We start from the raw sequence: 54,889 nt of genomic DNA on the forward strand, positions 1-54,889 counted from the left end.
CTTCGCCGGTGTGTGGTGGCCCAGCCTGGTGCCGGGTCTGTTCATCATCGTGCCGACCCTGGCCATCGCCGTACTCTCCGGCTGGTGGCGGGACCGGCTCAACCCCCGCCGTCGTACGGAGTTGCAACTGTGAGCACCGCCGCCGAGAAACGCACCCGTGCGCCGCAACCGGACGACCGGACCGGCCACCCCGGTCACGCCGGTCACAGCCTGGGTGTCGACCGCCTGTCGGTACGGTTCCGGCTGCCCGACGCCACCGTCACGGCGGTCACCGACGCCACCTTCACCCTGTCGGCCGGCGAGTGCCTGGCGCTGGTCGGCGAGAGCGGCTGCGGCAAGTCCGTACTCGCCTCCGCGCTGCTCGGCCTGCTGCCCGGCAACGCGGAGATCCGGGGTCGGGCGCTGCTCGACAACGACCTCGACCTGCTCAGCTGCGGTGAACGGGTGCTGGCCAACCGGATCCGGGGACGCCAGATCGGCCTGGTGCCGCAGAGCCCGGCGGCGCACCTCACTCCGGTGCGTACCGTCGGGGCACAGCTGCGGGAGACGACGTCGGTGCTGGGCACCGCCGGGGGAGACGCCCGGGCCGCCGCCCGCCGGTACGCCGGACGGGCCCGGCTCGGGGAACAGCACCTCGACCGCTATCCGCACCAGCTCTCCGGCGGGCTGGCCCAGCGGGCGGCCACCGCGTTGGCGCTGGCCGGAGATCCGTGGCTGCTGCTGGCCGACGAGCCGACCACCGGCCTGGACCGGCCGCTGGTCGACGCGACCATGGACGAGTTGGCCCGGCTGCGCGACGCCGGCCACGCCATCCTGTTGATCACCCATGACCTGGCCGCGGCCCGCCGGGTCGCCGACCGGGTCGCCGTCATGTACGCCAGCCGGATCGTGGAGATCGCACCCACGGCGGAACTGTTCGACCGGCCCCGGCACCCGTACACCGCCGCCCTGCTGGACGCCCTGCCCGAGCGGGCATTCCGGCCGCTGCCCGGGTTTCCGCCGGAGCTGACCCGGTTGCCCGACGGCTGCGCCTTCGCGGCCCGGTGCCCCCGGGTCGACCGGCGCTGCGACACACTGCCACCGTCGACGCCGACCCCGGACGGTGAGGTCGCCTGCCACCACCCGCAAGGAGGCTGAGATGACCGCATCCGCACCCGTGTCCGGTAGCCGGGCGTTGACCGCGCGCCAGGTCACCGTCCGGTACGGCCGGCACACCGTCCTCGACGGTGTCGACTTCACCCTGCCGGAGAGGACCACCATCGGGCTGGCCGGGCCGAGCGGCTGCGGAAAGTCCACGCTCGGGCTCGTCCTGGCGATGCTGCGCCGTCCGGCCGGTGGCACCGTCACCATCGACGGTGACCCCGTACCCGGTTGGCGGCACGGCGCACCCCGGGCGATGCGTACCCGGGTCGCCATCGTCTTCCAGCAGCCCCGGCTGGCCGTCGACCCCCGGCTCCGGCTGCGGGACATCATCCTCGAACCGCTGCGGGCCACCGGCCGGGGGCGGGAGACGGCAGACCTGCTGCCCGCGTTGGCCGACCCGGTCGGCCTCACCCCGGAACTGCTCGACCGCCGGCCGCACGAGGTCTCCGACGGGCAGCTCCAGCGGGCCTGCCTGGCCCGGGCGCTGGCCCTGCGCCCGCGCTACCTGATCTGCGACGAGATGACCACCATGCTCGACGCCAGCACCCAGGCGCATCTCGTACGCGCCGTCGAGGAATATCGGCGGGAGAGCGGTGCCGGTGTGCTGGCGATCAGCCACGATCAGGTGCTGCTCGACCGGTGGGCCGACCATACGGTCACCTGGGACGCTGTCGTCGTAGCGTGACAGGCACCTGCCCGGCGGCCGACAGCAGTCTCTCCGCCAGCTCCCGGCAGCGCCTCCCGAGCTCCGGCGGGTCGAGGACCTCGAAGTCGTGCCCCAGCAGGAGTACGTGCATGAGCACGAAGTCGAGGCTGCGCCCACCGCTGTGCACCTCGCAGAGCCTGCTTCCTCGCGGGGTCACGACGGCCGCCGACGGCGGAACCTGCGCGCGTACGGTCTCGGCCGACGCGTGCACGAGGAAACGCGCCTGGTGCGGGTAGACCCGACTCGCCACTCCCTCCTGCACGTACGTCGCCGCGTCGGGCACCGGCCGTGGACGGAAGCGCCAGGTCCGTGCGGACACGTCGGTCATCCGGTCGACGCGGAAGGTGCGCCAGTCGTCGCGATCGAGGTCGTAGGCGAGGAGATACCAGCGCCGGTCGGAGGCGACCAGGCGGTAGGGCTCGACCCGCCGCCGTCGTACCTCGCTCCCGGACGGGTAGTCGAACCCGGCCTCGACCTCGTCGCGGCAGGCCCTGGCCAGGGTCATGAGCACCTCGGGCGGGACCGGTGTACGGCCCCCGCCGAAGGACTCCACCGAGCCGGAGAGCGCCCGCACCTCGTGCCGTAGTCGGGTGGGGAGCACCCGGTCGAGCTTGGTCAGCGCCCGGAGTGCGGCGTCACCGGTGCTGGCGACCCCGCCGCCCGCGCCGGCCAGCAGCGAGACCGCGGTGGCGATCGCCTCCTCGTCGTCGAGGAGCAGTGGTGGCAGGTTCTGCCCCTGGCCGAGCTGGTAGCCGCCGCCGACACCCTGGCTGGCGTACACCGGATAGCCGAGCGTGCGTAGCCGCCCGACGTCCCGCCGTACCGTGCGCGGTGTGACCCCGAGCCGGTCGGCGAGTTCGGGGCCGGTCCAGACCCGGCGCTGCTGGAGCAGCCCGAGCAGGGTGAGGACCCGTTCCGTCGTACCGCGTTCGTCACCGCTCGCCACGTCCATGTCGTCCACCCTTTCAGAGATAGCGGACCGATCCTGTCCGCTAGGGGTGTCAGGGTGGCTGCATGGACGCGGATGAACCTGACTGGAACCGGACGCTGCGCTCGACCAGATGGAGGGCCAGCTCGGCATCTGGCTGACCGGGGTACGCAGCCTCGGCGAGGCTGGGCTCCGGGTCCCGATCGGCGCGAAGGAACCCTTTCCCGAGCTACCGATGGCCGATCTGGTGCTGAACGTCGACCGCGAGCTGATCCACCACCTGTCCGAGGTCTGCCTGCTACGCGACCTCTACCAGCACACGAAACCCGACACGAACGGAGCAACCCGATGAGCCGCCACTTCCAGGTCACCTTCGACGCCCACGACCCGAAGGCGCTGTCCTCCTTCTGGGCCGAGGTGCTGGGCTACGTCCACCCCGGGCCGCCCGGAGTCGACCTGCCCGAGGGGGCCGACCCACTGGCCGCCTGGGACGACTTCCTTGAGCGGATCGGCGTACCGGAGGAGCAGCGCAACACGAGGTCGGCCATCGAGGACCCGGACGGGCAGGGCTCACGGCTGTTCTTCCAGCAGGTGCCGGAGGACAAGGTCGCCAAGAACCGCGTCCACCTCGACGTCCGCGTGGCTCCCGGACTACAGGGGGAGGAGCGGATGGCGGTGCTGGAGGTCGAGTGCGACCGGCTCGTCGCGCTGGGAGCGACCCGGGTACGTCGCCACGAACCCGAGCCCCCGATGGGCGCCGGCTGGATCGTGATGGCCGACCCCGAGGGCAACGAGTTCTGCCTGGACTGACCTGTCCTGAGGCTTCTGGAAGCCACAGCTGAAGGCGCCGCAGCGACTGTGCTCGATTTGATCGCGGATCGCCATTGACGCATTGCTCTTGATCCCCTAGCGTCGGATCACCGGTTTTCAACGAAGGGAGATCGTTATGCGCTGCCTCGAACCACCGATCGAGTCCTAATCGGATTACCGTGATCGCGCCGGGCGCCATTGATGGTCGCCCGGCGTATTCGCGGGCGGCCATGGTGTCCTTTCCCCCGGTTGTCGTCGACCTGCTGCGGATCGACGCGAACATCCAACGGTTCCATCGAGCCACGGCGGCTGCGGGTTGCCAGGTTCGTGCCCATGTCAAGGCGCACCGCACGGCAGAGTTGGCGCAGCGGCAAGTCGCCGCTGGCGCGGTCGGCGTCGCGGTGCACACCGCCAGCGCTGCCGTACGGCTCGCCGAGGCCGGCGTTCAGGACATCGTGCTGGCCTGGCCGTGGCCGGATGCGTGGCGGTTCCCGTTGTTCGCCGATGCCGCCGCGACCATTCCACGCTTTGCGATCCACGTCGACCGGCCCGAGTCGATCACCGGTATCGGTGCGGCGGCGACCGAGCGTGACACCGAGGTCGGGGTCCGCATCGATCTGCGGCATACGCCGGCAGAGTCTGCCCTTGCGCTCGCGAGACTTGCCGTGGACACGACCGGCGTACGGTTCGACGGGCTCTCCGGTTACTGTCCAACCGCGACCGCCGACGAGATTCGGGACCGGTACGAGGTTGGACGGCGGTACGCACAGAGCGTGGTCGCGGTGGCCGAAGCGCTCCGCGACGCCGGCATCGACTGTCCAGTCGTGAGCGTCGGCGGAACCCCGACCGCGCCGGGTGCCTGCGGTGTCGACGGCGTGACCGAGATCTGCGCCGGGGTTTACGCCAGTTTCGACGGCGGGCTGGCGGCCGCTGGCGTCTGCGCGCCGACCGACGTGGCGCTCAGCGTCGCCGCCGACGCGACCGAACTGCTCGACGGATGCGCACAGCACTGGGACGCGGGAGTGGCCTGGATGCCGGCAGCGTCGCCCTATTCGGACCGGCTCGTCCCGGCCCACGTCTGTCCGCTCGCCGCCAACCTTCTCAAGTACGGCGTCGAAATCACTGTGGTTGCAGATGGCGAGCAGGTGGCGACCTGGCGACCGTTCGCAGCGCCGGACCGCGTGTGACTACAACGTCGCGTCCAGCGGGTTCGCTGGTCGCCGATCTGAGCCTGTTGCGACAGCGCCGGTTCGCGTTGCTCCTCGCCGGCCGAACCATATCCATGTTCGGCAATTCGTTCGGCCCGATCGCGATTACGTTTGGTGTTCTCGCGCTGCCCGGCGCAACCCCGGTGACGCTGTCTGTCGTGCTGGCCGGGCACGCGGCGGCACAACTTGGGCTGATGCTGCTTGGTGGGGTGATCGGCGACCGGTTCCCGCGCCACTGGGTGCTGGTAGCAGCCGAGACGATCTCCGGTTGCGCATTCGCCGCCCTCGCCGCGATGCTGCTGACGGGCTGGGCACCACTGCCGCTTCTGGTCGGGGCCGCGTCCGTGGCTGGCGGCGCCTCAGCACTGCTGCTTCCGACACTGACCGGCGTGATACCCGACGTGGTCGACCGGCGCCACCTGCGGCCGGCGAACGGGCTGTTGCGCCTGGGCGGCAACGCCGCGACCATCGGTGGCATTGCGGTAGCCGGCGCGGCGGTCGCGCTGCTCGGCCCAGGTGTAGCGGCCGCAGTTGACGCCGCCACCTACTTTGTCGCCGCCGCGCTGCTCGCCACGCTACGCGCCAGCACCCCCGCCGCCCCTCGCACCCGTCGCCATGTCTGGGTCGACCTGCGCGAGGGGTTCCGCGAGTTCGTCGGCCGACAGTGGCTGTGGGTGGTGGTCGGATCGGCCGCGTTCCTCAACGCCGGTACAGCGGCGACGTTCACGGTGCTTGGGCCGGTGCTCGCCGCCCAACGGCTCGGCGGCGCGATCGGCTGGTCAGTCATCCTCGCGGGCTACATCGCCGGGATGCTGTTGTCGGTGCTCGCCACCCTACGGATTCGGCCCGTGCGGCCGCTGCGTACCGCAGCCCTGGTTACGCCGCTGCTCGCGGCACCGCTGGCCGCCATGGGGACTGGCGCGCCGGTGGCCGTGGCGAGCGCCGCCGCCTTCTGCGCCGGAGCGGCGTTCAACGTCTTCAGCGTCCTGTGGGAGACCACCCTGCAGCAGAGAGTGCCGGCGGCCGTGCTGGCGCGGGTGACCTCCTGTAACTATTTGGTCGCGCTGTCGTTCAAGCCGGTCGGCATCTACCTCGCCGGGCGCGCCGTTACCGGCATGGGCGCCGACTTGGCCACCCTCACCGCCGGCGCCGTGGTGCTGGCCGCCGGACTCGCCCCGCTGGCCTCGCCGCAAGTGCGCCAGCTAACCGACCATAGTGGAGCAAGTTGATGGAACAGTACGCCGAAGGCTTCGCCCAGGCCTATGACGAGCACTGGAGCCCGTACCCGACCCGGGCCGCCGAGCAGTTGCTGCGGCTGCACCAGGCTCTCGATCCGAATGCCGAGCGGCGGCTGCTCGACATCGGTTGCGGCACCGGCATAGTGGCGGCCCAGTTCCAGCAGGCGGGGTACGAGGTGACCGGGCTGGACGTTTCGGAGGCAATGCTGCGGCGTGCCCGTGTCCGGCTCGGTGACAGCGCCGTGCTCGTTCACGGCGACGCCACGGACTTTGCCGTTGCTGAGCCGTTCCCGCTGGCGGTTTCGACGTACGACATCCCGAACCATCTTGGCAGCATGGAACGGATCGGCCTCTATCTGGAGTGCGCTTTCCGGGCGGTACGGCCGGGCGGTGTGTTCGCCTTCGACGTGGCGACCCGCAAAGCCCTGCTCGGTATCAACGCGATCCAGGTGCGAGAGACCGAGGAGTCGATCCTGCTGTACCGAGGCGCCCTGAACGAGGAAGCTGGATACGGCTTCTACCGGATCTCCGGGGCGGTACGGGCGTCGGACGGCCGGTACGACCGCTTCGCGACCACAATCACGAACTCGGTCGTGCCGCTCGGCCAAGTCGCCGACGCGCTCATGCAGGTCGGCTGGCGCGATACGTACCTCGCCGCGCCAGCCGACCTGCTCACACCGCTCGCCGGCGACCAGATTGCAGCCGCGGAGCAGCTTCATCGGGTCTACTTCGTCGCACGCCGCTGATGGGAGACCCGAGCCGGCCCGTTGGCAACCTGTTCCGCGTGGACCGAGGCACACCGAGCACCACACCTGCACGATCCTGCGGCGAGATGTGACCGGGCACTCCCTGGAAAACTAGCTCGATACACGGGTGTACTGAGTACGCTGGCGTATCGTGAGTCGAGAACTGGCATCCGTGGACGGCCCCGAGCCGTACAAGCGTCGCCGCGAGGTGACGGTCGAACGCCTGCTGGACGCCGCCCTGAGCACCTTCGCCGACCTGGGCTTCCAGGCGGCCCGGGTGGAGGACATCTGTAGCCGGGGCGGCTTCACCCGGGGGGCGTTCTACTCCAGCTTCCGTACCAAGGACGAACTCTTCGCGGCGCTGTTCGAGCGGGAGATGACCGCTCGGATGGCACTGCTGGAGGAACAGCTCACCGGGGTGGAGGAGGAGGACGACCCGGTCGCGGCGGCCGTCGAACGCGGGCTGGCGACCTACCGGCAGGACCGGGCCTGGGCCGTCGTCTACATGGAGTACGCCCTGCACGCGAGCCGGCATCCGGAAGCTGTCGCCGCGTTACGCAGACACATGAGCCGGGTAATCGACCGCCTCACCAGCCTGATCGAGAACGCCGTCCAACGGGCCGGGGTCAACCTGACCATTCCTGCTTCCCAACTCGCCCGAATCGTGATCGGGATGATGGACGGCCTCGCGTTGCAGGAGATCTCCACCGAAGGCAACGGCGAGGTCAGCGGGCTGCACCGTCCGGCCCTACTGCTCATGCTCCGGGCCGTCACGTCGGCACCGCCAGCACCACCCGTACCACCGCACAACGCCGAAGGGCTTTCTTGATGGCTTCGCTGCTCTACCGACTCGGCCGCGCCTGCTTCCGCCGACGTGGCGTCGTGATCGGCGCCTGGACGTTGATCCTGGCCGCCGTGATCGGACTCTTCGCCACGCTCGGCGGGGAGTTCGACGACCAGTTCACCATCCCGGGCTCCCAGTCCCAGCAGGCGCTCGACGAACTGCGTGAACTCTCCCCGGCCTCGGCGGGAGCCAGCGCGCAGATCGTCTTCGTCGCCCCGGACGGGACCACCGTCACCGACCCCCGCTACGTCGGCGCGATCGCCCAGACGGTTGCCGCCGCCCAGCAGGCACCGCAGGTCGCCGTGGTGGTGGATCCGTTCCAGGCGAAGGTGGTCAGCCCGGACGGGCGGGCCGCCATGGCGGTCGTGCAGTACGGCGTACCCACCCAGGAACTCGCCGACGGAACCCTCGACGCTCTCGAGGAGAAGGTCGCCCCGGCCCGGGCCGTCGGTCTGGACGTGGCGGTCGGCGGCAACGCCTACACCACGACCGGCGTGCAGATCGGCCCCACCGAGTTCATCGGTGTCGCCGTGGCGGTGGTCGTACTCGTCGTCACCTTCGGTTCGCTGGTGGCCGCCGGGATGAACCTGCTGACCGCGCTCGTCGGCATCGGCGTCGGCCTCGGCGGGCTGCTCACCCTCTCCGGCACCATCACCCTCTCCTCCACCGCGCCCACCCTCGCATTGATGATCGGCCTGGCCGTCGGTATCGACTACGCGTTGTTCATCCTGTCCCGGTACCGGTCCCTGCTGGCCGCCGGCACCGATCCGCAGGAGGCCGCCGGGCGGGCCACCGGCACCGCCGGCTCCGCCGTCGTCTTCGCCGGCCTGACCGTGATCATCGCCCTGGTCGGCCTGTCGGTGGTGCGTATCCCGTTCCTGACCGTCATGGGTCTGGGCGCCGCCGGCACGGTGCTGGTCGCCGTACTGGTCGCGTTGACGCTGCTGCCGGCCCTGTTGGGCTTCGCCGGTGCCCGGCTGGCCCCCAGGCCCGGTTCCCGGGCGTTGCGGCGGGAGCAGGAGTTGGCCGAGCACGCCGACACCCCCGCCCGTACCGGTGGGGCCAGGTGGGCGCAGTTCGTCACCCGCCGCCCGCTGGTGACCATCGTGGTGACGGTGCTGGCGCTGCTGACCATGGCCATCCCGGCGCTGCAACTGCGCCTGGCCCTGCCGGACAACGGCACCGCCGCCCCGGAGACCACCCAACGCCAGGCGTACGACCTGATCAGCGATCACTTCGGGCCGGGCCTGAACGGGCCGCTGCTGGTCCTGGCCACCGGGCTGGAGCCGGCCACCGCCGAGCAGACCGCCGGACAACTCGCCGCCATCATCGGCGGCACCCCGACCGGTACGCCCGGACAGTTCACCGGCGGACTCGACAACGTCGTCTACGCCGTACCGCAGCCGTTGCCCGGTGGAACCGCCGCGATCGTCCAGGTCGTTCCGGGCACCGGCCCCGAGGACGAGGCGACCAGCAGCCTCGTCACCGAGATCCGTGACCGGATCTCCGACCTGGAACGGCAGACCGGGGCCGAACTGGCCGTCACCGGTCAGACCGCCGTCGCCATCGACGTCTCCGACCGGTTGGCCGGTGCCCTGCTGCCGTTCGCGCTGATCGTCGTCGGTCTCGCGTTGCTGCTGCTCCTGCTGGTCTTCCGGTCGATCCTGGTGCCGGTCAAGGCAGCCATCGGGTTCCTGCTGTCGGTGGCCGCCTCGTTCGGGGCCGTCGTCGCGGTCTTCCAGTGGGGCTGGCTCAAGGACCTGTTCGGGGTGTCGACGACCGGCCCGGTGGTCAGCTTCATGCCGATCATCCTGATGGCGGTGCTGTTCGGGTTGGCCATGGACTACGAGGTCTTCCTGGTCTCCCGGATGCGGGAGGAGTACGTCCACACCGGCGATCCCGAGGAGGCGGTCGTCGTCGGGGCGCAGCAGGCCTCCCGGGTGGTCGTCGCCGCCGCGCTCATCATGTTCTCCGTCTTCGCCAGCTTCGTCACGGTCGAGGACGTCATCGTCAAGGCGATGGCCTTCGGCCTGGCGGTCGGGGTGCTGGTCGACGCGTTCGTCGTACGGATGACCCTGGTTCCGGCCGTACTCGCCCTGCTGGGCAGGGCGTCCTGGTGGTTGCCCCGCTGGCTGGACCGGCTCCTGCCCGACCTGGACGTCGAGGGCGCCAAGCTCCGGTGAAAGGAAGGGCCCTTTCTATCGTTTTCTGCCTTGAAAGGGGCCCTTCCTAACACCCCAGCGCGCGGGAGTTGGACCGTCGTCGCGCTGCGCCGGGGTGAGCAGGCCGAGGTGCAGCGCGCGGAGTACGGCGCGGGTCCGGTCCCGTACCCCGAGTTTCATCAGCAGGTTGGAGACGTGGTTCTTCACGGTCCCCTCCGCCAGGTGCAGCGCGGCGGCGATCTCCCGGTTGGAGTAGCCGCCCGCCAGCAGCCGCAGGATCTCCCGCTCCCGCGCGGTGATCGACTGCGGGGGCGGCAGGTCGTCGATGGTGTTCTGCTCGGGTAGCTCCGGCACGGCCCGGAGCAGTCGATCGGTCAGGGCCGGCTGCACCAGGCTGCCCCCGGCGGCCAGCGTCCGGACCGCCCCGAGGAGTTGTTCGAGGGTGACGTCCTTCAACAGGTAGCCGCAGGCGCCCGCCCGCAGCGCCCGCAACACCAGTTCGTCGTCGTCGAAGGTGGTCAACACCAGGGTCGGGACCTCGATGCGTCGCTCGCGTAGGGCGATCAGCGTGGCGATGCCGTCACGCCTGGGCATCCGCAGGTCGAGCAGGACGACGTCCGGCTCGACCCGGATGATCACCTCAAGGGCCTGGTCGCCGTCGGCCGCCTCGCCGACCACCACCACGTCCGCGGACAACTCCAGCAGGTGCCGGATGCCCTGCCGGACCAGGGTCTGGTCGTCGACGATGCAGACCCGGATCGCCCCGTCGACAGCGTCCCCGGGCAGGTGACCGTCGGGTATGTCGGCGTTCATGTGGCCGGCATCTCGGCGACGGCCCGGAAGCCGCGCTGCGAGGCGAAGGAGACCGAGCCGCCGAGCTGCTGGACCCGCTCGCGTAGGCCGGTCAGCCCGTGCCCGAGCCGCAGCACCGGTGCACCCCGCCCGTCGTCCCGCGTACGTAGCACGACCTGCCCCTCGTCGGTACGGACGATGTCGATCCAGAGGTTGTCCGCCCCGGCATGCCGGATGGTGTTCGTGACGATCTCCTGCACGCAGCGGATCAGCGTACGGGTGCGTTCCTCGTCCACCTCGACCGTCTCGTCGACCTGAAGGTGCACCCTGGGGCGGGGCAGGTCGGCGACGATCGAGTCGATGGCGGCCCGTAACTGCGGCGATCGGGTACGCAGCTCGCCGACCGCGATCCGGACGTCGGACAGCAGGTCCTTGGCCAACCCCCGGGACCGCGTCACGTGCTCACGGGCCTGCGGACCGTCCCGATGGATGGCGACCTCCAACTCGAGCACCAGTGCGGTGAGTTGATGGCCGACCAGGTCGTGCAGCTCCCGGGCGATCCGTAGCCGCTCCTCGGCCCGACTCGACTCGGCCAGCAGTGCGGTCGCCGTACGGAGTTGGACGTTGGTTGCCGCCAGTTCGGTGCGGGCGGCCGTCTCCCGTATCTGACTGCTGACCGACAACACGGAGCAGACCTGCAACATCGCGTAGATGAGGGCGGCCAGGGCGATTCCGGTGAGCGTGCTGCCGTTGATCCAGGCGGCCAATGCGACCACGCCGCTGTGCGCTGCGATGAGCAGTCCCAGGGTTCTGGCCGAGATGAAGTAGGCAGCTGAGGCGGCGGTGAAGACCAGCAGGATGGCGGTCCAACCGGCGGAACTGGACAGCAGTACGGCGGCGCTGGCCAGGAGGCTTTGCGCAGCCAGGATCCGGTGACTGGTCAGCCAACGTACCTGCTCGGGGACGAACCAGATGCTGACGTACGCGGTGATGAAGCCGAAGTAGCAGATCCACCAGATCCACCACGGGCCGGTCACCACGCCACCGTCGTCGAAGACCTGGTCGATCAGGACGGGCAGCCCGATCAGCAGGCACACCGCGATGCCGACGGCACCTGCCCACTGTTCCAGGTTCCTATCGCTCATCAGATCACCCTCGGTAACCATACGTCGGGCAGGGGCTGTTCGACCGTGCCAGAAGTCATGGTCGACAACGATGACCGATGGCACACGACCATCCCTTCGCGACTACGTAACGTCCGCTGCACCAGTGCAGACCTGTCAACTCAATCGGGAGCCGGGGGTGGAATCGTGGCCGTCATCGAGGTCGAGGGGCTGCGTAAGCGGTACGGAACGACAGTCGCCGTCGACGATGTCAGCTTCACCGTCGAGAAGGGAGAGATCTTCGGCATCCTCGGCCCGAACGGGGCTGGTAAGACCACCACGGTCGAGTGCCTGGTCGGGCTGCGGAACTCGGATGCCGGGCGGATCAGCGTGCTCGGTCTCGACCCACGTCGGGACCGCAACCGCCTGCGGCAACTTGTCGGGGTGCAGTTGCAGCAGGGGATACTTCCGGAGAAGCTCCGGGTCGGGGAGGCGGTGAGGCTCTACCGCTCGTTCTACAGCGAGGGTGCCGACCCGGACCGGCTCCTGGCCGATCTGGGACTCGACGGCAAACGCCGTACCGCGTTCGGTGACCTTTCCGGTGGCCAGCAGCAGCGGTTGGCCATCGCCCTGGCCCTCGTCGGCAACCCGGTCGTCGCCGTACTGGACGAACTCACCACCGGCCTGGACCCCCAGGCGCGCCGCAACACCTGGCAGCTCATCGACGAGATCCGCGAGTCCGGTGTCACCGTACTGCTGGTCACGCACCTGATGGAGGAGGCGGAACGGCTCTGCGACCGGATCGCGGTCATCGACCGTGGTCGGCTGGTCGCCCTGGACACGCCGCTCGGTCTGATCAGGCAGGCGGCTCTCGATCAGGAGCTCACGTTCCGGGTGACCGAGCCGTTCGACCATGCCGTACTCGCCGCGTTGCCCGAGGTGAGCGGGGTGGTCGCCGACGGTGACGAGGTCAGGGTGTCCGGTTCCGGCAATCTGCTGTACGCGGTCAGTTCCGCGCTGATCGGTCTCGGCGTGGTCGCCACCGAGACGCGCCTGCGACAGGCACAACTGGATGACGCCTTCCTTGCCCTGACCGGCCGGGAACTGCGCCCGAACGACAGTTCCACGCCGGAGGAGGACCGATGAGCGGAATCCACGACGTGGTCATGGCCCGGCCTGTCCCGCGTCGGCTCGGGCGGCAGGCCTGGGCACAGATGGTCCTGACCGAAGCCAGGCTCACCTGGCGCGACACGGCCGGACTGGTCGTACCGTTCGGGCTGCCCGTCCTGATCATGGTGATGAACGGGATCGGCTCGGACCGTCGCGGGATGCCGGAGTTCGGTGGGCTGTCGGCGCTGGACGCCTACGTCGTACCGCTGGTCCTGGTGCTGGTCGTGGCGATGCTGGGCATGGTCAACATGCCTTCGTTCCTGGCGGCGTACCGGACCTACGGGGTGCTGCGGCGGCTGGCGGTCACTCCGGCCCGGCCGTGGATGGTCCTCGCCGCCCAGGTGGTGGTCAGCCTCGTGCAGGCCGTGGTGGGCATCGCCATCTCGCTGGTGGTGGCGAAACTCGTCTTCGACGTCGCGCCGCCCCGCAACCTGGCCGGTGCCCTCGCCGCGCTGGCCCTCACCGCTGCCACGATGTACGCGATCGGCATGCTGATCGCGGCGGTCGCACCGAGCCCCAACTCGGCGGTTGCCATCGGCCTTACCGCGTTCTTCGCCACCATGGCCCTCGGTGGTGGGTTCGGCCCCCGGCAGAACCTGCCCGACTGGCTCTCCACCATCGGAGGCCACCTGCCCTTCGGCGCTGCGTTGGACATCCTCAGCGCCTGCTGGGCCGGTCTCGGGGTGGAGGGCACCCAGCTTGCCGCCCTGATCGGAACCGTGCTGCTGGCGAATGTCGCAGCCGCCAGGTTCTTCCGCTGGCAGTAGCGTCCTTCGCTGGCACCAACGCGGGGAACCCACGGTGCTCCGGCGCTAGCCGTCCCCGACGCCTGACTGGGTGCGCCCGGTCAGGCGTTCGTGGCGCTGTCGGGCTGCCTGCGCGGTTCCGAGGCCGAGTCCGAACGCGATCGCCTGCCAGGTGAGTCCGCGACTGCGGGCCAGGTTGAGCAGCCCGGCCTCCAGTGCGTCGAGTTCGGCCCGTACGTGGGGGATCAGGGTCAGTGCGGCGGTCAGGTCCGCCTCGTCCAGCGGGGCCTCGTCGGGCTCGGGCAGGGCCGACCCGGCCGCCAGCGAAGTGACCAGGCTGACCGCCTCGTACGGGTCGAGGACGGTCGCGTGGCTCCAGCGTCGGCGCTGGCTCTCGGTCGTGCCGTGCCGTTCGGTGATGCGGTGGAGTGCGGCGTAGGTGCGGTGGGCCCGGGCGCGGCTGGCATCCGGTGGAGTGAAGGCGTCGTCCATCTGCTGAGCGTCGGTCATGACGCCAGCGAACCACGTCAAACGATCCGTTGTCAACTAACCGTTGCAAACAGATCGTTTAAAAATGCTGTGAAGATCGTTGATCTACCAGCTGCTCACCGGTCAGCCGTGTCGGGCGAACGCCTCGGCTACCGTGTCCCGCCCGGCACCGGTCGCGATCAGCAGGCGAAGCAGGACCCGTGCCTTGTACGGATCGAGCAGCCCGCCGTCGACCAGCCCACGCCGCAGCAGGTCGGTCTCGGAACCGATCGCGCCGTAGGTGTGCCGTAGCACCGAGCCGCTGCCGGTGCGGGAGGTCAACACCACCGGAATGCGTTCGGCGAGCGTACCGAGCACCGGGGCGAGTGCGGACGGCACATGTCCGACCCCGTAGCCGGCGACGACGAGGCCGTGATGTGTCTCCGTGAGCCCGTCGAGCAGTAGGCCGTCGTCGTCGAGCGTCAAGGGGTAGAGCGCCACCCGGGTGGCGTCGAGTGATGCCGTTTCCGCTGGCAGCGGCAGCGGTTCCCGGCGGGCCGGCCGGGTCAGCACGCGTACCCGCTCCTCGATGACATGACCGATCGGGCCGACGTTCGGTGACGCGAAGGTCGCCGTACTCGTGCTGTGGGTCTTGCGTACCCAACGGGCGGCGTGGACCTCGTCGTTGAAGACGACCAGTGTCCCGAGGTCCCGGGCCGCCGACGACGCGGCGACGCGTACCGCTGCCAGCAGGTTCGCCGGACCGTCCGCACCGGCCAGCGTCGGATTGCGCATCGCCCCGGTGAAGACCAGTGGTTCCGCGTGCGGCCACACCAGGTCGGCGAGGAACGCGGTCTCCTCCAGCGTGTCGGTGCCCTGGGTGACGACGACGCCGGCAGCACCGTCGGTCACCGCCGTCGAGGCGGCGACGACCACGTCGAGCACCTGCCGGAAGGTCAGGTTCGCACTGGGTACGGCATGCGCGTCCCGTACGTCGAGTGGCACACCGAGGTCGGCGAGCCCGGGTACGGCGGTGGTGAGTTCGGCACCGGTCAACCGGCTGACCACGCCACCACTGCTGCCGGTCATCGCGATCGTGCCGCCGAGGGTGAACAGCGCGACGCCCACTCGTTGAGCCCTTCGCTAGGGCGGCCATCGTCGATCGACCGCCGGACGCCGTCACCGTACGGCAAGCGGTGCTCCGGCCCGCAGCCACGTCGGCTCGGCCCATGTCCACGTCGGCTCGGCCCATGTCCGCGTCGGCCCGGTCAGGTGCGGCGGCCACCCCGGTGGGCGGGGCCGGGCAGGATCCCTCGACCGGCCAGCACCTCGAACACGAGATGGGTCTCGGCCTGACGTACGGCAGGGTGCACGGTGATGTGTTCCAGGACGAGGTCGCGTAGTGCCTCGGGCGACTCGACGGCGACGTGCACCAGATAGTCGTCCGCCCCGGCGACGTGGAACGCGGTGAGGACCCCGGGAATGTCGGTGAGCGTGGCGTGGAAGCTGCGTACGTGGTCACGGTTGTGACTGCCGAGCCTGACCTTGATCACCGCTTGCAGCGGATAGCCGAGGGCGGTCAGGTTGAGCTGTGCGTGGAAGCCGGAGATGACGTTGCTGTCGCGCAGTGCCCGTACCCGGTGGATGCAGGTCGACTCGGCCACTCCCACCCGGGCGGCCAGCGCGGCGTTGGTGAGCCGGCCGTCGGCGGCCAGTTCGGTGAGGATGGACAGGTCGGTGCCGTCCAGGGCAGTCGTACGGCCCGGTTGTGGATTCCTCGGTCCGGCCGCTCGTGCCATCGGTCCCGCCTCCATGATCTTTCCCGGTCTGTCGTCTGGGCCGAGGATTCCTCGCCGGTCATTGCCTGCGATTGTGGTCCCTTGCACCATCATCGCGTGGGTAGTGAAAATCTCTCATTCGACTCGCTGGCCGTGCATGCCGGCCGGGCAGACCTGTCCGAGCTGGGCGTCCACGCCCCGCCGCTGGACCTTTCCTCGACCAGCCCACTGCCCGACATCGAACTGGGCGGCGACTCCTACGAGGCGATGGCCTGCGGTGGCCACCCGGTCGACGGGGGAGGATTCGTCTACGCCCGCCTCTGGAACCCGACCGTCGCCCGGTTCGAGTCGGCCCTGGCCCAGCTCGAGGGCACCGAGGAGGCGGTGGCCTTCTCCTCCGGTATGGCGGCGATGACCGCCACCGTACTGGCGGCCAGGGCGGAGACCGGTGGGAACCACATCGTCGCGGTCCGCCCGCTCTACGGCGGAACCGACCATCTGCTGGCCTCCGGACTGCTCGGTGCCGAGGTCACCTTCTGTCCGGCCGGGGAGATCGCGACGGCCGTACGCCCCGACACCTGCCTGGTGATCCTGGAGACCCCGGCGAACCCCACCCTCGACCTGGTCGACATCGGTGCGGTCGTCGAGGCTGCGGCCGGTCGACCGGTCCTGGTGGACAACACGTTCGCCACCCCGGTGCTACAGAACCCGGCAGCGCACGGGGCCAGCCTGGTGCTGCACAGCGCGACCAAGTACCTCGGCGGGCACGGCGACGTGGTCGGTGGAGTCGTGGCCGGCAACGCGACCTGGGCGGCGGCGCTGCGTCGGGTCCGGTCCGTGACCGGGGCACTCATGCACCCGTTGGCCGGCTACCTGCTGCACCGGGGCCTGACCACGCTGCCCGTCCGGGTACGGGCACAGCAGGCCACCGCCCAGCAGCTCGCGGCGTGGCTGGGTACGCATCCCGCCGTACGCCGGGTCTTCTATCCGGGTGCGCCCGACGGCGACCCGGCCGGCCTGGTCGGCCGGCAGTTGCGCGGCTGCGGCGCGATGCTGGCCATCCAGCTTGCCGGCGGTTACCAGCAGGCCGTACGGGTCACCAACGGCGTCCGCCTGTTCACCCATGCGGTGTCCCTGGGCGGGGTCGACTCACTGATCCAGCACCCGGCGGCGCTGACCCATCGTCCGGTCGCCGAATCGGCTCGGCCGGGTGCCGACATCGTCCGGCTCTCCATCGGCCTGGAGGACGTCAACGACCTCCGATCCGACCTCGCCCAGGCCCTCGCCTGACCGACCCCCACCCCTTTTCGGGTTGATCATGAAGTTGTTGTCTCCTACACGGCGTGTCGCGGACAACAACTTCATGATCAACGGGGGAGAAGAGGGCGGGGGAGAAGAGGGCGGGGGAGAGAGAAGGGGGTGGAGGGGGTCAGTGGGGGGTGTCCTCGCGCTGGGCTGCTGCGTCGCGTTGGGCCAGCCGGGCCAGCATGGCGTTGTACGCGGCCAGCGCATCGTCCTCCCGCCCCTCGGCGGCGGCCCGGTCGGCGGCCCGGTCTAGGCGGCGCTGCTCGCGTTGGTCCGCGCGGAACCACTGGATGAACAGCGCACCGACCACGAACAGGGTGGGAATCTCGCCGAAGGACCAGGCGATACCGCCAGCGGTGTGCTGGTCGTCCAGCGGGCTGCTGCCCCAGGTACGAGGAAGCGCGTTGAACCATTCGGCGGCCATCAGCGAACTGGCCTGCATGATGGCGACGCCGAGGAAGGCGTGCAGGACCATGGACACCAGCACCAGGATCATGCGTAGCGGTGCCGCCGGACGCTGCCGGGGGGACGGGTCGACCCCGATGACGACCCAGAAGAACAGGTAACCGGCCCCGAGGAAGTGCAGCATCATCGCCAGGTGGGCCGCGTGCGAGCGTAGCGCGAACTCGTACAGGCCGGTGAAGTACATCATGTACATGCTGGTGACGTAGAAGACCAGCGCGACGACGGGGTGCGACACGAACGCGGAGATCCGCAGCCCCAGCGCTCCCTGCAACCATTCGCGGGGGCCGGGCCAGGCCGGGTCCTTGGCCTTGGGCAGCGCCCGCAGGGCCAGCGTGATCGGGCCGGCGAGGGCCAGCAGGATGGGCGCCAGCATGGCCAGCAGGAGGTGCTGCACCATGTGCACCGAGAACAGCACCGGTCCGTAGCGGGCCAACCCGCTGGAGGTCGCCGCGACGACGATCGCGCAGCCGCCGAGGAAGGCGAAGGTACGGGCCGCCGGCCAACGGTCCCCGCGCCGGTGCAGCCGCCACACCCCGGCGAGGTAGAGGCCGGCGGCGACCAGCGCACCGGTCAGGAACAGCGGCTCGGGCAGCCAGTTGGTCAGCAGTCCGCCGACGGTCATCGGTGGCGGCATCGGGAACCCGAGCAACGCCGTGGCGACGTCCTCCTCCAGGAGTTCACCGGTCGGCGTGGGCGTACGGGCCAGCGCGACCGCCGAGCCGATGGCGAGGCCGAACAGCGTGATCTCCACGGCGGTGACCCGGGCGAAGGTGCGCCGCTCGCCGCGCCGCAACGCGGGTAGCGCGCTGCGCCGCTGCCACCAGCCGACGCCGGCCAGTGCGACCAGCAGACCCGTCTTGACCAGGACGAGCTGCCCGTACCGGCTGCTGAACAGGTCGGCGGGGGTGGACAGCCGGGAGAAGGCCGACAGCACGCCGGATCCGGCGACCGCCACCAGGCAGGCGGTGGCCAGCAGCGAGAAGCGGCGTACGGCGGTGGCCAGGTGCGGGCTGCCGGCGCGGCCGGCCAACGCCAGGGCCAGCAGCCCACCGGCCCACAGGGTCACCGGTACGACGTGCAGCAGCAGCCCGGAGACGGCCAGTTGGTGGTTGCCGGACCCGGCGGCGTGACCGGTGAAGATCGGCGGTACGACGGCGAACAGCGCCAGACCCAGCGCGATGGTGGCCCCGAGTGGTCGCAGACTGATCCGGCAGGTCACGAAGACGGCTGCGGCGGCCAGGGCGGACAGCGACAGGGCCTGACCGAGGTTGACCGAGGTCGCGAAGTTGAACAGCGTCTTTGCGGTGACCACCTCTCCGGCCGGTTGTCCGAGCAGGTCGGAGAGGGTGTAACCGAGCGCGAGGACGGCGCACAGGCACCAGGCGAGCGCGGTCCAACCGGCGGTCCGCAGCCGTCGGTAACCGATCGCCGACAGCCCGGCCCCGTCCCTGGGGGAGAGCAGGATCGTCGCCAGCAGCAGGCCGATGGTGGCCACGGCGAAGACCTGGGTGCCCAGTCGGGCCGCCGGCAACGCCCAGGCGGTCACCACACCCGGGTCGGGCAGGCCGGGTATGGCCTCCCGACGGACACCGCCGCCGTACCAGAGCAGCGCCGTCGCGGCGACGGCTGCGGCGGCCAGGCCGCCGATCGCGTACGGCCATGGCCGGTCGAGCCCGGTCGTCCGGGCGGTCGGTCGGGTCATCGGCGTACGGCGCGTCGACGCCACACCAGGTAGCCGGCACCGGCCAGCACGATCAGGGACAGCGTGACCGTGGCGATGACCCAGCCGGCGGCTCCACTGTCGGGGTCGGCGGTGGCGGAGTCGGCGTCGACCGCCGCGTTCACGCTCGGTGCCGCCCCGCTCGGCGCGTTCGACGCGCCGGGCGGTGTCGCATCGGCCGACGGTGTTGCGGGAGCCGAGGGCGTGCCGGCCGCCGTCGCTGCCGAGACGGTGAACGGGTACGAGCCCTGCACCGGGTGACCGTCGGCGGAGACCACCCGGTAGGCGACGGTGTAGGTGCCGTTGGCCAGCGGTTGGGTGAAGGTCACGGTGCCCCGGGTGCCGGAGACCACCGGTTCACCGGTGGGTACGGGTTGCCGGGCCGCGTCCGTGATCACGATCTTGGTGTAGGTGGGGTTCAACGGCTCCACGAAGTCGAGCATCACCTGGGTCGGCGGTGCGGTGAGCGTGGCGTCCCGTTCGGGGTTCGCGGCGCGGAGCTGGTTGTGCGCGAAGGCCGGGCGGGCGGGGATCAGCGCGACGAGGACGGCGACGAGTACGGCACCGGCCGCTCGGAAGATCCGCACAGCGGGTGACAGCGGTACGGCGTGCATTCGGACATGGCTCCGTAATCGGTTACTGGCTTGGTTGGGTAGTCGCTGTTCGGGGCGGTCGGGTTCCCGCCGGGCAGAGAGTGGTTCGGCTGGTCGGGACCACTTCATTCCAGCAGTTGTTGTCCGACCCATCCGCCGGGGGCACATCCGGGTGGGATGGCGAACACTGCCGACCCGATCGGGGTGGTCCACTCGTTGAGCAGGTCCCGTTCAGCCAACCGGCGCTGGACCGGTAGGAACTGACGGTCGATGTCGGCCTGGTACGACGCGAAGATCAGTCCGCTGTCCGGGTGCCCGTCGGCGTTCGGCACCCCGTCGTAGTTGTACGGCCGACGCATGATCATCAGCCGTTCGTCGGCGACGTGGGCGCGGGCGACGTGGGAGAACTCGGGGATGACGGTGAAGCCGAGTTCGTCGGTCGCGGTGAAGTCCGGCGGGTCGTGCTCGGCCTGACCGGTGAGCGGTGCACCCGTGTCGAGCCGCCGACCGAGGGCCATTTCCTTGTCGGTACGGCCGAGCAGGTCCCAGGTCTCCAGCTCGGTACGGATCCGGCGGATCACCAGGGTGGTGCCGTCCCGCTGCCAGGCGGGTCCGTCGGACACCCAGACCGCCTGCTCGAAAGCGGCGGTGCCGGGCTGCGGGTTGGTGGTGCCGTCCAACTGGCCGAGAAGGTTGTGCTGGGTGTGCGCCTCGTCCTGTACGCCCCGGCTGCGCCGGAAGCCGAGTTGCGTCCAGCGGACGGCACCGAACGGGCGGGCATCCTTGATCAGCATCCGCTGCGCGTGTGCCACCGTGACCGGATCGTCCGCGCAGATCTGGATCAGCAGGTCGCCGCCGGACCAGCGCGGCTCCAACCGGTCGATGGCGAACGGTGGCAGGTCGGCCACCGAGGGCGGTCGGCGGTCGTCGAGCCCGGCTGCCCGGTAGAAACCGGGCCCGAAGCCGAAGGTGACGGTGAGCCGGGCGGGCAGCAATGCCAGTTCGCGTTCGGTGTCGGCCAGCGCCGGCTGCCCCTGGGTCAGCCGGGCAGCGTCGTCGGTGAGTAGCCGCATCAGCCGGCCCAACGCCGCCCGGTCCACCCCCCGGTGCAGGGTGAACGCGACGAAGGAGGCGTGCGCCTGCGGATAGGTGGCGACACCGGCCTGCCGGGGGCCGTGGAACGGCTCGGTTCCCGTACCGATGGAGAGGTCAGCGACCGGCGTCGGAGCCGCCGCCGGCCGGTCCCGGTCGGTGACGGCGGCGACCGCGCCGCCGCCGAGGAGGGCACCTCCGGCGACGGCTCCGCTGGTGAGCAGGTGACGTCGGCTCAGCCGCCGCCGGTTCGCGGGCTGCTCGGTCATGCTGGGTTGCTCGGTCATGCTGGGTTGCTCAGTCATGCTGGGTTGCTCGGTCATGCTGGCTGTTCCGTTATGCCGGGTGGCTGGCGTGCGTGCCGGGGGCGTAGCTCTCCTCGGCCCCGGCGAACGGCTTGGCGACGGCGGTGAACTGGATGGTGCCGCCGTCGGCCAGGGTCAGCGTCACACTCACCTCGTCACCGGCCTTGACCGGCTTGGCCAGCTTCATCAGCATCAGGTGGTCACCGCCGGGCTCCAGGGCGTGGCTGCCCCCGGCCTTGATGGTGAGGCCGTTGGCCTTCTGCTGCATGACCATCTTGCCGTCCTTCATGGCCATCTCGTGCAGTTCGACCGGCGACAGCGGGGATGTCGCCCCGGTGATCGTGATGTCGGAGGTACCGCCGTTGACCAGCATGCCGAACACCGCGGTCATCCCGGTGTCGGAGGCCTTGGCCCAGGCGTCCCGTACGGTGACACCGCCGGCCGGGGTGGTCGTCGAGGGGGTCACGTTCGGTCGGTCGTTCAACGGCGGATCCGCCGCACCGCATCCGGCGAGGCCGCCGAGCGCCAGGGCGGCGACCACCGCCAGGGACGCTCGTACGACGGCTGTCCGGCCGGTGACCAGGTGCGACACGGTGCTCTCCGTTCCCTCGGGTGACGTGCTGCCTGTTGGTCGGCCCGAGCGGCGGGGAAGTTCCCGACAGGCTCGCCCGATCTGGTCAGAAGGGTGTGCTTTCCGACACCTTCCCGACGGGCTATGGTCAGCCGGGTGCCCTGCTGTCGATGGATGGTGGCGGAGTTTCGCCGAAATGTGACGCCTGCGGGCTGATCGAGGGCCGGTGTCCCAGGTCAGGTGCCGACAGTTTCGCGCAAGACGAGCACTGACGATTGAGGCGGAAAACCCGCATCGGTGGCCGACTATGTTATTGGCGGGTGCGCGTGGCAACCGGCACCTGAGGGCCGTTTCGTGCCGCCCTGTGGGGGCGGCAGCGACCGACGTGTGGCACAGTGCCCGGTCGGGGTTTGCGCGGCTGCTGGGGCGTGGCGACTCCGATCGTGAAGCGGTTGCGGTTCGGCGGCTGGATGCGTTGGCCGCGGAGGTGGCACAGGCGTCGCCGGCCGAGCATGAGGCGGTACGACAGCGCCTGCTGTCGATCTGGCAGACCCGTCTGATCGACCTGGTCGAGGAGGACCCGACCGCGGCCGAGACGTTGCGCAGTTTGCGTGACGAGTTGCGATCGCGGCTGCCCGTGGCCCAACAGCAGTGGGTGCAGACCATCACCTCGTCGGCGTCCGGAGCCACCGCCCAAGGGGTGATGTTCGGCAACATCATCAATCACCCTGATCGCAACGCTGACCAGCCGACGGGTGAGGCGCGGCCGTAGTGAGCGAGCTGCCCGAGGCAGTGATGCGGCAGGTCACCGCCGTGTCCGGGTTCGCCTGTCGACATCTCCGTACCTGAGGCCGTCGAAGCGATCTTGCCCGTCGGTCCATACGTCGCCCTCGACATCGGAGCCGCCGCCATCGGCCTCGACCGCCGGACTGAGGCCATCAGTGGACGCCACAATCATCCGCATGACCGAACCCGACTACCTGACCACCACCCGTACGGCCTACGACACGGTGGCCGTCGACTACGCCCGACTTGCTGCCGCTGAACTCGACATGCGCCCGCTGGAGCGCGGGATGCTGGCTGCCTTCGCCGAGATCGTGCGGGCCGCCGGGAACGGGCCGGTCGCTGACATCGGCTGCGGTCCCGGACGGTTGACGGTGTACCTGGACCGGCTGGGGCTGTCCACGTTCGGCATCGACCTGTCCTCGAAGATGATCGAGGTGGCCCGGCAGACGTACCCGAACCTGCGGTTCAGCGAGGGGTCGATGACCGAGATGGACCTCGAGGACGGTGAACTCGGTGGCATCGTCGCCTGGTACTCGATCATCCACACGCCGCCGGAGTTGTTGCCGGTGGTGTTCGCCGAGTTCCATCGCACCCTGGCACCGGGCGGCCACCTGCTGATGGCCTTCCAGGTAGGCAACGAGCGTCTGCGTGTGGAGCAGGCGTACGGCCATGAGGTGTCCTGCGACGCCTACCGGTTGCCGCCCGACCTGATCGCCGAACTGCTCAACCAGGCCGGGTTCGTGGTGAGCGCCCGGCTGGAGCGGGAGGCGGGTGAGCGGGAGCGGACTCCGCAGGCATGTCTCCTGGCCCGCAAGCCCGAACGCTGAATTTCTTTCGTCTCCATTGCCGGTAGGGGTGGTCCTTCGTCAGGCTGTCGAGCTGGGTGCGTAAACGGGGCAATCACCATGGCATTTGTTGGAGCCAGTGGAAGTCCGTTGGAGTCAGCGGAAGTCCGTTGGAGTCAGTGGAAGTCCGTTGGAGTCAGTGGAAGTCCGTTGGAGTCAGTGGAAGTCCGTTGGAGTCAGCGGAAGTCCGTTGGAGTCAGCGGAAGTCGGATGAAGCCGGCGGAAGTCGGATGAAGCCGGCGGGAGCGCAGGCGGGGCAGCTCGACAGCCTCCGCAACAGGAATCCCTGACCGCCGGGAAGCCTCCTGGGTGCGGTCTGGCGTCAACAACGGTTCACAAACCGGTGGTGGTGTGCCGGTGGTGGCGGGGTATCCAGCCGAGGAAGCGTTGGTGGAGGGCACCGAGGTGGGGGAGGGTGAGGCGGGCTGGTCCGCAGGGCCAGGGGTGGGCGCAGGTGCGGCAGAGCCAGAGGGGTGGGATGGGTTGGTGTCGGGGTTGGTGGGTCATGTGGGTTTGAGTGGTCGGGTTACTGCGCCGGGGAGGGTGAGGGGCGGAGTGAGCCGGTGCCGGCGGTGTAGTGGGTTTCGGGGATGGTGATGGTGTCGCCGGGTTGGACGAGGGCGCGGACCCGGGCGGTGAGTTCGCTGGCGGTTTGGTGGCACTGGGTTGCTGTTGGCTGGTGTGGTCATGGGATCGCCCGCCGGTTGGACGGACGCCGGTGGGGTGTCGGCTTGTCGGGGGTGGGGGTGCTGTCTCCGGCCGGTGTGGTGTCGGGGTCGTCGGCCGGTAGCGTCTTCGGTTCGACGGCGTCGCCCGGTTCCGGCTCGGTGGCCGGGTCCGGCTCGGGACGGCGTACGGGATAGGGAATCTGCTCGAAGTCGCCACTGAACATCTGACCTGCTCCTTCGGTTTGTCGGGCGGCTGGTACCGGCCCCCTGTCGCCACTCTGGACGACAGCGCCCCGACAGGGGAGGATGCGAGGGCTCGCTACCAAACGTGTTTGCGTACTTACAGGCAAGGTAAGTGGATGAACTTCGACATGTGGATTCGAGCCCTGAAGGCCGCCCGGGCCAGCGCGGGGGTGTCCCAGGAGGCGCTGGCCGGTCTGATCAAGTGGAGCCCGTCCACCATCACTGCGATCGAGATCGGCCGGCGTCGGCAGACCATGGACTTCGCGGGGGCGGCGGATCGGGCGCTGGACACCGGTGGCCTGCTGGTCGAGCTGTTGATAATGGCCGACCAGCAGCACTCGCCGGCCTGGTTCGCGCCGTGGCGGACCGTCGAGACGACCGCGACCCGGCTGCGGACCTTTGAGCCGCTGCTGGTACCGGGGCTGCTCCAGACCGAGGACTACGCCCGCGTACGGGACACCAAGGATCGGGATGGCGGCACGCTGGCGTTCGCCCCGGCGGCGTGGCGGGCGTGCATCGGCCAGCTTCGACCCTGACCGGTTTCTGACCCTTTCCTGACAGACGCTCGCCGACTCGTATTCTTGTCGACGGTATGTCTGTCTCAGAGGGAGTCGGAGTGAGCAATCGGGTAGAAACGCTGGAGTTCCAGGCTGAAACGCGCCAACTGTTGCAGTTGATGGTGCATTCGATCTACTCCAACAAAGACATCTTCCTGCGGGAACTCATTTCCAACGCCTCGGATGCCCTGGACAAGCTGCGTCTTGAGTCGCTCATCGACAAGGACCTCCAGGTCGACACCTCCGACCTGCACATCGCCATCGAGGTCGACAAGGAGGAGCGGACGCTCACCGTACGCGACAACGGCATCGGCATGTCCCGTGACGACGTCGTCCGCCTGATCGGCACGATCGCCAAGTCGGGTACGGCCGAACTGCTCCAGAAGATGAAGGAGTCCAAGGACGCGGCGGCGTCCCAGGAGCTCATCGGGCAGTTCGGGGTGGGCTTCTACTCGACGTTCATGGTGGCGGACCGGGTCATCCTGCGGACCCGGCGGGCCGGCGAGGAGGGGGGCACCCGCTGGGAGTCCACCGGTGAGGGCACCTACGTCGTCGAGGACGTCGAGGACCTTCCGCAGGGCACCTCGGTCACCCTGTACCTGAAGCCGGAGGACGCCGAGGACCAGCTCTTCGACTATGCGGCCGAGTGGAAGATCAGGGAGATCGTCAAGCGGTACTCCGATTTCATCGCGTGGCCGATCCGGATGACGACGGAGCGCACCGACGAGGCCGGGGCGACGACGCAGGACGTACAGACGCTCAACTCGATGAAGGCGCTCTGGGCGCGGGCCCGCAACGAGGTCGAGCAGGCTGAGTACAACGAGTTCTACAAGCACATCAGTCACGACTGGAGCGACCCGCTCGAAACCATCCACATGAAGGCGGAGGGGACCTTCGAGTACGAGGCGCTGCTGTTCGTCCCGAACCACGCGCCGTTCGACCTCTTCATGCGTGAGGGCAAGCGCGGCGTGCAGCTCTACGTCAAGCGCGTCTTCATCATGGACGACTGCGAAGCGCTCATGCCGAACTACCTTCGCTTCGTCAAGGGTGTCGTCGACGCACACGACCTGTCACTCAACATCTCCCGCGAGATCCTCCAGCAGGACCGGCAGATCCAGGCCGTACGTCGCCGGCTGGTCAAGAAGGTGCTCTCGACGGTCAAGGAGATGCAGGCCGAGCACGCCGACCGCTATCGGACCTTCTGGACCGAGTTCGGTCGGGCGGTCAAGGAGGGCCTGGTCGAGGACGTCGACAACCGGGAACTGCTTCTGGACATCATCTCGGTCGCCTCGACGCACGACGCGAACGAGCCGACGACGCTGCGCCAGTACGTCGAGCGCATGAAGGATGGCCAGAAGGACATCTACTACATGACCGGCGAGTCCCGGGCGATGATCGAGAACTCGCCGCACATCGAGGCGTTCCGCGCCAAGGGCTACGAGGTGCTGGTCCTGACCGACCCGATTGACGAGGTGTGGGTCGAGCAGATCGGTGCCTTCGACGGCAAGTCGTTGCAGTCCGTCGCCAAGGGTCAGGTCGACCTCGACAGCGAGGACGAGAAGGCGGACACCGAGCCCGAGCGGGAGCAGCAGAAGAAGGACTTCGCTCCGCTGCTGTCCTGGCTGACCGAGAAGCTGACGGAGCAGGTGAAGGAGGTCCGGCTGTCGTCGCGGCTGACCACCTCGCCGGCCTGCATCGTGGGCGACGCGCACGACATGACGCCGACCCTGGAGAAGATGTACCGGGCGATGGGTCAGGAGATGCCGCAGGTCAAGCGCATCCTCGAACTGAACCCGACCCATCCGTTGGTGACCGGACTGCGCAAGGCGCACGAGCAGGCACCGGCTGACGAGACGCTGGCCGAGACCGCCGAGCTGCTGTACGGCATGGCGCTGCTGGCCGAGGGCGGAGAGCTGAGCGACCCGTCCCGCTTCACCCGACTGCTGGCCGATCGGCTGGCCCGCAGCCTGTAGCAGGAGTCGCGACCGACGCTGGTCGAGCCGGGCCGGGCTGCCGGGGGATGTCTACCCTCGGCAACCCGGCCCGTTCGGTTGACGGGGGGTGTGCGGCACCCCGTTGAGCTATCCGCGTAGGTCGCGCCGCTGGTAGCCGAACGTGCCGAGCCCGGCCAGGGCGATGGCCACGACCAGCATGACGGTGGTGGCCCGCCAGTCGGGTGGCAGCTGGGGGACCGGGGCGAGGTGGGCGAACGGGGACAGCCGACCGACCCAGGCGGGTGCGTCGGTGCTGTCGACGATCACCTGGAGGAGGAAGCCGCCGGCTCCGGGCAGGGCGCCGACGAGTGCGACCATGCGGGGTAGCCAGCCGAGTGCGAGTACCGCTGCACCCAGGCAGAGAGCAGCGATGGGCAGCACGTTCATCGCGCCGGCCAGGGCGGCACCCGGTCCGAGGGGAGCGTCGACGGTGGCGGCACCCGCCCACGTGGTGAGTCCGGCGACGCCGACCAGAAGAAGGGTGCCACCGGCGGTGACGGCGACCTCGGTGGCCAGCAGCCGGGTACGGGTGACGGGCTGGGCGTAGACCAGGGTGAGCCGTCGGGTGGTCTCGTCGGCGGCGGTGGCGGCGATCCGGGTCGCGGCGAAGATGCCGGCGGGGATCGCCAGCAGGTTGAACATCGCGGCGGCGTATCCCTCGACGGACCCGAGGTGGGCGAACCCGGCCTGTGCCGCGAGGTCGGCGAACCGGGGGTTGTCGGCGAGGAACGCGGTCATCGACACCGCGAGCAGCCCGATCAGCAGGTAGTAGGCGCCCATGCCGACGGCCCACCCGGTGAGTGGGCGGACGAGCCGGCGGGTGGCGAACCCGGGCACCGAGCGGAGCAGCCGCAGTCTGGGTGGGCGGCCCGTCGGGGTCGCCAGCCAGCCGCCGCGTACGTCCCGACGCCCGGCCACCAGCAGAGCCGCGCCGAGCAGGCCCACGACGACGACCGCGAGTACGACCAACGGCAGGATCCGGTTCGCCGCGTACGGCTGGGCGAGCGCGACCAGCCCGAACGGTGACAGCCAGCGCAGCCAGGCGAGTGCGTCGATGCCGTCGCCGACCATCCGTAGCAGCAGCCCGACACCGAGCAGGCCGACCGCGGCACCGGTGGCCGCGGCTCGGGTGGGGAAGAGTTGCGCGGTCAACGTGCCGACGGCCGCGAAGTAGCCCCCGACCAGGGCGATGCCGACGCCGTGCAGCAACGCCCCCGCCGGTGCGGTGCCGACGGCGGAGAGGGAGCCTGCGGTGGCGAGACCCGCGACCAGCAACGTGCCGGTCAGGACGGCGGCGTGCCGGGCCACGATCGAGCGGACGGGGATCCGGCCGGCGGCCAGCAGGTCCCACCGGCCGCTGTCCTCCTCGCCCCGGGTGATGCGGGTGGCGGTGAGCAGTCCCCACACACCGGCGAGTACGCAGACGATGGTGCCGGTACGCCATACGGTGAATCCGCCCGGATCGTCCAGGGCGACCGGCTGGCCGAAGAGCGTACGGATGGCCGGGTTCTCGGCCAGTGCGCTGAGGGCGGCGGCGTCCAGTGCGTCACCGACGGTGCTGGCGTAGGTGGCGGCCACCAGCGCGGAGATGCCGGCGGCCAGCGCGATGACGATCAGGCCTCCGCGCCGGATCTGCCGTACGGCGAGCCGGGTGACGGCCGCGCCGGCGACCCGGATGGCGGGTGGTTCGACGGGGGACCGGTCCAGGCGGGCGTCGATGGCGGTCACCGGGCCACCTGCGTGTAGTAGTCGAGGAAGATTTCCTCGAGGGTCGGCTCGTGGACCTGCAACGCGGTCACGTCTGCCTGTGCGAGGGCCCGCAGTGCCGGGGCGGGTGAGCCGGTGAGGGTGAACCGTAGGCGGGCGGGGCCGACCTGTTCCACGGTCTCGATTCCGGCCACCCCGGTCAGGTCCGGCGCGGACCCGGAGAAGGTGACCTCGACCTGGCTGCGGTGCAGCCGGCGTAGTTCGGCCACCCCGGCGACCTCGACCAGACGGCCGGCGCGCAGGATCGCCACCTGGTCGCACACCGCCTCGACCTCGGCGAGTTGATGGGAGCTGAGGAACACCGTCTGGCCCCGTTCGCGGGCCTGGGCGACGGCCGTCTGGAACTCCCGTTCCATCAACGGGTCCAGTCCGCTGGTCGGTTCGTCCAGCACCAGCAGCGGTGCCCGGGTCGCGAACGCGGCGACGAGGGCCACCTTCTGGCGGTTGCCGGTCGAGTAGGCCCGTCCCGGCTTGGACAGGTCCAGGGTGAACCGTTCCACCAGTTCGTCGCGGTAGGTCCGGTCGACACCCGGCCCGATCCGGCCCAGCAGTTCCAGGGTCTCGGCACCGGTCAGGTCCGGCCAGAGGGCGACGTCGGCGGGGACGTACGCGATCGACCGGTGCACGGTCGCGACGTCGGCGACGTCGGTGTCGAAGATCCGCGCCTGGCCGGCGGTCGGCCGGGCCAGGCCGAGCAACAGCCGGATGGTGGTGGACTTGCCGGCACCGTTCGGCCCCAGGAAGCCGAAGACCCTGCCCGCTGGCACGGTCAGATCCAGCGCGTCGAGCGCGCACACCGACCCGTAGCGTTTGGTCAGACCGACGGTACGAATGGCAGGAACATGCACGGAAGCCTCCCTGATCGGCAAGGGACATGACAGCCGACCAGACTTCCCGGCACACCAGGGCAGAGCGTACTCGTACAACGTCGATGTGTGGCAGGGGGACCGACCCCGTCCCCAGTGGATTGGCGGGATCTGCGAAATCCGCTCCGGGACGGGCCGGTCGTGCTGGCTCAGTCGCTGCTGTTCTGCTCGGCCTTCCAGCGATCGATCAGTTCGGGCAGTTCCTGCCACAGGTAGGCGTAGAAGTCCCGCATCTCTGCCAATCGGTGCCCGCCGGGCGTCTCCGGGCCGGTGGCCGCGATACCCTCCTCGGCCGCGTCCATCATCACCTTCACCAACTGGTTCTGCCCGGACATGAGCGTGGCCCAGGCATGTTCGCGGAGCCGGAAGTGTTCCCGGCGGCTTCCTGGCGCGGGAACCTTCTCGATCAGTCCCACCCCGGTGAGCGCCTTGACCGAGGTGGACACGCTTCCTGAACTGATCCCCAGAACGTCAGCGAGTTCCCCGGCGGTCAGGGTGTCCTGGTCGGTGAAGAGCAGCGCGGCGAGCACGCGGGCGGTCATCCGCTGTAGTCCGCCCTGGGTCAGGGCGAGCGCCAGTCGTTCCGCCGGATCACTCAGGGCCACTATCAAGATCCTTCCTTCGGTTTTCCTGACGAAATCTTAACGCCTCCGAACATTTGGAATTCTCTGAAATCTCGCTACTCTCGCGGATATGGGAGACGTGATTCGACTAGAGAAACTGAGCAAGACGTACGGGGCCCGACGCGGGCTGGTCGACCTCGACCTGACGGTGACCGAGGGTGAGGTCTTCGGCTACCTCGGCCCGAACGGCGCCGGAAAGTCCACCACCATCCGCCTGCTGCTCGACCTCATCCGGCCCACCGGGGGACGCGCCTGGCTGTTCGGCCGGGAGCCGCGCGAACATGCCGTCGACCTGCACCGTCGCATCGGCTACCTCGCCGGTGACTTCGTGGTCGACCCCCGCCAGCGCGTCGGCGAGTGCCTGACCTTCCTCGCCAGCCTGCGCGGCGGCGTCGCCAACGCCCGTATCGAGGAACTGGCCGCCCGCCTGGACCTCGACCTGTCCGCCCGGATCAAGGCACTGTCCAAGGGCAACCGGCAGAAGGTCGGGCTGGTCCAGGCCTTCATGCACCAGCCCGACCTGCTGATCCTCGACGAGCCGACCTCCGGGCTGGACCCACTGGTGCAGCAGACCTTCCTGGACCTGGTCCGGGAGGCTCGGGCCGCCGGCCAGACCGTCTTCATGTCCTCGCACATCATGACCGAGGTCGAGGCGGTCGCCGACCGCATCGGAATCGTCCGCGACGGTCGACTCGTCGCCCTCGACACCGTCGCCCGGCTCCGTGACCACGCCGCCCACCGCTTCGCGATCACCTTCGCCGGCCCGATCGACCATGCGGCCCTCGCTGCGCTGCCCGGAATCTCCGACCTGACCACAGACGGGCCGGTCGCCCGCTTCGCGCTCGCCACCGGCCCCGACGCGTTGATCCAGGTCCTGGCCCGCCACCGGGTGACCAGCCTGACCGCCAGCGCTCCCGACCTCGAAGAACTCTTCTTCACCTACTACCAGCCCACCCAGGCCGCCGCCCAGGAGACCACCCATGCCTAACATCCTGACCAAGACCCTCTGGGACTCCCGCCGCAGCCTCATCGGCTTCGCCGTCGGCACCACCCTGGTCGGCACCATGTACGCGGGCTTCTACCCCCAGGTTGCCGACGGTGCCATGGGGCAGGCCGTCGAGGGTTTCTCCCCGGCCCTGCGAGACGCGCTCAACATGGAGGACATCGGCAGCGCCGCCGGATATCTCGGTTCCAGTGTCTTCGGCATCATCGTGCCCCTGATCGCCGTCATCTACGGCATCGCCACCGGCACCCGGGCCATCGCCGGTGACGAGGAAGCCGGCTACCTCGATCTGCTCCTCGCCCACCCGGTCAGCCGTACCCGGCTGCTGCTGCACCGTTTCGGTGCGCTCGCCGTCGGTGCGTTCGTCCTCGCCGGACTCGTGCTGCTGGCGATGCTGGCGATCCGTAACAGCGTCCAACTCGACAGCATCGGTGTCGACCGGTTCGCCGCCCAGTGTGTGGCGCTTGCGCTGCTGGCCACCCTCTTCGGTGCCGTCGCCATCACCCTCGGAGCCGCCACCGGCAGCCGGGCCGTCGCACTCGGCGGTAGCGCCACCGTCGGAGTCCTCGGGTACGCCGCCAACACCTTTGCCGCCCAGATCGGTGCCGGCGGTGCCCGCTACGCCTCCCCGTTCCACTACTACATCGGCAACGAGCCACTCCGAAGCGGCTTCCAGTGGGTCGACCTAGGCGTTCTCGCGGCGGCCATCGCCGTACTGGTGCTCCTCGCCATCACCGTCTTCAACCGTCGCGACCTCACCAGCTGACCCCACGCAAGCAGATCCGCCGCCGGCCGGCGTGGACAGCCACGTCGGGTGGGAGAACATGCCGGCAGACGGCTGGCGGTCAGTAGACGCCGTCCCAGATGGTCCGCTCGGCCGGCTGTGGGTCGGGCACGACCCCGGATGTGGTGTCGAAGCGCATCACCGGCCGGTTGGCGAGGTCGTACCCGGCCCAGCCCGGATCGCCGTGCCGGGCGAAAGCGATCCAACTGGCATGCATGGTGTCGGCGAGCGCCTGCGGAGGCTGGGTACCGGTGAGTTTCTGGGACAGCGGGGAGTCCAGCAGGTCGAAGACGAACGGAACCTCCAGGAAGTGGCAGGCACCGAGGAGCCCGTCGAATCGGGGGGAGCGCCAGGCGAACTCGTACACGTAGGTGTTCGAGGAGGTGCCGGCTCTGGCTTTGGCCAGGCGGTAGGCCGGGATGCGGTACCACCAGTCGCGCTGCAACAGCGAGAGCAGGTCGCCGGGACCGGTACCCGGGTTGGCCGCACGATAGACGTCCAGGGCCTGCTCCACCGGGAGTCCGTACAGCTTCATGGCCATGACCAGGTCGTCGTCGGTGATGGTGTCGAGCAGCCCGAACGGCACCAGCGACAGTCTTCCCTCCTCCGCGTTGGTGCCGACCAGGACGTCGACGTCCGCGCCGACGCCGGCCCGGATGGCGTCGATCGGCCGTGCCGGGAGGATCCGCCCGTCGACGACCGGCTGCCAGGCGGTCACGCGGGCACCGGGCTCGCCGTTCCAGCGTCGGGGATCGGGGTACGGCGCCAACCGTGCCATCACCGCGTTCTGCGCGTCGAGCAGCCGCTCGATGTCCACGATGGCGATCGCGTCCCGGGTTGGTGGGACGCCCAGCTCGGCTGCCAGCACCCGGCCGACGTGCTGTGCGGTCTCCGGTGCGAATACCGTGTTCCCGGCTCCGCTCTGCATGATGGCCCGCCGGAACAGCCCGTGGGCGGCCGGCATGGTGAGCAGGATGCCGACCGACATCGCCCCGGACGACTCCCCGAAGATGGTGACGTTGTCGGGGTCGCCGCCGAAGGCGGCGATGTTCTCGCGTACCCAGTGCAGGGCGGCGATCTGGTCGAGCAGTCCGAGGTTGACGACGCCGTCGCCCAGGTCGACGAAGCCCTCCACACCGAGTCGGTAGTTGAGGCTCACGAAGACGACGTCGTCGCGGGCGAACCGGCTGCCGTTGTAGATGATGCCGCTGCCCCCGTCGAACCCGCCGCCGTGCAGCCACACCATGACCGGTTGCCGTACCTGGCCCAGGTCACCGGACCAGACGTTGAGGTTGAGGCAGTCCTCGCCGGGGACGGTGGGGTAGAAGCCGTCCATGCCCGGCGGAAACGGGAACTGCGGCTGGGGCGCGGTGGGGCCGAAGTCGACAGCCGGGCGGATGCCGGTCCACGGGGTGACCCGCTGCGGTGGGCGCAGGCGGTCGGGGCCGAACGGTGCTTTGGCGTAGGGGATGCCCTTGAAGGTGTGGATTCGGCCGCGGGTGCTGCCCCGAACGGTGCCGTGTCGGGTTCTGACGGTGGCGTGCGTACACGTCACGTCGATCACGACCGTGGGTGGGTAGGGGTGGGGGTGGCACCGGAGGGCTGGCCACGCCAGAGCAGGACGACCGCCACCAGCCCCACCAGCACGGGAAGCAGGCCGGGAACGCTGTACCGGGCCGGAATGACGTTGTCGTACGCGCCGCCGGTGAAGGTCAGGTTGAGCAGGGCGGTGCCGGCACCCAGGGCGAACATGACGGTGCTGACCGTCCGGGCCCAGTTCGCGCGCCGGGTGACGCCCAGGATCGTCCACAGCCAGCCGGCGATGCCGAGTACGCCGACGATGACCAGGTAGCCGGCGATGGCGTTGCGGTCGAGGGCCACCGTCGCGGCGGGCCAGTCGGGGTACGCGGTGCGTACGTGGTCGGTGAGGGAGTCGACGGTGACCAGGTCGATCAGCGGTACGAGGGTGGTGATCGCGGTCAGTGCCAGCCCGGCGTACATGACGACCGGGCGTCGGTCAGCCGATGGTGGTGGGTTGGTCGACGGCACGTTCTTCCTCCGGGTAGGGCAGGCGGGATCATCCGGTCCCGCCGGACGATTCTTACGTCGTAAGTTATGTCTGTCCCCACGGTAGGCTTACGATGTAAGAATCGTCAACCGTGGGAGGCGCCGTGGCCGGTCGTACCCGTGGCCAGCGGGCGGGACTGACCCGCGAAGCCGTACTCGAAGCAGCCATGACGCTGGCCGACCGGGAGGGACTGGCCGCGCTGTCGATGCGTCGGCTCGGTGCCGAACTGGGCGTCGAGGCGATGACCCTCTACCACCACGTGGCCAGCAAGGATGCGCTGCTGGACGGGCTGGTCGAGCGACTCTTCGCCGAGGCCGCCCCGCCGTGGTTCACCGGCCTGTCGTGGCGGGAGGGAATGCGCGGTTACGCGTATTCCCTCCGGGCGGCCCTGCTGGCACACCCGAACGTGGTACCGCTCGTCGTGTCCCGGCCGGCGATGACACCGCAGAACCTGCGGATCATGGAGGACGGGCTCGGGGCGCTGACTACGGCGGGCTTCCCGCTGGACGCGGCGCTGGACGCGGTGTACTCGCTGTCCGACTTCGTGGTGGGACACGTGGCCACCCAGCGAAGTGCCACGAGCGCCGAAGCACGGGTGGTGCCCGTCTCCGTGCCGGACCCCGAGCGGTTCCCGCTACTCGCCGAGGCGGTACGCGCGCAGCAACGCCTCGGGCCGAACACCCGGTTCGACTTCGCGCTCGACGCGATGCTGTCCGGATTCGAGGCGGCCCGCACCCAGGACGGCAGGTAGTCTCTGTTCCTCCTGGGGAGGAGTTCGAAGAACGTGGCACGCAGGCGTGACCCGGCCACCGGACCGGTACGGGTGCTCGTGGTCGGTGACGTCCACGGCGAGTTCGAGTTGCTGGCCGAATGGTCGGCCGCGTACCGCAGATCGCACGGGCCACTGGATGCCATCCTGGCCGTTGGCGACGTCGAGCCCAACCGCGACGAGGTCGACGCGGCCGGCGTGTACGGCCCCGCGAAGTACCGCAAGCTCGGTGACTTTCCGCTGGTCCTGGACGGACTGCTCGACCTGGGCGCCCCGCTCTACTTCATCGGCGGGAACCACGAACCCTGGCCGGCCCTGGACGAGGCCGGTCCCGGTTGGTGGAGCGACGGAGCGTACTTCCTCGGCCGGTCGGGCGTGACCGACGTCGTGGGCCTGCGGGTCGCCTACCTCTCCGGCATCTACTCGGCCCGGATCACCGACACCGCGAAGGCACGGCGGGAGTCCATCAGGGACCGTACCTACTACACCGGCGACGAGGTGGCCCGGGTGGAACGGGCGGCTGGCCGTACCGGGCAGGTCGACATCCTGCTCACCCACGACTGGCCGTCGGACATCACCGAACCGATCCGGGACCGCTCGGTAGGCCGTCCCGAACTGCGGAGGCTCTGTCAGCGCATCCGGCCACGGTTGCACCTCTGCGGCCACATGCACCATCGGCACCGGGCGCTCGTCGGGTCGACGGAGGTCGTCTGCCTCGGCCATATCAAGTCCGGTGCGGATGCGTTCGTCGTCGTCGAACGCGATCCTGATGGCAACCTCGCGCTCGTCTGACACTGCCTCGTCCGACACTGCATACAAACATCGAAAGGTCGAAAGGGGAGGGTGACGGTGCGGCACCATCCGTCGGCGAACCATCCTGGGCCAGCAGTCGATGTCCCGCCACCGCTCGGGCAGCTGTACGGCGTCGGCGGACGGCGGCTGATGCTGCACCGCAGCGGCTCAGGTGGTCCGGCCGTGGTGTTCCTGCCCGGGGCGGGCATGGTCGGTCTGGACTATCTCAACATCCACGACCGGGTCGCTGAATTCACGACCTCGGTGCTCTACGACCGGGCGGGTACCGGGTGGAGCGAGCCCGCGGACCTGCCCCGGTCCGCCGCCGAGGTCACCGACGAACTTCGGGAGTTGCTGGTCACCGCTGGCGTGCCCGCACCCTATCTGCTGGTCGGCCACTCGCTGGGCGGTGCCTACGCCCGCCACTACGCGCAGCGCTTCTCCGACGAGGTGGCCGGACTGCTCCTGCTCGACCCCATCCACGAGGACTTTGTCGCTCACCTGCCGAGGCAACTCCCCGAGACACGGCGACCAGCGGGCGAACAGCCGCCGGCCGAGCCGACCGAAGACTTCGTCCAGCTCTACCGTGGCCTGCTCGGGCAGCGGTTGGCGGGATGGCCGGAGGAGGTCCGGCAGCCGCTCGTCGAGCGACACCTCGCCTCGTGGCGGACACCTGCACAGGAGACGGCCAACATCGACGACGAGATCCACGCCGAACTGCGGCAGGCGGGAGCCAACCCCGACCTGCCCCTGATCGTGCTCACCGTCACCGGAGGCGACCGGTACCACACGAATCCCGACCGCAGGCGGGTCGAGCCCGGCTGGAACGTCATCAAACTCGTCGTCCACGCGGCGCTGGCCGGATCGGTCCCGCGCGGCCAGCATCGCGTGCTCGACGATGCCGGCCACAGCGGACTCCACGTCGATCGCCCGGACGCCGTACTCCAGGCGATCCAGGACCTCCTTGCCCAGACGGCCGACTGATGCTCGGCGCGGCTGAAGCCGTTGCTGTTCCTGTCGAGCTGGGTGCACAACCGGGGCGGGAATCCCGATCTGCTACGCGTAGTGGGTTGCGGCTGCCGACGAGACAGCGGTGGCACAGCCGAGGCAGCTCGACAGGTTGCCGAACGATGGTCACAGGCGGCTGACGAGGCTGCTCAGGCCGCCTGCGCCGCCGCCAGCTCCTGGAGCCGATCGGTCACCCGAACCAGTTGCGCCTCATGGCTGGTGAGGACGTCCCGGACGACGGCCAGGCGGTGGGCGACGTACTTCTCGGCGTAGCCGATCTCCCTGGCGCACCGCGTGGTGGCCACCGCCAGCGCGCTCTCGGCGGGCGTCGGCACGTACGTCCGCTCGGCGACCGGCGGCAGGATCTCCACGGTCCCCGGGATCTTCTTCGGGGCCGCCGGCTCGGGACCGGTCACCTGACCCATCGGTCGGCCCACACCATAGGAGTCCAGGCTGCGTTTCTGCTCACCGGAACCGTGGAAGTCGTGCCGGTCGAGACAGTCCAGCAGCGGTGCGGTCATCCGGTCGAAATCCCCGGCAGCCGGCCCCGTCATGCTCATCCGGGTCACTTCGACGTTGATTTTGTTGATCAGTTCGTACAGTTGGCTGCGGACACGTGGAAAATCCACGCCGATCTTCTCGGCCGCGACCGTTCCACACTGCTCGAATGCGCGGTCGAAAGCCGGATCGGAACTGATCACGTGCGCCGGTTGTGCTGGCTCGTTCTTGCCGAAACCATACTGTCGGGCGGCGTCCTCGGTCTGGACGGCGAAGGCCGGCGGGGTGACGTTGAGATCGACGAAGGGCTGGGAATCCACCGGAGCGTCCATCTTGGTCAGCTGGGTGAACCCGCGTCCGGCCATGCACTCGGCTCGCAGCCTTTCCTGTTCCCGCTCCAGCGCGACGAGCTTGTCGGTCTTGAACACCGTCACCGTGATCTGATCGGGTGACACGTCCCGATATCGGCCGTTGACGGGCGGGTCGTCGGCGGCGCAACCGGCGGTGTATCCGACGGCCAGCGCAGCGAGGCTGACGACCCCGAGCGCCCGGACCAGGATCCGATTCATGGTCAGCTCCCCTCCCCGGGCCGGGGGGGGCGGCACGTGCCGCCCCACCCGACGCGATCAGACCGATCAGACGCAGCGCTCGTGCCGGTCGTTGCGGTTGTTCACCGAGCGGAGGAAGTACCGCACCCCGTCGTTCGGGAAGTACTCCCAGGTCCAGACACCGTTGGCCAGGTTGCCCACCCGGATCCGGCAGTCGGTGTCACGGTTGGTGACGTCCCGGGCGTTGTCCTGTACCGGGAGGCTGGAGACCGAGTAGCCATCCATGAAGTTGTTCCCGCCGTGGTTGCCGGTGTACCAGAACTGCTTCTGATAGCGGGTTCCGGTGTCGTACCAGAAGCAGATCTCCCCCCGGCTGCACCCGGGCCGGTTGTCCCCGTTGTCGGCACTGGCCGGGCTCATCGGGAGTACCGCCAGCGTCGCTGCGGCTCCGAGCAGCATCGTGGCTGCCTTGGTCAGGGAGCGCATGTTTTCCCCCTTGTTCTCGTCGGCCGACCTGGTTGTCGTGCCGGACGTGGTTACACCGTCGCCCGATCGTGGAGGAGGCTGCCACAGGTTTCGGCCACGGTCGAAACCCCATGGCGAAACGGTCGACTCCGAAAACAATGACGGATAGGCGTCAGGTATATGGGTTGCGGTCGTTGTGTGTGGAGCAGGACGGTGGAGGAGATGTTGGCAAAAACGGGGAGTCAGCATGATACGAATCCTCTTCACCGATCAGGACCTGGCTCGGTTCCGAATCGCCACCGAGCCCAATCCCATGTGGGAGATTCTGCTCAGCCTGCACCTGTTGCAGACCCGTACCCGAGGACCGGCATTCCGCTATTGGCGTGATCAGGTACGCCATCGGCTGGCCCGGCCGATGCGGCCACTTTTCGAGCTGGCCCCCGCGTACGGTTACTCACCCGACTTCCTCACCCCGGCCTTCGGCAACGGTGGGCTGGACGCCGGGCTGGACGCGTTGCTGTCCACCCCGCGTACCCGGCTGCGGGCCGACCTGCGACAGTTCGCCGGCTACCAGACGGTGACCAACTGGACCCGGGAACTCGCCGAGGGCCGGGCCACCAGCCTGCGACAACTCGGCGACGCCACCCGCCTCTACCACCGGGTCGCCATCGCCCCGTACTGGACCCGGATCCGGGCCGGTATCGACGCGGCACGGGCCACCCAGGCCCGCATCCTGGTCGAGACCGGGTTCGAGGGCCTGATGGCGTCGCTCCATCCCGACATCCGGTGGCGGCCACCCGTACTGGAGTTGCACGGGTTCACCGTCGACCGGGACGTCCACCTCGAGGGCCGGGGCCTGCAACTGCTGCCGTCGTACTTCTGCTGGCAGCAGCCGACCCTGCTCCGGGACCCGGAACTGCCGCCGGTCCTGGTCTGTCCGATCGACCGGGGCGTTACCCGGCTGGGGGCGGAAGGACCCGATCGGCCGGCCCGGGGCCCGCTGGTCGCGCTCCTCGGCCGGACCAGAGCGGCCGTCCTGGAGGCGGTCGACGCCGGCTGCACCACCACCGAGCTGGCCCGCCGGGTCGGTGTCTCGCCGGCGACCGCCAGCCAGCACGCCACCGTGCTACGCGAGGCCGGGCTGATCACCACCCGGCGGCTGGGCGGCTCGGTGCTGCACAGTCTGCACCCGCTCGGGGCGGAGATCCTCGCCGAGCACAACTGAACCGGGCACGACCGCACCGGGCACGACCGTTCCGGGCCCGGCCCGGGATCGTCAGGCGTCAGGGCCGTACGGTCGTCTCCGGCTGGTAGACGCGGTAGCCGTCGACCTCGGTCACCTTCGCCGGTACGCCGATCTCCCGTAGGTAGTCCTGGAACGCAACGTCGGCCGGTCCGCCCGTCTCGAAGATGAACGCCGGCCGGTCGGCCCCCTGCACCTCGGTCGCGTACGGGGCGTACCGGTTCTGCCCGGGGCGCAGGTCGTCGCCGAGTACGGCACAGATCACCCGTTCCCGGCTGTTGAAGATGAGCCGGTTGCAGGTCCAGTATTCGCCGTAGACGTGTCGGAGGCCGGCACGTTCCGCGAACCGGGCCAGTTCCCGGGCGGATCGTTCCTCGGCACGGATGGATCCGATCTGCCTGACCAGCGTCACCGTCGTGAACAGCATGAACGCGGTGACCGCCGCCAGGATCGTGGTCGACACCGCCGCCAACACCCGGTGGGTCGGTCGACGCCATCGTCGGGCGGCCAGCCAGAGCGGCCACAGCACGGCCGGCAGCGAGATCTGTAGCACCGACAGGTAGCGGGCGGTCGCCAACGGCGCGGTGGCGGCGAGGGCGTTACGGGCGTAGCTGAGCACGGTCAGGGCGGCCCCCACCACCAGGGCGAACTGTGCCACGTACACGATCCGGCGACCGGCAGTGGCCCCGGCGGACCCGGTGTCGGTGGCGGCCGTACCGCCGGGTCGGCGTATTCCGACCGCGGCCAGTATCGCCGCGACCAGCAGCAGCGCCAGATACAGCGGCCCCCACCAGGCCTGCCAGGGCGCGCAGCCCTCGGACGGGCAGAGCCCGGTGGCCAGCGGGATGCCGGTCAGCACCGAGCCGCGTACCCGGTCGCCCCACGACGCCGGCTCGCTCTCACCGTCGCTGAGTTGCTGGAGTACGGACAACGAGTCCTGTCCCGGTGGGGCGGTCAGATTGTCCACGATCAGCGGCAGCAGGCCGAGGACGAACCCGCCGACCAGCAGCACACCGGACCAGCCGAGCAGTTGCCGTCCGCACGCGATCAGCAGCACCACCCCGACCACGGCCAGGTACGGCAGGACCAGCCAGTCGTCCCACAGTGACAGGCCGGCCAGCAGCCCGAAGCCGCCGACGACGAGTCGGCTGTGCCGGATGCGGTGCTGCCCGAGGCCCACCGCGATCAGCAGGAGCAACACCACGGCCGGCTTGATCTCGGGGCGACCACCGACGGCGGTGAGTTGGTCCCGGACCACCCGTTCGGAGCCGAGTGCCAGCAGACCCACCGTGAACGTGGCCAGCCAGGGGGAGTAGAGCCGTCGGGTGAGGCGGTGGACGAGGTAGACGAACGCCGCGTAGAGCAGCAGCAGTGGGAGTCGCAACGCGAACCAACTCGGCTCGAGGAGGGCGAACAGTGCGGCGGCGAGGTACGACTCGAAGGTGCCCATGTAGTGCTGGCCGTACAGGAAGACCGGCAGGCTGCGGCCCTCGGCGATGTGTGCCGCGACGAGTCCGAAGGTCGCCTCGTCGCTGTTGGAACCCGGCACGGTGAGCAGCGTCAGGACCAGCCGGTAACCGATGCCGACCAGTCCGAGGGCGAGCGCCACCCACGCTGGGCGGTCGAGCCGCAGCCGCGCCCATCTGGTTTGTCGCACCGCCACCGACACGACCAACGCCCCCGTCGTCGTCCCGTCGCAGGGGCTTGCCCGCTCCGGCGGCGAATATTCGTGGGTCCTAGGTGGTGGTTACCGCCACCCGAGCCGTCCAGGTAAAGAATTCTTGACACGATGTCGGGTCCCTTTTACATTGGTGATGTCAAAAATCCTTAACATGGGGAGGGGCCGTGGCCTTCGAGGAAAAACGTGTGTGGGTGATGATCCTGGTCACGATCGGTTTCTACGTGACGTACGTCGTCGTGCTCCTCGGACGTGCCCAGGACACGCCACTGCCCGAGGTGCCCTACGTGGCACCCCTGTTGTGGTCCGTCGGCGGGGCGATCATGGTGTCGATCGTGCTGCACGTCGCCATCTCGATCGTCTCGCCCGAGGGGGCCAACGAGAAGGACCAGCGGGACAGGGAGATCAACCGGGCCGGCGAGTACATCGGCCAGTCGTTCGTCGTCGTCGGCGGCGTCGCAGCCCTCGGCATGGCGCTCGCCCGGTGGGACCACTTCTGGATCGCCAACGTCATCTACCTGTGCTTCGTGCTGTCGGCCATCGTCGGATCGACGGCCAAGATCGTCGCCTACCGGCGGGGCTTCCAGGCATGGTGAAACCGACCCAGATCACCAACTCCATCCGCGCCCTGCGCTTCGCCAACAACGAGATGACCCAGGCCGAACTGGCTCGGCGCATCGGGGTGACGAGGCAGACCGTGATCGCCATCGAGCAGGGGCGGTACTCACCGTCACTGGAGATGGCGTTCCAGATCGCCCTGGTGTTCGACGTACCGCTCACCGAAGTATTTCAATACCCGGCCACGCCAAAGGAGGGCTAGGAAGATGAGGGCGATCGTTCAGGACCGGTACGGCCCGACCGAGATGCTCAGGCTCCAGGACGTCGACGTACCGAAGATCGGCGCCGACGAGGTGCTCGTTCGGGTACACGCCAGCGGCGTCGACCCCGGGGTCTGGCACCTGGTGACCGGCCTGCCGTATCTGGTGCGCCTCGGCTTCGGGCTGTTCCGACCGGCTAGCCGCGTACCCGGCATGGACCTCGCTGGCGTCGTCGAAGCGGTGGGCAGCAACGTCGAACGGTTTACCCCCGGCGACGAGGTCTTCGGCACCGGCCGGGGCAGCTACGCGGAGTACGCATCGGCACCCGCGAACCGACTCGCCCCGAAACCCCGCAACCTAACCTTCGAACAGGCGGCGGCCGTTCCCATCTCCGGGCAGACGGCGCTCGCCGCCGTACGCGACGCAGGGCAGGTGCGACCGGGGAAACGAGTCCTGGTCATCGGTGCCGGCGGCGGCGTGGGCACGTTCGCCGTACAACTGGCCAAGGCACTCGGTGCACATGTCACCGGCATGTGCAGCACCGGCAAGCTCGACCTCGTACGGTCGATCGGGGCGGACGAGGTCGTCGACTACACCCGGACCGACATCACCGACCGGGGCCAGCGCTACGACGTCGTCATCGACACCGCCGGCAACCGCCGCCTGGCACAGTTGCGGCTGGCCCTCGTACCGACCGGTGTTCTGGTCCTCGTCGGCGGTGAGGCCGGCACCGGAAAATGGTTGTGGGGCTTCGACCGCCAACTGCGGGCCCTGCTGCTGTCCCCCCTGGTCAGCCAGCGACTGGTTCCGCTGCTGTCCAGGGAGAGCACCGAGAATCTCGTCGCGTTGACCGAACTCATCGAGGCCGGCGCCCTCACCCCGGTCGTCGGCCGGACCTACCCGTTGACCGAGGTGGCCGAGGCCCTCCGCCACCTTGAGGACGGCCATTCGACTGGTAAGACGGTCGTCACCATCTGACGCTTCGGTACGGCGGCCACACCCGTCGGAACCGACCGGGCCGGGTGCACCGACGGCGGGGTTGGCCGTGTGTGGGCGCGGGGCGGGGTGTGGCAGGGTGTCACCGTGCCCCGTACTCCCACCGATCAGGTGGAAAAACCCAATCTCCATCGCGCTGCCCGGATCGAGGACTCGATCCACCGGTTTCTCGAGCGGCGACTACGGCGACGCGGCTGGGACGTGACGATGATCGCCTATCCCGGCTACGGTGCGCCCGGCTGGGTACGGGTCATGGGCCGGGTGCTACTCGGCCGCCTGGAACGCCGGCCCCGGCGGCGGGCGGCGAAGGTACGCGGTTGGCGCAGTTTCGCCACCCTGCCCGCCAAGGGGGCCACCGTGGTCATCGAGGCCGGCGAGGCGCAACACGAGACGCAAGCCGACCGCAGCGGCTTCATCGACGTCGTCGTACCGGTCGACCTGCCGCCCGGTTGGGGCTCGGTCCGGTTGACCAGTCCCGGGGCACAGCCGGTGGAGGCCCCGGTCCGGATCGTCGACCCGCAGGTGCGGTTCGGCATCGTGTCCGACATCGACGACACGGTTATGGTCACCGCGTTGCCCCGGCCGCTGCTGGCCGCCTGGAACACCTTCGTGCTCGACGAGCACGCCCGGATGGCCGTACCCGGCATGGCGGTCCTCTACGAGCGCCTGGTGACCGCCCATCCGGGGGCACCGGTCTTCTACCTGTCGACCGGGGCGTTCAACGTGGCGCCCGCGCTGACCCGGTTCCTGTCCCGGCATCTGTATCCGTCCGGCCCGCTGCTGCTGACCGACTGGGGACCGACCGCCGACCGCTGGTTCCGCAGTGGCCGCGAGCACAAGCGCGCCATGCTGATCCGGTTGGCCGAGGAGTTCCCCGACGTACGGTGGCTGCTCGTCGGTGACGACGGCCAGCACGACCCGGAGATCTACGCCGAGTTCGCCGCCTCCTATCCACAGAACGTGGCAGCCGTGGCGATCCGGCGGCTGTCCCCGACCCAGACGGTGCTGGCCGGGCATCTACCGGTGCCGGTCATCGGCTCACGCTCCGCCGCCCCGGACGACCAGTTGTGGTTCTCCGCCCCGAACGGCGCCGGGCTCTGGCAACTGCTTCGGGAAGCGGACCTGGTCTGACGTTCCCGGGACGGACTCGCTCTAACCGAGGTCGTCGAGCAACTGTTTGAGCCAGCGCTTCTTCGGCGGGCGGACCGTCACCGAGCCGAAGACCACGCGGGTGCGTACGTCGACCACCGGGGCACCCGGGCGGACCGGTTCCCGCATCTCCGACGTCTTCGAGCCGAAGACCGCGTTGCCGGTGAGCCGGACCTCGGTTCCCTCCGGTACGACCACCGTGAGATCCCCGAAGACCGCGGTCGCCTCGATCACCGTCACCGGCTGCTGGATCTCCGCCTCCAGCAGCTCGATGTGGCAGGAACCGAAGACCGACAGGGTTCGCAACCGTCCCGGCACCCGCCAGCGGCCCTTGCGGGACTCCTCGCTGAAGACGGCGACCAGCCGTTCCGGGGTCTCCCCGGCACTGATGTCGCTGGGCAGGACGACCGCCGGGCCGGAGGCCGGGACGGGTAGGTCGTCGGTGAGCCGGGCCAACTCACCCCGGGTACGCGCGGCGTGCGCCAGGGTGATTCGCTCCTCGTACTCGTCCAGGGTCAGCCGACCCTCGCTGGTGGCCGTACCGAGCAACTCGATGATGCGCTCGCGCTCCCGGTCGGACACCCGCATCCGGTCGTCGTCACGCGGTTCCAACTGCACGCTGGCGAATTCTACGCACCCGAGCGGCCAGGAGGATCGGGCGTGTGTCCGTCGATCCGGGTTCGGGCAGCGGCCCGTTCGGGCATCATCGACCAACGAGTGCTGTGCAAACCGTAGGAGGTCGTCGATGTCGGTTCATGCCCGTGCTGGTCAGCCCGCCGAGCCGTCCGATCTGGTGGACGTGCCCAAGCTGATCACGGCCTACTACACCGAGCATCCCGACCCGACCGACCCGGAGCAGCAGGTCGCCTTCGGCACCTCCGGTCACCGTGGATCGAGCCTGCGGACGGCGTTCAACGAGGACCACATCGTCGCCGTGACCCAGGCGCTCTGCGACTACCGCCAGGCGAACGGCGTCGACGGGCCGCTGTTCCTGGCCCGTGACACCCACGCGCTCTCCGAGCCGGCGACGGCCAGTGCGCTGGAGGTGCTGGCCGCCAACGGGGTGACCGTGCTGATCGACAGCCGGGACGGGTACACCCCCACCCCGGCCGTGTCCCACGCGATCCTGGTCCACAACCGGGGCCGCAGCACCGGCCACGCCGACGGGGTGGTGATCACGCCGTCGCACAATCCACCGGGTGACGGCGGCTTCAAGTACAACCCGACCAACGGCGGGCCGGCGGACACCGACGTGACCAGATGGATCCAGGACCGGGCCAACGAACTGCTGACCGGCGGGTTGAAGGAGGTGCACCGGCTTCCGTACGCCCGCGCCCGGGCCGCCGACACCACCGGCCGGTACGACTTCCTCGGCGCGTACGTCGACGACCTGCCGGCTGCCGTCGACATCAGGGCGATCCGGTCGGCCGGGGTGCGCATCGGTGCCGATCCGCTGGGCGGGGCCAGCGTGGCGTACTGGGGGGAGATCGCCGACCGGCACGGCCTGGACCTGACCGTGGTCAACCCGACCGTCGATCCGACCTGGCGGTTCATGACCCTGGACTCGGACGGCAAGATCCGGATGGACTGTTCGTCGCCCAACGCGATGGCGTCCCTGATCTCCGCCCGGACCAGCTACCAGGTGGCGACCGGTAACGACGCCGATGCCGACCGGCACGGCATCGTCACGCCGGACGCGGGGCTGATGAACCCGAACCACTACCTGGCCGTCGCCATCTCCTACCTCTACCGGAACCGTCCGGACTGGCCGACGGCGGCGGGAATCGGCAAGACCCTGGTCTCGTCGTCGATGATCGACCGGGTGGCCGCCGACCTCGGCCGTCCCCTGGTCGAGGTGCCGGTGGGGTTCAAGTGGTTCGTGCCCGGGCTGTTGGACGGCACGATCGGCTTCGGTGGCGAGGAGAGTGCCGGAGCCTCCTTCCTGCGCCAGGACGGCACCACCTGGACGACCGACAAGGACGGGCTGCTGCTCTGCCTGCTGGCCGCCGAGATGATCGCCACGACCGGACGTTCGCCCAGCGAGCACTACGCCGACCTGGTCGCCCGCTTCGGTGACCCGGTGTACGCCCGCGTGGACGCCCCGGCCAGCCGGGAGGAGAAGGCGGCACTGGGCAGGCTGTCGCCGGAGCAGGTGACCGCGACGACGCTGGCGGGGGAGCCGATCACCGCCAAGCTGACCTCGGCACCGGGTAACGGTGCCGCGATCGGTGGGCTGAAGGTGTGCACCGACTCGGGCTGGTTCGCGGCGCGGCCCTCGGGCACCGAGGACGTCTACAAGATCTACGCGGAGTCGTTCCGGGGACCGGACCATCTGGCCCTGATCCAGCAGGAGGCACGTGACCTGGTGACGGCGGTGTTGCAGAACGCGTGACGAACGTACGCGCCCCGACCTCAGGCCGTGGTCGGGGCGATGGACTTGGCCATCTGTTGTGCGGTGACCTCGAAACCGAGGCTCTCGTAGAGGCCGATCGCCACCGAGTTGCCGCCGAACACGTTGAGGCCGAGCCTGGTGTAGCCACGGTCACCGAGTTCGCGTTCGACCGCCTTCATCATGGCCCGGCCGTACCCTTTGCCCCGGTGCCCCTCGTCGACCTCGATGTTGTAGATCCAGGCCTGTTCGGGGATGTCCGCCTTGGCGGTGGGGCCGAGCCAGAGCCAACCTACGGGCTGACCATCGGCCTCGGCGGTGAAGAGCAGCATCCCGGGGGTGTCGAGGCCCTGCGGCAGGAAGCCAGTGCTCTGCCGCACTGACTCTTCGCGGGCCTCGGCGGCCGATACCCGGCCCGAGTCCCGCAGGTCGTCGGCGTACCGGTCGACCAGTACCCCCAGCCGCTCGGTGAATTCCTGCTCGGTCATCGGGCGTAGCACGACGGTCATGGATCCTCCCCAGGGTCTCCGGCGATGCTACTGGGGGCGACCGTTCCAGCGCCTTCTGGTTTTGTGCTGTGGTTGTTGTGCGGGATGGTCGGCGTAGTTTGCCGACCATCCCGCATCCACCGCTTCCGGCTACCGCCGGGGGCGGCCGGTGCCGAGCCGGCGGGTGGACCGGCGACCGTCCAACCACCCAGATCTGCCTCGAACGAGGTCTCGGCCACCGTCTTGCCGCCTGATCCCGGAATGGCTCAGTGACTTCTGGTCGTCACCCCAGAACGAGCTTTTCGTCGCCGAAATCAGCAATAATTTCCAGTTTTCCCCCGAGCGCTGCGATGTACTTGCTGATTGTGCCGACCTCCGCGGCGGGCAACTCGCCCTTTTCGATGGCGGACACACGTGACTGGGAGACCCCCATCCGCTCGGCGACCTCGGTCTGGCTGAGGTTGTGGCGCTTACGCACCTCGGCGAGGCGGGCAGCGCGGACCTCGCTGAGCATCCGATCTTTGTGCGCGGCCACCTTAACCTCGTCAAGGTGCGCACGGGCGCGAACGTCACGCCAGTTGCTTGCCATCAGCGCTGTCCCTTCAGCTGTCCAAGATGGTCGTCGAACAGGTCGTCAGCGACTGGGATGTTGGTCTTGTACCAGTCCTTCCACTTTCCTGCTTTGTTGCCGGCGATGAGGAGGATCGCTGCCCGTTGCGGATCGAAGGCGAACAGGATCCGTATTTCTGAATCACCTGATGAGCCGGGCCGCAGCTCCTTCATGTTGGAATGTCGTGACGCCTTGATGTGATCGATCAGTGGACGTCCGAGGGCAGGACCTTCCTGGGCCAACATGTCGATGGCGGCGGCTACCTGGTTGGCGGACTCGGGATCCTCCTTGCTGAGGATCAGGAACCAATCCTCAACCTCTTGGGTGAGGTTCACGTCCCACGGGTCCATGAGGTGAACTATAGCGTCAGCGTTGTACAACGCAAAGGTTGTATCGCCAGTATGCGGTAGGGGTGGTCGGCGTAGTTTGCCGACCACCCCGCATCCACCGCTTCCGGCTACCGCCGGGGACGGCCGGTGCCGAGCAGGTGGCGCATCGACCGGGCCACCAGGTCGTCCCGGGCCGCCGGGGCCAGGCCCTCCAGTCCGAAGCCGAGGTAGACGGTGTCCGGGGTCAGCACCGCCGCCCCCTCCTCGAACGCCTGCTGGCTACGGGACCAGTCGTTCGCGCCGGGTGCCGAGCCGGCCGGCGGACCGGTGACCGTCCAACCGCCCAGGTCCGCCTCGAACGAGGTCTCGGCCACCGTCGCGCCACCCACGACGACCCGTACGTCGTCGAGGAACAGGCCGAGGCCCTGGGTGCTCCAGTCCGAGACGTACGTGATGGAGACCTCGACCTGCTTGCCCGCGTACCCGGACAGGTCGACGGACCATTCCTGCCAGCCGCCAGACGGGCCGGTGGCCGCGTGCCACGAACCGGTCGTGCCGGTCGGCGAGCAGTCCGCACCCACGTAGTGGGCCAGGAACGGGTGCAGCCGGTTGACCCAGCCCGAGCGGCAGCTCTCCCCGGTCACGGTGCCGGTGTGGCCGTTGGCGTCCGGCAGTGTGGTCCAGTTGTCGGTGCCCACCGCGCGCGCCTCGACGATCATGAAGTCCCAGTTGCGTTCGATGTCGTACGACGCGGCGAACTGCAACGTACCGCTGGTCGCCCCGGTCAGGTCCACGGTCCGGGCCAGCCGCTTGTACGACTGGTCGGCCTGCCCGCTGAACAGGTACCAGTCACCGGTGCGCGGGTCGAACGGTGCCGCGCCGGGGCGTACCCAGCCCAGCGCCGGGGCGCTGGTGAACTGTGGGAACTGGTCCGGCGGCAGGAACCCGGAGGTGGTCAGGAACGACGCGGTGTGGTCCTGGTTGCCGGCCGACCCGGGGGCGTTCAGCGTGCCGGAGTAGCCGCCGAAGGCCCCGGTCTCGCCCCGCACCGGGTACGCCGCGCCGTCCGGGGCGGTACCGCCGCCGCTGACGTAGTTGTACGCGCCAAGGTAGTACTGCTGGAAGTCGTTGAGGATCGGCAGACAGGCCGGGTCGTCGGCCGAGGTGCACTCCGGCGGGGCGTCCGGGTGGTACGTGTAGTCGCCGTCCGCAGCCTGGGCCAGCAGCGCGTTCTTGCCACTGACCAGGAGTTTTCCGCCCTCGTTGAGGTAGTCCCGGACCGCCAGTTCGACGTCCGCCGCAGCCTTGGCCGTGGTACCCGGCACCTGACCGGGGGAACGCAGGATTGCATCGTCACCGGTCTCCCAGACCACCGCGCGATAGTGCGACAGCACACCGAGCGGGTGTGGTGCCTTCCGGCCCATCACGTCGAAGTCGTAGACGTCGCTGGTCCGACCGGCGGCGGTCAGCGAGGCGGTGATCTCGTCGGCGTACTTGGCCGAGGTGCCGGTCTGCACCGGGCTCAACCCGGTGACGTCCTCGACGGCCAGGACCAGCACCTCACCGCCGATGTCGTCGTGCACCCGGTAGGTGAAGTGTTCGCTTGCGACCACGCCCGCTCGCGCCTTGTTGCCGGTGAACCACACCTCGACCCGGTCACCCGGTCGGGCGCCGGTGACCTTGCCGCGCATCTCGGCGTAGTAGTCGCTGTGCGTGTCGCCGTACCGCTCGCCGCCGCGCCACTGCCTGACGGAGACGGTCTTCGGTCGGCCACCGTTGATCGTGTAGTGCATCCGTACGTTCTTCAGCGACTTACGCGCGATGGTGGCGACCTGCTGGGTCGAGCCGTACGACACGTCGAAGGCGTCCACCACGAAGTCGGGGGTGCTGCGGCCGACGACCGACACCGGGTTCGCCGGGTCGGCGGCGGACTGCGCCACCGACAGCGCGAACGGGATGTTCTTGGCCACCTCGGCGGAGATCAGCTTCTCGTCGTCCGGGAAGATGAACCCGCTGACGCAGTCCTCCGGGTGCCACTGGTCGTTGGGGTCCGAGGCGGACGCCGATTCGCAGGTGGACATCTCCGGGGTGAAGCCGAGCGTGCCGTACCGGACGGTGGCGTACGAGTCGGTGTCGCCGTTGGTGGTGTACAACTCGGCGGAGAGGTCCGGGTCGTAGCCGGGGATCGCCGGGTTGGCGTCGTCACCGACCATCGCCTGGTAGATCACGTCGTCCGGGGTGTTGGTGCTGACCTGCCAGCCGACGCCGTAGAGCAGGAGTTCGGCGGCGGAGTGGTAGTTGATGAAGAACTCGAAGCCGACCCGCTTGAGCAGCCGGTCCAGCGCTCTGGTCTCCGGTTCCGAGTTCGGGGCCGGCCCCCGGTAGGTCTCGCTGGCCGGATCCGGTGAGGAGCCCTCGTTGTCGTAGCCCCACTGGTAGTCGAAGTTGCGGTTCAGGTCGACGCCGTCGCCGTTGGTGATCTGCCCGTCGCCGTTGTTGTCCCGCAGGTTCTTACGCCACAACCGGTTGCCGTCGGTGAACGTGAAGTCGTAGCCGTCCGGGTTGAGTACCGGCACGAACCACAGTTCGGTGGTGTCGACCAGCCGGGTGATCGCCGGATCGGTGCCGTAGCTGTTCAGCACGGTGTGCAGCAGCCGCCGGGTCATCTCCGGCGTGATCCATTCCCGGGCGTGCTGGCTGCTGGCGTAGAGCACCGCCGGGCGCTGACCGTCCTTCACCCGGGTGGCGTTCTTGGTGACCTTGACCGCGAGGATCGGCTTGCCCTGGGTGGTCGTGCCGATGCTCTGGAGCTTGGCCAGCTTCGGGAACCGGGCTGCGGTCGCCGTCAGCTCGTCGCGGATGCCACCCGGTTCGCTGTACGACCGGAACGCCGACCAGCCGGTGGCCGACTGCTCCCGTAGCGTCCGGGAGGCGGCCTTGCCGCGTACCTTCTTGACGGTCAGCTTGACCCCCCGCTCGGCCAGCCGGGCCGCCTGCTGCTGGCTGAGCACCGCCTCGACGGCGGTGTTGCCGGCGGCGTCCCGGGAGCCGGCCACGCCGGTGAGGTCGACGCCGATGTCGCGCAGCTCGTCGAGCTGTCTCGGGTTCAACGTCCCGACGTACACCTCGAGGCTGTCCCGGCCACCGTCCGGCCCGGACGGTGGCTGCGCGCTTGCCGGTGTGGTCAGCGCCATCGCGCAGACCAGAGTGAACACGCCGGCGATCGCCAGCCGTGTTTTCCTCATCGCGCCCCCTTCATTGACGGATCTCTGTGCCAGAGCTTGCTGTTCCGGATGACGTACGTCAATGAGCGGGACGTTCGTATTCCGTTGCCCGCGTCGGTGGGACGGAGGTCGGGTGGCCTTCGGGGCGGGTGGAGGTCGACTGTGTTATCCAATGAACTACGACGTTTGCCGGTTTTTTCGCTGACTGGGCTTCTTTGCGTTACTTGGCCGCTATTCTGTCGTTGACCGAGGTGTTCTGAACGGGCATTCGGACCGATGTCCCAGGTCTGGTCCCCGCCCACGGTCACCTGCGTCCGCCGTAGAAGGGGTGCCGAGGCCATGCGACTGTTGGTCACTGGTGGTGCGGGCTTCAACGGCGCCAACCTGACCCGGGCCGCCCTCATGGACCCGGCCGTCACCGACGTCCGGGTCATCGACGACCTCTCCACCGGCAGTACCGCCAACCTGGCCGGGCTCGACGTCGAGGTGGTGGAGGGCTCCATCCTCGACGAACCCACCCTCGACCGGGCGATGACCGGCCGGGACACCAACGTGTACGGCCCCGGGCAACGGCACGACGCCCAAGCCACGGTGCGGGCGGGCCAACCGGTCCGTTGACCCGGCTGCTCCACGACCCGGTCGCGGTGACGGCGCGCAGCGACGATCACGGCGGCAGACAGGAGGACGACATGCACGTGGTGATAATGGCCGGCGGCAAGGGGGTGCGGTTACGGCCGTACACCAGCACGCTCCCGAAACCGTTGGTGCCCATCGGAGACAGCTACGCGATCCTGGAGATCGTCCTGCACCAGTTGGCATCCCGGGGCTTCACCCACGCCACGCTGGCGATAAACCACCTCGGCTCACTCATCCGGGCGTTCGTGGGCGACGGCTCACGGTTCGGCCTGCACGTCGACTACCTGGAGGAACAGGTACCACTGTCGACGATCGGCCCACTGTTCGGCATGCGGGACCGGCTGCCCGAGCACTTCCTCGTGATGAACGGCGACATCCTGACCGACCTGAACTACGCCGATCTGCTCCAGACGCATGTCTGCTCGGGGGCACCGCTCACCGTGGCGACGTTCCGGCGGCAGGTGAAGGTCGACTTCGGCGTCCTGTCGGTCGAGGACGAACGAGTCGTCGAGTTCCACGAGAAGCCCCTTCTCGACTACCAGGTCAGCATGGGCGTCTACGGACTCTCCGCCCGCACCATCGCGTCGTACCCCGAGGGGCTCGCGTTCGGGTTCGACCAGTTGGTGCTCGACCTCCTGGAGCGGGGGCAGTCGCCGGCCAGCTACGAATTCGACGGCTACTGGTTGGACATCGGCCGACCCGAGGACTACGACGAGGCCAACCGGCGCTTCGAGTCGCTCAAGCCGATGCTGCTGCCCGTACCGGTTCCGGAGCCGGTATGACCAGGGTGCTCCTGTTCGGCGCGTACGGCTTTCTCGGGGGGCACGTACGCCGCACGCTCGACGCGTACGCCGAACTCACCTGCCCGACCCGGGACCAGTGCGACCTGGTCAGCTGCGCCGACGACGACCTCGCCATCCTGCTCCGTGCCGTACGCCCCGACGCGGTGGTCAACTGCGCGGGCCGGGTGACCGGCACCGGACACCAGATGTTGCAGGCGAACGCCACCGCCACCGCCCGGCTCGTCGACGCGGTCGCGACCCATGCGCCGGACGCCCGACTGGTCAGACTCGGGTCAGCGGCCGAGTACGGGCCGGTGCCGCCCGGCCACGCCGTGAACGAACACGGCCCGGCGATGCCGGTCAGCGAGTACGGCGTGAGCCAGTTGGCCGCAACCAGGCTGCTGGAACTCGCCACCGTTGCCGGTCGGGTCGACGCGGTGGTGTTGCGGGTGTTCAACCCGATCGGCCCAGGGATGCCGGAGGAGACCCTGCTCGGGCGGGCAGCGACGTTGCTTCGTCGCGCCTGCGGCCGGGGCGAGGTGAGCATCTCGATGGGCTCGCTGGCCGCCTACCGGGACTTCGTGGATGCGCGGGACGTGGCGAACGCCGTAGTCGCCGCCATCACGACCCGGACCCTGCCGGACCGGGTCTACAACATCGCCAGCGGCCGGGCGGTGCCCGCCCGGGAGGCGGTACGTCTGCTGGCCGAGGCCGCCGGCTTCACCGGCGAGATCCGTGAGGACGGTCGTGCCCCGGGCCGGTCGGCGGCCGTCGACTGGATGTGCGGCGACATCCGGCGGGCTGCCGCCGGCCTCGGCTGGGTACCGGCCCACGACCTCGCCGATTCGGTCAAGGCCCTCTGGGCGGGAAGCGCCGAGCGCCGGATCCATCTGGGCTGAGGCGACCGTCGGGACAACGCCGGGTGCGGCGGGGCTTCGGCACTGGCTGCGGAGTCCGGCTGGGTGCTGGCTTCGTGATCAACGAGGAGAGAACGAATGGGGAACGTGTGGTGAACGAGATGCGTGATGGCCTGGTCGGGACTGAGCCGGTCGGGACCGATTCGGCTGGGATTGAGCCGGTCGGGACCGGGCTGCTCGGCGTGGAGCCGACCCCGGTGGTCAAGCCGGAGGTGGTGGCGGTCACCGGTGCCGGTGGCTTCATCGGCTCGCACCTGGTCGAGGCGCTGGTCGCCCGGGGACATCGGGTCAAGGCGTTCGTCCACTACAACGGCCTTGGCAGATACGGCTGGTTGGACAGTCTGTCACCGGACCAACTAGCCGCCATCGAGGTGCACGCCGGGGACATCCGGGACCGGGGCACCGTCCAGCGGCTGGTCGATGACGCCGCCGTCGTCTACCACCTGGCGGCGCTCGGCGGCATTCCGTACTCGTACCGGGCTCCCCAGTCCTACGTAGAGACGAACATCATGGGCACGCTCAACGTCCTGGAGAGCAGCCGTACGGCCGGCACACCCCGGGTCGTGGTCACCTCGACGAGCGAGGTGTACGGGACCGCGGTGACGGTGCCGATGACCGAGTCGCACCGGTTGCGGGGCCAGTCCCCGTACTCGGCCTCGAAGATCGGCGCGGACAAACTCGCCGAGAGCTTCCACCTGAGCTTCGGGCTGCCGGTGGTCACCCTGCGACCGTTCAACACGTACGGACCCCGCCAGTCCACCCGCGCGGTGATCCCGACGATCATCAGTCAGTTGGCGACCGGCTCCGGGCGGGTCGAGCTGGGCGCGACCGAGACCACCCGTGACCTGCTGTTCGTCAACGACACCGTGACGGCCTTCATCACCGTCGGCACCGCACCGGCAGAGGTCGTCTGCGGACAGGTGTTCCAGGTCGCCACCGGTCAGGAGACGTCCGTGCGGGAACTCGTGCGTCGGATCGGCGGGCTGCTCGGTGTCGTACCGGAGATCGTCGTGTCGGACGGGCGACTTCGCCCGACGGCCTCCGAGGTGGAACGACTGCTCGGTGACAGCAGCCGACTGCGTCGGCACACCGGCTGGCAGCCGATGTCCTCACTCGAAGACGGGCTCAAGACGACCGTCGAGTGGTTCCTCGACCCGGCGAACCTGAGCCGGTACCGCGCCGACCGGGCCGTGTGACGATGACGACGACGAGCACCCGGACCAGCCTGAGGAGCCGGGTCCTGAACGTACTCGATACCCGGATGCCGCCCCGGGCCGTCGCCCGACTCGGCTCGATGTACCTGTCGGCGCGTACCCGGTCCCGGTGCTCCGTGCGCTACGACGACGGTCGGTGGATCCACCGGTACGCCGACGGCGTGGTCGTCAACACCATGCTTGGTGGACTCTCCGCGCAACGGCAGGACCATGCGACCCGGGACGTCTTCCTCCACGAC

Annotated in this window: 57 protein-coding genes (2 of these 57 only partly in view); 33 read left to right on the top strand and 24 right to left on the bottom strand. The window is 69.3% G+C overall.

What is annotated here, in order from left to right; translation table 11 throughout:
• The 3 genes in view from ACFQ4H_RS12865 to ACFQ4H_RS12875 are tightly spaced (at most 1 nt apart) and all read left to right on the top strand, a layout consistent with a single transcriptional unit that may run on beyond the window.
• Window positions 1-133 carry the end of an ABC transporter permease gene (locus ACFQ4H_RS12865; protein ID WP_377570432.1) on the top strand. 752 nt of this gene lie to the left of the window's left edge, so the window shows 133 of its 885 coding nt (coding positions 753-885); the start codon falls outside the window, past its left edge; the stop codon is at window positions 131-133.
• Entirely contained in the window at window positions 130-1,137 is a 1,008-nt protein-coding gene (locus ACFQ4H_RS12870) for an ABC transporter ATP-binding protein (protein WP_377570433.1), read from the top strand. The genes ACFQ4H_RS12865 and ACFQ4H_RS12870 overlap by 4 nt, the downstream gene beginning before the upstream one ends.
• Window position 1,138: 1 nt before the next feature.
• A complete protein-coding gene (locus ACFQ4H_RS12875; RefSeq protein ID WP_377570434.1) occupies window positions 1,139-1,828 on the top strand; it encodes an ABC transporter ATP-binding protein in 690 nt (229 codons plus the stop codon).
• On the opposite strand, the gene ACFQ4H_RS12880 is transcribed toward ACFQ4H_RS12875, so the two are convergent.
• Window positions 1,800-2,801 carry a helix-turn-helix transcriptional regulator gene (locus ACFQ4H_RS12880; protein ID WP_377570437.1) on the bottom strand — a complete coding sequence of 334 codons (1,002 nt, stop codon included), beginning with the start codon at window positions 2,799-2,801 and terminating at the stop codon, window positions 1,800-1,802. The genes ACFQ4H_RS12875 and ACFQ4H_RS12880 overlap by 29 nt on opposite strands.
• A gap of 109 nt (window positions 2,802-2,910) precedes the next feature.
• Between ACFQ4H_RS12880 and ACFQ4H_RS12885 the strand changes: the two genes are divergently transcribed.
• The 7 genes from ACFQ4H_RS12885 to ACFQ4H_RS12915 all read left to right on the top strand — a co-directional run bounded on the left by ACFQ4H_RS12885 (window position 2,911) and on the right by ACFQ4H_RS12915 (window position 9,806).
• On the top strand, window positions 2,911-3,129 hold the full coding sequence (locus tag ACFQ4H_RS12885; protein ID WP_377570438.1) for a hypothetical protein: 219 nt from the start codon (window positions 2,911-2,913) through the stop codon (window positions 3,127-3,129).
• Entirely contained in the window at window positions 3,126-3,587 is a 462-nt protein-coding gene (locus tag ACFQ4H_RS12890; protein WP_377570440.1) for a VOC family protein, read from the top strand. Before ACFQ4H_RS12885 ends, ACFQ4H_RS12890 begins: the two co-directional genes overlap by 4 nt.
• 230 nt (window positions 3,588-3,817) lie before the next feature.
• Entirely contained in the window at window positions 3,818-4,774 is a 957-nt protein-coding gene (locus ACFQ4H_RS12895; RefSeq protein ID WP_377570442.1) for an alanine racemase, read from the top strand.
• 47 nt (window positions 4,775-4,821) lie between these two features.
• Complete coding sequence (locus tag ACFQ4H_RS12900) at window positions 4,822-6,024, top strand: MFS transporter (RefSeq protein ID WP_377570444.1); 1,203 nt, start codon at window positions 4,822-4,824, stop codon at window positions 6,022-6,024.
• Window positions 6,024-6,779, top strand: coding sequence for a class I SAM-dependent DNA methyltransferase (locus ACFQ4H_RS12905; protein ID WP_377570445.1), 756 nt, complete (start codon window positions 6,024-6,026; stop codon window positions 6,777-6,779). Before ACFQ4H_RS12900 ends, ACFQ4H_RS12905 begins: the two co-directional genes overlap by 1 nt.
• A 151-nt stretch (window positions 6,780-6,930) precedes the next feature.
• Window positions 6,931-7,608, top strand: a complete 678-nt coding sequence (locus tag ACFQ4H_RS12910) for a TetR/AcrR family transcriptional regulator (protein ID WP_377570446.1) — start codon at window positions 6,931-6,933, stop codon at window positions 7,606-7,608.
• The gene (locus tag ACFQ4H_RS12915) at window positions 7,608-9,806 is read left to right on the top strand and encodes an MMPL family transporter (RefSeq protein WP_377570448.1); all 2,199 of its coding nucleotides are present in this window, start codon (window positions 7,608-7,610) and stop codon (window positions 9,804-9,806) included. The genes ACFQ4H_RS12910 and ACFQ4H_RS12915 overlap by 1 nt, the downstream gene beginning before the upstream one ends.
• A 15-nt stretch (window positions 9,807-9,821) precedes the next feature.
• On the opposite strand, the gene ACFQ4H_RS12920 is transcribed toward ACFQ4H_RS12915, so the two are convergent.
• A complete protein-coding gene (locus ACFQ4H_RS12920; RefSeq protein WP_377570450.1) occupies window positions 9,822-10,598 on the bottom strand; it encodes a response regulator in 777 nt (258 codons plus the stop codon).
• Window positions 10,595-11,722, bottom strand: coding sequence for a sensor histidine kinase (locus tag ACFQ4H_RS12925; protein WP_377570452.1), 1,128 nt, complete (start codon window positions 11,720-11,722; stop codon window positions 10,595-10,597). The genes ACFQ4H_RS12920 and ACFQ4H_RS12925 overlap by 4 nt, the downstream gene beginning before the upstream one ends.
• A 165-nt stretch (window positions 11,723-11,887) precedes the next feature.
• On the opposite strand from ACFQ4H_RS12925, the gene ACFQ4H_RS12930 reads away from it, so the two are divergent.
• Both ACFQ4H_RS12930 and ACFQ4H_RS12935 read left to right on the top strand, forming a co-directional pair.
• Window positions 11,888-12,826, top strand: coding sequence for an ABC transporter ATP-binding protein (locus ACFQ4H_RS12930; RefSeq protein WP_377570453.1), 939 nt, complete (start codon window positions 11,888-11,890; stop codon window positions 12,824-12,826).
• A complete protein-coding gene (locus tag ACFQ4H_RS12935) occupies window positions 12,823-13,617 on the top strand; it encodes an ABC transporter permease (protein ID WP_377570455.1) in 795 nt (264 codons plus the stop codon). Before ACFQ4H_RS12930 ends, ACFQ4H_RS12935 begins: the two co-directional genes overlap by 4 nt.
• A 45-nt stretch (window positions 13,618-13,662) precedes the next feature.
• Here the strand turns inward: ACFQ4H_RS12935 and ACFQ4H_RS12940 are convergent, their stop codons facing one another.
• From ACFQ4H_RS12940 to ACFQ4H_RS12950, 3 genes are all read right to left on the bottom strand, one after another.
• Window positions 13,663-14,106, bottom strand: a complete 444-nt coding sequence (locus tag ACFQ4H_RS12940; protein WP_377570456.1) for a DNA-binding protein — start codon at window positions 14,104-14,106, stop codon at window positions 13,663-13,665.
• Window positions 14,107-14,208: 102 nt separating this feature from the next.
• Entirely contained in the window at window positions 14,209-15,192 is a 984-nt protein-coding gene (locus ACFQ4H_RS12945) for an asparaginase (protein ID WP_377570457.1), read from the bottom strand.
• Between the two features lie 140 nt (window positions 15,193-15,332).
• A complete protein-coding gene (locus ACFQ4H_RS12950) occupies window positions 15,333-15,863 on the bottom strand; it encodes an Lrp/AsnC family transcriptional regulator (protein ID WP_377570459.1) in 531 nt (176 codons plus the stop codon).
• A 96-nt stretch (window positions 15,864-15,959) separates the two neighbouring features.
• Here ACFQ4H_RS12950 and ACFQ4H_RS12955 point away from each other — a divergent pair, with 96 nt between their 5' ends.
• A complete protein-coding gene (locus ACFQ4H_RS12955) occupies window positions 15,960-17,132 on the top strand; it encodes a trans-sulfuration enzyme family protein (protein ID WP_377570461.1) in 1,173 nt (390 codons plus the stop codon).
• A gap of 139 nt (window positions 17,133-17,271) precedes the next feature.
• On the opposite strand, the gene ACFQ4H_RS12960 is transcribed toward ACFQ4H_RS12955, so the two are convergent.
• The 4 genes from ACFQ4H_RS12960 to ACFQ4H_RS12975 all read right to left on the bottom strand — a co-directional run bounded on the left by ACFQ4H_RS12960 (window position 17,272) and on the right by ACFQ4H_RS12975 (window position 21,914).
• Complete coding sequence (locus tag ACFQ4H_RS12960) at window positions 17,272-19,314, bottom strand: cytochrome c oxidase assembly protein (protein WP_377570463.1); 2,043 nt, start codon at window positions 19,312-19,314, stop codon at window positions 17,272-17,274.
• Complete coding sequence (locus ACFQ4H_RS12965; RefSeq protein ID WP_377570465.1) at window positions 19,311-19,946, bottom strand: copper resistance CopC family protein; 636 nt, start codon at window positions 19,944-19,946, stop codon at window positions 19,311-19,313. The genes ACFQ4H_RS12960 and ACFQ4H_RS12965 overlap by 4 nt, the downstream gene beginning before the upstream one ends.
• Before the next feature lie 104 nt (window positions 19,947-20,050).
• Entirely contained in the window at window positions 20,051-21,286 is a 1,236-nt protein-coding gene (locus ACFQ4H_RS12970; protein ID WP_377570553.1) for a Dyp-type peroxidase, read from the bottom strand.
• A gap of 67 nt (window positions 21,287-21,353) precedes the next feature.
• A complete protein-coding gene (locus ACFQ4H_RS12975; protein WP_377570468.1) occupies window positions 21,354-21,914 on the bottom strand; it encodes a copper chaperone PCu(A)C in 561 nt (186 codons plus the stop codon).
• Window positions 21,915-22,257: 343 nt separating this feature from the next.
• Here ACFQ4H_RS12975 and ACFQ4H_RS12980 point away from each other — a divergent pair, with 343 nt between their 5' ends.
• Complete coding sequence (locus tag ACFQ4H_RS12980; protein WP_377570470.1) at window positions 22,258-22,665, top strand: hypothetical protein; 408 nt, start codon at window positions 22,258-22,260, stop codon at window positions 22,663-22,665.
• A 190-nt stretch (window positions 22,666-22,855) separates the two neighbouring features.
• A complete protein-coding gene (locus ACFQ4H_RS12985; protein ID WP_377570473.1) occupies window positions 22,856-23,506 on the top strand; it encodes a class I SAM-dependent methyltransferase in 651 nt (216 codons plus the stop codon).
• A gap of 703 nt (window positions 23,507-24,209) precedes the next feature.
• Here the strand turns inward: ACFQ4H_RS12985 and ACFQ4H_RS12990 are convergent.
• Window positions 24,210-24,416, bottom strand: coding sequence for a hypothetical protein (locus ACFQ4H_RS12990; RefSeq protein WP_377570474.1), 207 nt, complete (start codon window positions 24,414-24,416; stop codon window positions 24,210-24,212).
• 135 nt (window positions 24,417-24,551) lie between these two features.
• Here ACFQ4H_RS12990 and ACFQ4H_RS12995 point away from each other — a divergent pair, with 135 nt between their 5' ends.
• Window positions 24,552-24,971 (top strand): Scr1 family TA system antitoxin-like transcriptional regulator, encoded by a 420-nt coding sequence (locus ACFQ4H_RS12995; RefSeq protein ID WP_377570476.1) that lies wholly within the window; start codon window positions 24,552-24,554, stop codon window positions 24,969-24,971.
• Between the two features lie 56 nt (window positions 24,972-25,027).
• Complete coding sequence (gene htpG / locus ACFQ4H_RS13000) at window positions 25,028-26,965, top strand: molecular chaperone HtpG (RefSeq protein WP_377570478.1); 1,938 nt, start codon at window positions 25,028-25,030, stop codon at window positions 26,963-26,965.
• 108 nt (window positions 26,966-27,073) lie between these two features.
• Here the strand turns inward: htpG and ACFQ4H_RS13005 are convergent, their stop codons facing one another.
• From ACFQ4H_RS13005 to ACFQ4H_RS13015, 3 genes are all read right to left on the bottom strand, one after another.
• Window positions 27,074-28,714 (bottom strand): ABC transporter permease, encoded by a 1,641-nt coding sequence (locus ACFQ4H_RS13005; protein ID WP_377570479.1) that lies wholly within the window; start codon window positions 28,712-28,714, stop codon window positions 27,074-27,076.
• Complete coding sequence (locus ACFQ4H_RS13010) at window positions 28,711-29,601, bottom strand: ABC transporter ATP-binding protein (RefSeq protein WP_377570480.1); 891 nt, start codon at window positions 29,599-29,601, stop codon at window positions 28,711-28,713. The genes ACFQ4H_RS13005 and ACFQ4H_RS13010 overlap by 4 nt, the downstream gene beginning before the upstream one ends.
• A gap of 167 nt (window positions 29,602-29,768) precedes the next feature.
• Window positions 29,769-30,224, bottom strand: a complete 456-nt coding sequence (locus ACFQ4H_RS13015) for a GbsR/MarR family transcriptional regulator (RefSeq protein ID WP_377570481.1) — start codon at window positions 30,222-30,224, stop codon at window positions 29,769-29,771.
• 88 nt (window positions 30,225-30,312) lie between these two features.
• Here ACFQ4H_RS13015 and ACFQ4H_RS13020 point away from each other — a divergent pair, with 88 nt between their 5' ends.
• Together ACFQ4H_RS13020 and ACFQ4H_RS13025 are read left to right on the top strand one after the other, a co-directional pair.
• The gene (locus ACFQ4H_RS13020) at window positions 30,313-31,230 is read left to right on the top strand and encodes an ABC transporter ATP-binding protein (protein WP_377570483.1); all 918 of its coding nucleotides are present in this window, start codon (window positions 30,313-30,315) and stop codon (window positions 31,228-31,230) included.
• On the top strand, window positions 31,223-32,011 hold the full coding sequence (locus ACFQ4H_RS13025; protein WP_377570485.1) for an ABC transporter permease subunit: 789 nt from the start codon (window positions 31,223-31,225) through the stop codon (window positions 32,009-32,011). Before ACFQ4H_RS13020 ends, ACFQ4H_RS13025 begins: the two co-directional genes overlap by 8 nt.
• A 79-nt stretch (window positions 32,012-32,090) precedes the next feature.
• On the opposite strand, the gene ACFQ4H_RS13030 is transcribed toward ACFQ4H_RS13025, so the two are convergent.
• The gene (locus ACFQ4H_RS13030; protein ID WP_377570486.1) at window positions 32,091-33,593 is read right to left on the bottom strand and encodes a carboxylesterase/lipase family protein; all 1,503 of its coding nucleotides are present in this window, start codon (window positions 33,591-33,593) and stop codon (window positions 32,091-32,093) included.
• Window positions 33,590-34,078 carry a hypothetical protein gene (locus ACFQ4H_RS13035; protein ID WP_377570488.1) on the bottom strand — a complete coding sequence of 163 codons (489 nt, stop codon included), beginning with the start codon at window positions 34,076-34,078 and terminating at the stop codon, window positions 33,590-33,592. Before ACFQ4H_RS13035 ends, ACFQ4H_RS13030 begins: the two co-directional genes overlap by 4 nt.
• Window positions 34,079-34,200: 122 nt before the next feature.
• Here ACFQ4H_RS13035 and ACFQ4H_RS13040 point away from each other — a divergent pair, with 122 nt between their 5' ends.
• From ACFQ4H_RS13040 to ACFQ4H_RS13050, 3 genes are read left to right on the top strand one after another with little or no spacing between them, the layout of a single operon-like run.
• Window positions 34,201-34,848: a TetR/AcrR family transcriptional regulator C-terminal domain-containing protein gene (locus ACFQ4H_RS13040; RefSeq protein WP_377570491.1), complete on the top strand. Its 648-nt coding sequence runs from the start codon at window positions 34,201-34,203 to the stop codon at window positions 34,846-34,848.
• 33 nt (window positions 34,849-34,881) lie between these two features.
• Window positions 34,882-35,658: a metallophosphoesterase gene (locus ACFQ4H_RS13045; protein ID WP_377570493.1), complete on the top strand. Its 777-nt coding sequence runs from the start codon at window positions 34,882-34,884 to the stop codon at window positions 35,656-35,658.
• Window positions 35,659-35,715: 57 nt separating this feature from the next.
• Window positions 35,716-36,642: an alpha/beta fold hydrolase gene (locus tag ACFQ4H_RS13050; RefSeq protein ID WP_377570495.1), complete on the top strand. Its 927-nt coding sequence runs from the start codon at window positions 35,716-35,718 to the stop codon at window positions 36,640-36,642.
• Window positions 36,643-36,815: 173 nt separating this feature from the next.
• Here ACFQ4H_RS13050 and ACFQ4H_RS13055 read toward each other — a convergent pair whose 3' ends face one another.
• A complete protein-coding gene (locus ACFQ4H_RS13055) occupies window positions 36,816-37,733 on the bottom strand; it encodes a hypothetical protein (RefSeq protein ID WP_377570497.1) in 918 nt (305 codons plus the stop codon).
• Window positions 37,734-37,799: 66 nt separating this feature from the next.
• Window positions 37,800-38,198 (bottom strand): hypothetical protein, encoded by a 399-nt coding sequence (locus ACFQ4H_RS13060; protein WP_377570499.1) that lies wholly within the window; start codon window positions 38,196-38,198, stop codon window positions 37,800-37,802.
• Between the two features lie 226 nt (window positions 38,199-38,424).
• Between ACFQ4H_RS13060 and ACFQ4H_RS13065 the strand changes: the two genes are divergently transcribed.
• On the top strand, window positions 38,425-39,402 hold the full coding sequence (locus ACFQ4H_RS13065; RefSeq protein WP_377570501.1) for an ArsR/SmtB family transcription factor: 978 nt from the start codon (window positions 38,425-38,427) through the stop codon (window positions 39,400-39,402).
• 58 nt (window positions 39,403-39,460) lie between these two features.
• On the opposite strand, the gene ACFQ4H_RS13070 is transcribed toward ACFQ4H_RS13065, so the two are convergent.
• Window positions 39,461-41,083 carry a hypothetical protein gene (locus ACFQ4H_RS13070; protein WP_377570502.1) on the bottom strand — a complete coding sequence of 541 codons (1,623 nt, stop codon included), beginning with the start codon at window positions 41,081-41,083 and terminating at the stop codon, window positions 39,461-39,463.
• 182 nt (window positions 41,084-41,265) lie between these two features.
• Here ACFQ4H_RS13070 and ACFQ4H_RS13075 point away from each other — a divergent pair, with 182 nt between their 5' ends.
• The 4 genes from ACFQ4H_RS13075 to ACFQ4H_RS13090 all read left to right on the top strand — a co-directional run bounded on the left by ACFQ4H_RS13075 (window position 41,266) and on the right by ACFQ4H_RS13090 (window position 44,043).
• Window positions 41,266-41,694, top strand: a complete 429-nt coding sequence (locus tag ACFQ4H_RS13075; protein ID WP_377570504.1) for a hypothetical protein — start codon at window positions 41,266-41,268, stop codon at window positions 41,692-41,694.
• Window positions 41,688-41,918 carry a helix-turn-helix transcriptional regulator gene (locus ACFQ4H_RS13080; RefSeq protein WP_377570505.1) on the top strand — a complete coding sequence of 77 codons (231 nt, stop codon included), beginning with the start codon at window positions 41,688-41,690 and terminating at the stop codon, window positions 41,916-41,918. The genes ACFQ4H_RS13075 and ACFQ4H_RS13080 overlap by 7 nt, the downstream gene beginning before the upstream one ends.
• Window positions 41,919-41,922: 4 nt before the next feature.
• A complete protein-coding gene (locus ACFQ4H_RS13085; protein ID WP_377570506.1) occupies window positions 41,923-42,894 on the top strand; it encodes an NAD(P)-dependent alcohol dehydrogenase in 972 nt (323 codons plus the stop codon).
• Window positions 42,895-42,999: 105 nt separating this feature from the next.
• On the top strand, window positions 43,000-44,043 hold the full coding sequence (locus tag ACFQ4H_RS13090) for an App1 family protein (protein ID WP_377570508.1): 1,044 nt from the start codon (window positions 43,000-43,002) through the stop codon (window positions 44,041-44,043).
• Window positions 44,044-44,064: 21 nt separating this feature from the next.
• On the opposite strand, the gene ACFQ4H_RS13095 is transcribed toward ACFQ4H_RS13090, so the two are convergent.
• Entirely contained in the window at window positions 44,065-44,679 is a 615-nt protein-coding gene (locus ACFQ4H_RS13095) for a DUF1707 SHOCT-like domain-containing protein (RefSeq protein ID WP_377570509.1), read from the bottom strand.
• A gap of 127 nt (window positions 44,680-44,806) precedes the next feature.
• Here ACFQ4H_RS13095 and pgm point away from each other — a divergent pair, with 127 nt between their 5' ends.
• The gene (pgm, locus tag ACFQ4H_RS13100) at window positions 44,807-46,453 is read left to right on the top strand and encodes a phosphoglucomutase (alpha-D-glucose-1,6-bisphosphate-dependent) (protein ID WP_377570512.1); all 1,647 of its coding nucleotides are present in this window, start codon (window positions 44,807-44,809) and stop codon (window positions 46,451-46,453) included.
• A 20-nt stretch (window positions 46,454-46,473) separates the two neighbouring features.
• Here the strand turns inward: pgm and ACFQ4H_RS13105 are convergent, their stop codons facing one another.
• The 4 genes from ACFQ4H_RS13105 to ACFQ4H_RS13120 form a co-directional block, all read right to left on the bottom strand.
• Window positions 46,474-46,959, bottom strand: coding sequence for a GNAT family N-acetyltransferase (locus tag ACFQ4H_RS13105; RefSeq protein WP_377570514.1), 486 nt, complete (start codon window positions 46,957-46,959; stop codon window positions 46,474-46,476).
• Between the two features lie 262 nt (window positions 46,960-47,221).
• Complete coding sequence (locus tag ACFQ4H_RS13110) at window positions 47,222-47,527, bottom strand: helix-turn-helix domain-containing protein (protein ID WP_377570516.1); 306 nt, start codon at window positions 47,525-47,527, stop codon at window positions 47,222-47,224.
• The gene (locus tag ACFQ4H_RS13115) at window positions 47,527-47,898 is read right to left on the bottom strand and encodes a type II toxin-antitoxin system RelE/ParE family toxin (protein WP_377570518.1); all 372 of its coding nucleotides are present in this window, start codon (window positions 47,896-47,898) and stop codon (window positions 47,527-47,529) included. The genes ACFQ4H_RS13110 and ACFQ4H_RS13115 overlap by 1 nt, the downstream gene beginning before the upstream one ends.
• A 107-nt stretch (window positions 47,899-48,005) precedes the next feature.
• Window positions 48,006-51,122: a M14 family metallopeptidase gene (locus tag ACFQ4H_RS13120; protein ID WP_377570519.1), complete on the bottom strand. Its 3,117-nt coding sequence runs from the start codon at window positions 51,120-51,122 to the stop codon at window positions 48,006-48,008.
• A gap of 318 nt (window positions 51,123-51,440) precedes the next feature.
• Here ACFQ4H_RS13120 and ACFQ4H_RS13125 point away from each other — a divergent pair, with 318 nt between their 5' ends.
• The 5 genes from ACFQ4H_RS13125 to ACFQ4H_RS13145 form a co-directional block, all read left to right on the top strand.
• Window positions 51,441-51,719, top strand: a complete 279-nt coding sequence (locus ACFQ4H_RS13125; RefSeq protein ID WP_377570520.1) for an NAD-dependent epimerase/dehydratase family protein — start codon at window positions 51,441-51,443, stop codon at window positions 51,717-51,719.
• Between the two features lie 71 nt (window positions 51,720-51,790).
• Entirely contained in the window at window positions 51,791-52,519 is a 729-nt protein-coding gene (locus ACFQ4H_RS13130; RefSeq protein WP_377570522.1) for a nucleotidyltransferase family protein, read from the top strand.
• Window positions 52,516-53,418, top strand: coding sequence for an NAD-dependent epimerase/dehydratase family protein (locus ACFQ4H_RS13135; protein WP_377570524.1), 903 nt, complete (start codon window positions 52,516-52,518; stop codon window positions 53,416-53,418). The genes ACFQ4H_RS13130 and ACFQ4H_RS13135 overlap by 4 nt, the downstream gene beginning before the upstream one ends.
• Window positions 53,419-53,537: 119 nt before the next feature.
• Window positions 53,538-54,632 (top strand): SDR family NAD(P)-dependent oxidoreductase, encoded by a 1,095-nt coding sequence (locus ACFQ4H_RS13140; protein WP_377570555.1) that lies wholly within the window; start codon window positions 53,538-53,540, stop codon window positions 54,630-54,632.
• 2 nt (window positions 54,633-54,634) lie between these two features.
• Window positions 54,635-54,889, top strand: the 5' end (the start) of a protein-coding gene (locus tag ACFQ4H_RS13145) for an FkbM family methyltransferase (RefSeq protein WP_377570525.1). 603 nt of this gene lie beyond the right edge of the window; only the first 255 of its 858 coding nucleotides appear in the window; it begins with the start codon at window positions 54,635-54,637; its stop codon lies beyond the right edge, outside the window.

This window comes from Micromonospora sonneratiae, assembly GCF_042679305.1.
Taxonomy (GTDB): Bacteria; Actinomycetota; Actinomycetes; order Mycobacteriales; family Micromonosporaceae; genus Micromonospora_H; species Micromonospora_H sonneratiae.

Coding starts and splice junctions, on each gene's coding strand:
- ACFQ4H_RS12875 (WP_377570434.1), top strand. CDS start 1,139: ATGACCGCATCCGCACCCGTGTCCGGTAGCCGGGCGTTGACCGCGCGC.
- ACFQ4H_RS12880 (WP_377570437.1), bottom strand. CDS start 2,801: ATGGACGTGGCGAGCGGTGACGAACGCGGTACGACGGAACGGGTCCTC.
- ACFQ4H_RS12885 (WP_377570438.1), top strand. CDS start 2,911: ATGGAGGGCCAGCTCGGCATCTGGCTGACCGGGGTACGCAGCCTCGGC.
- ACFQ4H_RS12890 (WP_377570440.1), top strand. CDS start 3,126: ATGAGCCGCCACTTCCAGGTCACCTTCGACGCCCACGACCCGAAGGCG.
- ACFQ4H_RS12895 (WP_377570442.1), top strand. CDS start 3,818: ATGGTGTCCTTTCCCCCGGTTGTCGTCGACCTGCTGCGGATCGACGCG.
- ACFQ4H_RS12905 (WP_377570445.1), top strand. CDS start 6,024: ATGGAACAGTACGCCGAAGGCTTCGCCCAGGCCTATGACGAGCACTGG.
- ACFQ4H_RS12915 (WP_377570448.1), top strand. CDS start 7,608: ATGGCTTCGCTGCTCTACCGACTCGGCCGCGCCTGCTTCCGCCGACGT.
- ACFQ4H_RS12920 (WP_377570450.1), bottom strand. CDS start 10,598: ATGAACGCCGACATACCCGACGGTCACCTGCCCGGGGACGCTGTCGAC.
- ACFQ4H_RS12925 (WP_377570452.1), bottom strand. CDS start 11,722: ATGAGCGATAGGAACCTGGAACAGTGGGCAGGTGCCGTCGGCATCGCG.
- ACFQ4H_RS12935 (WP_377570455.1), top strand. CDS start 12,823: ATGAGCGGAATCCACGACGTGGTCATGGCCCGGCCTGTCCCGCGTCGG.
- ACFQ4H_RS12940 (WP_377570456.1), bottom strand. CDS start 14,106: ATGACCGACGCTCAGCAGATGGACGACGCCTTCACTCCACCGGATGCC.
- ACFQ4H_RS12950 (WP_377570459.1), bottom strand. CDS start 15,863: ATGGCACGAGCGGCCGGACCGAGGAATCCACAACCGGGCCGTACGACT.
- ACFQ4H_RS12960 (WP_377570463.1), bottom strand. CDS start 19,314: ATGACCCGACCGACCGCCCGGACGACCGGGCTCGACCGGCCATGGCCG.
- ACFQ4H_RS12965 (WP_377570465.1), bottom strand. CDS start 19,946: ATGCACGCCGTACCGCTGTCACCCGCTGTGCGGATCTTCCGAGCGGCC.
- ACFQ4H_RS12970 (WP_377570553.1), bottom strand. CDS start 21,286: ATGACCGAGCAGCCCGCGAACCGGCGGCGGCTGAGCCGACGTCACCTG.
- ACFQ4H_RS12985 (WP_377570473.1), top strand. CDS start 22,856: ATGACCGAACCCGACTACCTGACCACCACCCGTACGGCCTACGACACG.
- ACFQ4H_RS12990 (WP_377570474.1), bottom strand. CDS start 24,416: ATGTTCAGTGGCGACTTCGAGCAGATTCCCTATCCCGTACGCCGTCCC.
- ACFQ4H_RS12995 (WP_377570476.1), top strand. CDS start 24,552: ATGAACTTCGACATGTGGATTCGAGCCCTGAAGGCCGCCCGGGCCAGC.
- htpG (WP_377570478.1), top strand. CDS start 25,028: ATGTCTGTCTCAGAGGGAGTCGGAGTGAGCAATCGGGTAGAAACGCTG.
- ACFQ4H_RS13020 (WP_377570483.1), top strand. CDS start 30,313: ATGGGAGACGTGATTCGACTAGAGAAACTGAGCAAGACGTACGGGGCC.
- ACFQ4H_RS13025 (WP_377570485.1), top strand. CDS start 31,223: ATGCCTAACATCCTGACCAAGACCCTCTGGGACTCCCGCCGCAGCCTC.
- ACFQ4H_RS13055 (WP_377570497.1), bottom strand. CDS start 37,733: ATGAATCGGATCCTGGTCCGGGCGCTCGGGGTCGTCAGCCTCGCTGCG.
- ACFQ4H_RS13060 (WP_377570499.1), bottom strand. CDS start 38,198: ATGCGCTCCCTGACCAAGGCAGCCACGATGCTGCTCGGAGCCGCAGCG.
- ACFQ4H_RS13065 (WP_377570501.1), top strand. CDS start 38,425: ATGATACGAATCCTCTTCACCGATCAGGACCTGGCTCGGTTCCGAATC.
- ACFQ4H_RS13080 (WP_377570505.1), top strand. CDS start 41,688: ATGGTGAAACCGACCCAGATCACCAACTCCATCCGCGCCCTGCGCTTC.
- ACFQ4H_RS13085 (WP_377570506.1), top strand. CDS start 41,923: ATGAGGGCGATCGTTCAGGACCGGTACGGCCCGACCGAGATGCTCAGG.
- pgm (WP_377570512.1), top strand. CDS start 44,807: ATGTCGGTTCATGCCCGTGCTGGTCAGCCCGCCGAGCCGTCCGATCTG.
- ACFQ4H_RS13105 (WP_377570514.1), bottom strand. CDS start 46,959: ATGACCGTCGTGCTACGCCCGATGACCGAGCAGGAATTCACCGAGCGG.
- ACFQ4H_RS13110 (WP_377570516.1), bottom strand. CDS start 47,527: ATGGCAAGCAACTGGCGTGACGTTCGCGCCCGTGCGCACCTTGACGAG.
- ACFQ4H_RS13115 (WP_377570518.1), bottom strand. CDS start 47,898: ATGGACCCGTGGGACGTGAACCTCACCCAAGAGGTTGAGGATTGGTTC.
- ACFQ4H_RS13120 (WP_377570519.1), bottom strand. CDS start 51,122: ATGAGGAAAACACGGCTGGCGATCGCCGGCGTGTTCACTCTGGTCTGC.
- ACFQ4H_RS13125 (WP_377570520.1), top strand. CDS start 51,441: ATGCGACTGTTGGTCACTGGTGGTGCGGGCTTCAACGGCGCCAACCTG.
- ACFQ4H_RS13130 (WP_377570522.1), top strand. CDS start 51,791: ATGCACGTGGTGATAATGGCCGGCGGCAAGGGGGTGCGGTTACGGCCG.
- ACFQ4H_RS13135 (WP_377570524.1), top strand. CDS start 52,516: ATGACCAGGGTGCTCCTGTTCGGCGCGTACGGCTTTCTCGGGGGGCAC.
- ACFQ4H_RS13140 (WP_377570555.1), top strand. CDS start 53,538: ATGCGTGATGGCCTGGTCGGGACTGAGCCGGTCGGGACCGATTCGGCT.